We start from the raw sequence: 55682 nt of genomic DNA, 5'->3' as shown, positions 1-55682 counted from the left end.
GGGATGCCGTCAACACCTTCGTCTACACCATTCGCGATGCCGACGGTGACGAAAGCACCACCACGATCACCATCAACGTGCATGACCCACGCATCGAAGTGTGCATGGACGGCGGCGTCACGGTGTTCGAAAAAGCGCTGGACTTGAGCAAGGACGGCAGCGACCTCGCCGCAGGTACCGTTACCGGCAGCAACCCGACATCGCCCCTTGAAACAGCATCGGGCAGCTTGGTCGGCTTGGCCAGTGGTGGCATAGGCGCCTTGTCCTACAGCCTGGTGGGTAATGCGGTCGGCCAGTACGGCCAGATACAGCTCAATGCCGACGGTAGCTACACCTATACCCTGACGTCCCCGGCCAACTCACCAACGCATGCCAACGACGGCGCCAACACCGTGACGGAGTCCTTTACCTATCAGGTTCAGGACGCGTATGGCCATTCAGCCACCAGCACCATCGTCATTTCGATTGTCGACGACGTGCCCCAAGCCCATTGCGACTTTGTCAGCGTGTACAAGGGCGACGAGGTGCGCGGCAATGTGATGTACAACGACGTGGTCGGTGCCGACGTGCGCAGCGATGGCAACCATGTGGTCGGCGTACGTGCCGGTAACGACACCAGCAGCTCGGCCATTGGCCAGTTGAACAGCCAGGTGCTTGGCCAGTACGGCTACCTGACCATCGACGAGAAGGGTAATGCGGTTTACCACTCGAACCCGGACGTGGTCTCGCCGCGGGATGCGGTCGACACCTTTGTCTACACCATCCGCGATGCTGACGGTGACGAAAGCACCACGACCCTGACCATCAACGTGCACGACGCCACGCTCGTGGCCTGCGGGGACCGTGATGTCACGGTGTACGAGAAAGCCCTCGACCTGCACAAGGATGGCAACGACCTGGCTGCGGGTACCACCACCGGCAGTGATCCGACCTCCACCGGTGAAACGGCGACCGGCTCGCTGGCAGGTTCGGTTTCCGGTGGCGTGGGGGCGCTGACCTACAGCCTGGTGGGCAACGCTGTCGGCCAGTATGGGCAGATCAGCATCAACCCTGACGGCAGCTACACCTACACCCTGACCTCGCCCGCCAATACCCCGGGTGCCGATTCGGCGGTCGAAAACTTCACCTACAAGGCCACCGACTCGCTGGGCCACAGCATCACCAGCAACATCGCCATCACCATCGTCGACGATGTACCCAATGCGGTCTGCGCCGAGCGTATCATCACGCCGGGCCAGCTGGATTCCAACATCCTGCTGGTGATCGATGTGTCTGGCAGCATGGATTCTGCTTCCGGCATACCAGGCCTGACCCGCCTGGACGCAGCCAAGCAGGCCATCGCTGCGCTGCTCGACAAGTACGACGGCATGGGCGACATCAAGGTGCAGATCGTCACCTTCAGCGACGGTGCGCAGATCCAGTCGGCGGAGTGGGTCAGCATCGACGTCGCCAAGTCGATCGTCAGCGGCTTGCATGCTGGCGGTTCGACCTACTACGACAGCGCGGCCACCGCAGCCCAGGCGGCCTTCGACCAGCATGGCAAGCTGGCCGGTGCGCAGAATGTCAGCTACTTCTTCTCCGATGGCGAGCCCAGCTCCGGGCATGCCATGACCGCATCCCGCGAAACCAGCTGGGAGACGTTCCTCGACAGCAATGGCATCAAGTCCTACGCCATTGGCCTGGGCAAGGATTCCAACGCGGGCAACCTGAACCCGTTGGCCTATGACGGCAGCAGCCATACCGACACCAACTCGGTGGTCGTCAGCGACTTCAACCAACTTTATGGCGTGCTGTCGGGCACCGTGCAGGGTTCGCCGATTACCGGCAGCCTCCTCAGCGATGGCACCTTCGGTGCCGATGGCGGGTTCATCAAGGCACTGCTGGTGGACGGCACTACCTACACCTACGACCCGAAAGCCAACGCGGGGCAGGGCGGATACCTGGCCAGCGGTGGCGCCGACAACGCCAGCTTCGACACCACGGGCAACACGCTCACCATCAAGACCAGCCTGGGCGGCAGCCTGCTGGTGAACATGGACAGCGGCGAGTTCACCTACACGCCACCCAAAGGCAATGACAGCAGCCCGCCCGAGCGTATCGGCTTCATGGTCAGCGACAATGACGGCGATACCAGCATTGCCGACCTGCTGATCATGATCAATGGCAACCATGCCCCGGTGGCGGGGGCCGACCATGTCATCACCAACATCACCGGCGCCAGCATCACTTTGCCGTCCGAAGTGCTGCTGGCCAATGACAGTGATGCCGACAACGACCGTTTGAGCGCGGCGCCGATCACCGTCAACACCAACTTTGCCGACAAGGGGGCAGGTTTCACCCTCGGCAATAGCGTGCCGAACATCACCTTCGATGGCCATGGCAATACGCTCGACAACCAGTTCAAGGCCCTGGACCGCAGCGCCTTCACCACTGCCGCCGGCAGCATGACGGCGGCGCTGGTAGTGCTCGGCTACCTCGGCAACATCAACAGCAGCAATGCCAATGGCGAGGACGTGATCACCGTCAGCCTGCGCAAGGGCGAGACCCTGCAGCTGGACCATGACCGCCCCGACGGCAACGTGAGCCTGGAGTGGAAGGATGCCAACGGCAGCTACCAGCCCATTGCCGCTGGCGGCAGCTTCACCGCCAGCCATGACGGGGTGTACAGCATCCATGTGGTCAATCAGGTCAACCCGCAGGGCAACAGCTCGGCCGCCGAAAACTACAAGCTGAGCCTGGTGGTCGACTACAGCAACGCGGTGAATGAAGTGCATCAGGCCAGTTACACGGTCAGCGATGGCCACGGCGGCAGTGCTGCTGGCGCGGTGGATATCACTTACCACGCCGGCACTGCTCTGAATGGCACGGCAGGCGATGATGTATTGATGGCGAGCAACGCCGACACCATTCTCAACGGCGGTGACGGCCATGACGTGCTGGTGGGCGGTACGGGCAATGACACCCTGCACGGCGGCATTGGCAATGACCTGCTGATCGGCGGCCTTGGCAACGACCTGCTCGATGGCGGGGCAGGCAACGATACCGCCAGCTATGCCTCAGCCAGCGGAGGGGTGACGGTCGATCTCAGCCTCACCGGGCCACAGAATACCGGCGCCGCTGGCACCGACACCTTGACCGGCATCGAGAACCTGATCGGCTCCGACTACAACGACAGCTTGATCGGTGATGCTGGTGACAACCTGCTCAACGGCGGCCTGGGTAACGATGTACTCAAGGGCGGTGATGGCAACGACATCATCATCGGCGGGCCGGGCAACGACACCATGACCGGAGGTAACGGCAACGACACCTTCGTCTGGCAGAAGGGCGACACCGGGCATGACACGGTGACCGACTTCACCCCGGGCAGTGACCACCTGGACCTGTCGCAGCTGCTGCAGGGAGAGAATGCCACGGCGGCTTCGCTGGATGACTACCTGCACTTCAAGGTCAGTGGCAGCGGCACCAATGTGGTCTCGACCATCGAAGTCAGCAGCGTGGCGGGGGCGGCGCCGACCCAGACCATCGACCTGGCGGGGATCGACCTGGCTCAGCATTACGGGGTGACGGCAGGGGCGGGTGGGGTGGTTTCAGCGGGGCAGGACACTGCGACCATCATCAACGGGATGATCAATGACCATTCGTTGAAGGTGGATACGGTCTGATCTGCCTGTACCGGCCTCTTCGCGGCTGAAGCCGGAACAGGCGATAGCAAAGCTCAGCCGGATCGGCGCAAGGTCTTCTGCTTGAGGATGTACAGGCTCACCAGCACCGCACTGCTGAGCATGAAGGTCCTGGCCCAGAACAGCGGCACCAGGTAGCAGGACAGGCTGATGCTCGCCCACATCAGGCCGATGGCGTAGACCTTGCCCTTGAGCGGAATGCCCTCGCCACTGAGGTAGTCACGGATCCACGGCCCAAGCTTGGGGTGGTTGACCAGCCAATCGTGAAAGCGCGGCGAGCTGCGGGCGAAGCAGGCCGCCGCCAGCAGCAGGAACGGGGTGGTGGGCAACACCGGCAGGAAGATCCCCAGCACCCCCAGCGCAACACTGAGCCAGCCGACGGCCAGCAGCAGGTAGCGCACGGCCGACTCAGTGGTGGCGTGGCTTGAGCAGCGCCGGCTTTTCGTCTGGAGCGTGCAGCAGCAGGAACAGTGCGCTCAGCGCTTCCGGGATCTGCACGATCATGTCGTCCTGCAGGTTGGCATTGCTGGCGATGTCGGCGAATTCTGGTTGTTCGTCGAACAGGCCGGAACCGACCATGATCGGCAGCAGCATCTCGCTGACTTCTTCCTCGGCGTTCTCGAACCAGGCCTCTTCACGCAGGAACACGCCCTCCATGAAGCCGATGCACCAGCCGCGCAGGTCGGAATCGTCCGGCTCGTCGGTCAGGTCCAGCTCGCATGGCAGGTCGAATTCCTCGTCGCTGGCCAGCTGACGGGCGATGTGGCCTTTGAGGGCCACCAGCGTCGCTTCGATCTCGGTGCGCTGGGCATCGCTGGCGTAGTGGGGCTCTTCGGCGAACAGCGCGTCGATCCATTCACGCTCGGGGACGTCCTCGGAGCAGATCGACAGCGCGGTCAGGTAGCCGTGTGCGGCGACGTAGTCCAGCGCTTCTTCGTGCAGCTCGTCGGCGTCGAGGAAGGCTTGCAGGCGGGTCAGTTGCTCGGCGAAGGACATTACAGGGCTACCTTGGGGAATAAACGATAGTGAATTCTAGCACCTTGCGGCGGCAGCGGGGCAAAGGGAACGTCTGTCACCGGGCATCCTGTGCAGGCCGCCACTACGGTATACTCCGCCGTTTTTCATCCAGGGGCGGGTTTTCCCGGCCAGCTGGCAAAAGCCGCTTACGCTTTTGGCGTGTGCGGAGCGGGTTTTTCGTCCAGCCTGTGTCCAGGATGGTACGGCGATTTGTGGAGTTGCACATGCTCGAACAGGCTCAGCGCGTTCTCAAGGATATCTTCGGTTACGACAGTTTCCGTGGGCGCCAGGCAGCGATCATCGAATGCGTGGCCAATGGCGGCGATGCCCTGGTGCTGATGCCTACCGGTGGTGGCAAGTCCCTGTGCTTCCAGGTACCTGGCTTGTTGCGCCCGGGCCTGACGGTGGTGGTGTCGCCATTGATCGCGCTGATGGACGACCAGGTCGCCACCCTCGACGAACTCGGCGTCGCCGCGGCAGCGTTGAACTCCACCCTGAGCGCGGAGCAGCAGCGTGACCTGGCCGGGCGCTTGCGCCGGGGCGAGGTGAAGATGCTCTACCTGGCGCCAGAGCGCCTGGTGCAGCCGCGCATGCTGGACTTCCTGCGCGACCTCGACATCTCGCTGTTCGCCATCGACGAAGCCCACTGCGTATCGCAATGGGGCCATGACTTCCGTCCGGAATACCTGCAGCTGGGGCAGCTGGCCGAGCTGTTCCCGCATGTGCCGCGCATCGCCCTGACCGCCACCGCCGACATGCGTACCCGCGAGGAGATTGTCCAGCGCCTGCACCTGCAGGGCGCCGAGCGTTTCCTGTCGAGTTTCGACCGGCCGAACATCTTCTACCGCATCGTGCCCAAGGAGGCGCCACGCAAGCAGTTGATGGCCTTCCTCGGCGAGCGCCGTGGCAACGCCGGCATCGTCTATTGCCTATCGCGCAAGAAGGTCGATGAAACCGCAGCGTTCCTTTGCGAGCAAGGCTTCCCGGCGTTGCCGTACCACGCCGGCCTTGCCGCCGAGACGCGCGCCGCCAACCAGCACCGCTTCCTCAACGAAGAGGGGCTGATCATGGTCGCCACCATTGCCTTCGGCATGGGCATCGACAAGCCCAACGTGCGCTTCGTTGCCCACCTCGACCTGCCCAAGTCGCTCGAGGCCTATTACCAGGAAACCGGCCGTGCCGGCCGTGACGGCCTGCCATCGGATGCCTGGATGGCTTACGGCCTGCAGGACATGGTGATGCTCAAGCAGATGCTGCAGAACTCCGAAGGCGACGAGCGCCACAAGCGCATCGAACAGCACAAGCTCGACGCCATGCTGGCCCTGTGCGAAGAAACCCGCTGCCGCCGTCAGTCGCTGCTGGCCTATTTCGACGAAACCCTCGAACAACCCTGTGGCCACTGCGATAACTGTGTCGACCAGATCCAGACCTGGGACGCCACCGAGCCGGCCCGCCAGGCGTTGTCGGCGGTGTTCCGCACCGGCCAGCGCTACGGCGTTGGCCACCTGGTAGACGTGCTGCTGGGCAAGGACACCGAGAAGGTGCGCAACTTCGGCCACGAGAAGCTTTCGGTATTCGGCGTCGGCAAGGGCCTGGCCGAGGCCGAGTGGCGTTCGCTGTTCCGCCAGCTGGTGGCGCGCGGCCTGGTCGACATCGACCTGGAAGGCTACGGTGGCTTGCGCCTGTCCGACAGCTGCCGGCCGCTGCTGCGTGGCGAGGTTAACCTGCAACTGCGCCGTGACCTCAAGCCACAGACCGTGGCCAAGACCGCCTCCGGCGGCGGCAGCCCGGCCAGCCAGCTGGTACGCACTGAGGAGCGCGAACTGTGGGAAGCGCTGCGCACCCTGCGGCGCAAGCTGGCCGAAGAGCACAGCGTGCCGCCGTATGTCATCTTCCCCGATTCCACCCTGCTGGAAATGCTCCGCAGTCAGCCGGCCAGCCTCAGCGATATGGCCCAGGTCAGCGGTGTGGGTGCGCGCAAGCTGGAGCGCTATGGCCAGGCCTTCCTCGAAGTGCTCAACGGCGCCGGTGGCACCGAGGAGGCGCCGAAGGTGGTCCTCGACCTGCGCCACGAACTGGTCAGCCTGGCCCGCGCCGGCATGACCCCGGCGCAGATCGCCGGGCAGCTCAACTGCAGCGAGAAGAACGTCTACAGCCTGCTGGCCGAGGCCCTTGGCCGCCAGGAGCTGAGCCTGGAGCAGGCCCTGGACCTGCCCGAAGACCTGATGATGGAAGTGCAGGACGCCTTCCTCGACGGCGAGGGCGAGTTGCCGCCGGTATCGGCGATTGCCCCGTTGTTCGGCGCACGGGTGCCGGAAGGCGTGCTGTATTGCATACGTGCGGCGCTGGCGGCGGAGTTCGAGCTCTGATAGCCGGCATTTCGGTCAACTGCTGATGTTTGTCATCCTTTTTGACGATTATCGGACGTTTCCGGGGCGGGCAGCCTTGCCTGATGCCCCGGAGCATGGTTAGCTGACTAATAATTAGTTCTAGTCTATGAGTTGCTTATGCCCCTGACCGACAACCAACACCGCTTCGGCATGCAGCTGGCGCAGATGTCCCGCGGCTGGCGTGCCGAACTGGACCGCCGCCTGGCCGGGCTCAACCTGTCCCAGGCGCGCTGGCTGGTGTTGTTGCACCTGGCCCGTTTCGAAGAAGCGCCTACCCAGCGTGAGCTGGCGCAGAGCGTGGGCGTCGAGGGCCCGACCCTGGCGCGGCTGCTCGACAGCCTGGAAAGCCAGGGGCTGGTGCGTCGCCAGGCGGTGCTGGAAGACCGGCGGGCGAAGAAGATCCTGCTGTGCCCACCGGCCAAGCCGCTGATCGAGCAGATCGAGACCATTGCCAATGCCCTGCGCCTGGAACTGTTCACGGGCGTGGATGAGGCCGACCTGGAAGTGTGCATGCGGGTGCATGCCAAGATCCTCGCCAACCTCGAAAAGACCTGAAACCTCTGGGGCCGCACAGCGGCCCTGGCCATCTAGAAGGTATGCCCCAGGTTCAGGTACACCGCCTGCTCATTCGCAGTGTTGGCCCCATAACTCAGGTTCAACGGCCCCAATGGCGTCTCCAGCCCCAGGAAGATGCTCGCTGCATTGATGTAGCCACTGTCGAACGCGTTGTCGTTGTTCCACACTCGGCCACGTTCCAGCGACCCGCCGATATACAGCGGGAAGTCCAGCGGCAGATAGGCCCGTGGCGTCAGGCGCCGGTAGTACACCATCCGCAGCAGGCTGACGTTCTGCCCTGACACCGAGTCCTGGCGGAAGCCCGACAGCTCCCTTGCGCCCCCCAGCACGAAGCTCGAGGTCACCACCTCGGTAGGGTCCAGGGTGCGTCCATAGCGCCCACCCAGCACGAAGGTGTTTGCCCCGACGCTGAATGCCTTGTCCAGGTTCAGCAGCCATTGCCGGTAGTCCTCGTCCGAATCCAGCGACTTGTCATACTTGCGCAAGGTCAGGCCGACGTCCTCGCCACGGTGCGGGAAGTACACGTTGTCGAGGGTGTCGAACGAATACTTCAGCTCGTAGAAGCCTTCGTTGAAGCTGACGCTGGGCAGGTCCTGATCGCCAATGCGCACTTCGGCCTCGCCCCAGGCCTTGCCCACGCCCAGGCGCACTTCGCCGGAAGTGCCAATCTGGCGGCCGACGTTGAGGCCGAAGCCGTAGCGCTCAAGTCGGTACTCGGCGATCGGGTCGTTGTCCAGGGTCGCTTCGATGTTCTGCGAGCCAAGGTCCAGGTAAGGCGCGACGAAGTAGCGCGACCCCACGTCGAGCGGCTGATAGAACTCGCTATAAAGCTCCTGCTGGTCGCCGATCTGGGCGCGCGTCAGCCATTCGGCGCCCAGCCGGTTGATGCCGTTCATGCGGTAGCTGGCGCCCAGGTTGAAAGCACTGTCGCCGCGCAGGTCGTCCGACAGGTTCAGGCCCAGGCGCAGGTAGTCGGTGCCACCGCGCTTGCCCCGGGCATTGATCACCAGGGTGTTGTCATTGCCTTTGTGCACCACGCGGTACTGCACCCGGTCGAAGTAGTCCAGGCCATACAAGGTGCCCATGTCGGTCTGCAAGCGGTCGAGGGCCAGTGGCTCGCCGATTGGCTGGCGGATGTAATAGCGGATCACGTCGTCGCTGACCTTGGAGTCGTTCTCGATCCTGATCGCGCTGATCACTGGCGTGCGCTGGCCCGGTGAGCGGGCCACGGCCAGGCTGGCGTCGCTCTCGGGTTGGCGCAGCGCGGCCAGGCGCGTGTCGAGCAGGCGAGTGGCGCGGTAGCCGGCATCGATCATGTCGTGGGCACGGCCGAAATCGGTGACGCCAAAGGCTGCCAGCTGCGGCTGAATCAGGATGTCGTCGCGATGCAGGCTGGCCAGTTGCTCTTCGGAATTGCGCCGGGTCATCAGGGTAATCGACTGGTTGAGTACGTCGACTACCGTGGCCAGTTGCTTGCGGTCGCGCAGCGGCGTGCCGATGTCGACGACAATGGCCAGGTCGACGCCCATTTCCCGGGCCACGTCGACGGGGATGTTGTCGGTCATCCCGCCATCCACCAGCAGGCGGCCATCCAGCTCGACCGGTGCGAACACGGCCGGGATCGACATGCTCGCGCGAATCACCTGCGGCAGGTGGCCACGGCGGAACACCACCTTCTCGCCGCTGGCGATGTCGGTGGCCACGGCGCGGAAGGGAATTGGCAGCTTGTCGAAGTCGCGGATGTCGGCGGTGTGGGCCAGCTTGCTTTCCAGCAGCAGCGCCAGGTTCTGGCCCTGGATTACCCCCAGCGGCAGGCCGAGGCTGCCGTCGTCGCGAAAGCTCAGCTTCTGCTTGACCAGAAAGTCGCGGTCATCCTGCTTGCGCCGGAACGGCACGTCCTCGCGTGGCGGTGCATCGGACAGCGCCTGCTGCCAGTCCAGCGTGGTGGCGAGTTTCTCCAGCTCCTCGACGCTGTAGCCGGAGGCATACAGCCCGCCCACCACGGCGCCCATGCTGGTGCCGGCAATGGCGTCGATGCGCACGCCCTGTTCCTCCAGGGCCTTGAGCACGCCGATATGGGCCAGGCCACGGGCGGCACCGCCAGACAGCACCAGGCCGACCTTGGGGCGGGCAGGTTCGGTGGCAAATACGGCGAGGGTAGTGAGCGTCAGCAAAAGGCAGAACAGCAGGCGGCGCATCGTGAGTCTCAAACCGAAGGCTAAAGACCGCTAGTATAAGCGGCCCCTCACCTGGAGATGCCTCAGCATGGCCGACAACAAGCCGCAAATCGTCATCACATATTGCACGCAGTGCCAATGGCTGCTGCGTGCCGCCTGGCTGGCCCAGGAACTGCTCAGCACCTTCAGCGACGACCTTGGCCGGGTGGCGCTGGAGCCGGGCACCGGCGGCATCTTCCGCATCACCTGCGATGGCGTGCAGATCTGGGAACGCAAGGCCGACGGTGGCTTCCCCGAAGCCAAGGTGCTCAAGCAGCGCGTGCGCGACCAGATCGACCCGCAACGCGATCTTGGCCACAACGATCGCTGATCAGGCGCCCTCCGCCGCGACCTTGTGCCGGGGCGGCTGTTCGGCGGCCATGCGGCTCGACAGCACGATGGCGAAGATGATCAGCACGCCGCCCAGCAGCATGCGCAGGGTGGGCGTTTCGGCAAACACTGCCCAGGCCACGGCGATGCCGTAGACCGGCTCCATGGCAAAGACCACGGCGGCGGTGCGTGCCTTGATCACCCCCAGGCTGGCCACGAACAGGCTGTGGGCGACGCCGGTGCAGAAGATCCCGAGCAGGGCGATCCACAGCCAGTCCATGCCGGCGACCTGGCTCAGCCCCGGGCCGGCGAAGGGCAGCAGGCACAGGCCGACCACCAGGTTTTGCCACAGTGCTGCCTGTACGGCCGGCAAGCGCCCCGAGCCGGCCCGGTTGGTCAGCGACAGCAGCGAGAACAGCAAGCCGGAGAGCAAGGCCCAGAGCAGGCCGCCAGTGGCCTGGCTGGCCAGGTCGAATGCCGGCGTAACCAGTATCAGGCCGATGCTGACCAGCACCACCAACACGCCTTCGTTGCGGCGGATGCGCTCGCGGAACAGCAGGCCTTCGAGGATCACGGTGAAGGCCGGGAAGCTGGCGAAGCCCAGGGTGGCGATGGCCACGCCGGCGACCTTCACGGCGATGAAGAAACTGACCCAATGGCCGGCCAACAGCACGCCGCCGAGCAGCAGGCGACGAATGTCCTGGCCGCTCAGGCGTCGCCAGCCGGGGCCGGTGAGGCTGGCGAACAGCGCCAGGGCCAGCACGGCGAAGGCGGCGCGGCCGAAGACGATGATCGCCGGGCTGGCGCTGGCGGCCAGTTTGCCGAAGACGCCGGTCAGGCCGAAGAACAGCGCGCCGATGTGCAGGGCGCCGAGGGCAGTGCGGTGGTTCATGCTGAGTCCTTGCTCAAATCTTTACTGGCACAGGCAAAGTGTAAAGCCACAGGCCAACAGGTTCTGTCGCCATCCTGCCGTCAGTTGTCGCCAGACTCTCGCCGCATGGCCAGCGGCGAGCAACCGAACGCCCGCAGCATCGCCGCGGAAAATGCACTCTGCGAGCTGTATCCCACCTGCGCAGCAATCTCCCCCATCGGCAGCAAGGTCTGGGTGACCAGTCGCCTGGCCTTGAGCAGACGTCGCTGGCGAATGTAGTCCATCGGCGTCATGCCACACTCGGCGCTAAACCGAGCATGCAGCCGGGTGCTGGACACACCGGCGATGCGCGCGAGGTCGGCCACCTGCAAGGGGTACGCTGCGTGCTGTTCGATATGCGCATCGAAGGCGGCATAGGGCAGGCGATGGCTGGGCGTGACGACGGCCGAGGCGCTGGGGTTGAGGCTGGCCAGCAATAGCACCGCGCCTTGCCGGGCAATCAGCGGGTCGTCCATGGGGCTCGCCGCCAGCCAGTCCACCAGTTGCTGCTGGCGCTCATCCAGCCCCCGAGCGCCCGGTTGGTCGAGCAGGCGCCGGCTGGCATCGGCATGCGCCCCCAGTTGCTCGTGCAGCCATTGCTCGTCCGGTACATCCAGCACCAGGCACTCGCTGCCGACGTCACTGCCGCAGGTGTGATGGGCACCCGCGGGCACCACCACCACCCCCTGGCGGGCGACCTTGGCGCCGTGGCCCTGCACCTCGAAGTCCAGGCGGCCGTGCAGGCCAAACACCAATTGCGGGTGTTCGTGGCTGTGGGCGATCAGTTCGTGGCGGTAGTGGCGCAAGGAAAGTATCGGGCCGGCCATGGGGCTTCCTCGTGGGGCTGCCCGCCATTGTGCCGCATTCCTGGCAGACCATCACTCGTCACATCCCTGCCACCAACCTGTCACTTGTGCCTGCCAGTCTCCAGCAAACAGCGCCGGAGCCTGCCCATGACCCATGTCGAACTCTCTCGCCCGTCACGCAAGCAGCGCGTGCGCACCGTGTGGATATCCGACGTGCACCTGGGCACACGTGACTGCCAGGCCGAACACCTGTCGCAGTTCCTCAAGGGTTATCAGGCCGACCGCATCTACCTGGTCGGCGACATCATCGATGGCTGGAAGCTGCGCGGCGGCATCTACTGGCCGCAAGCCCACACCAACGTGATCCGTCGCTTGCTGACCATGAGCAAACGCGGCACCGAGGTGATCTACGTCACCGGCAACCATGACGAATTCCTGCGCCGTTACTCGAAGCTGATGCTGGGCAACATCCAGCTGGTGGACGAGGCCGAGCACCTGACCGCCGATGGCCGTCGCTTGCTGGTGATCCATGGCGACCAGTTCGACGTGATCACCCGCTATCACCGCTGGCTGGCCTTTCTTGGCGACCGCGCCTACGAGTCCACCCTGGTGCTCAACCGCTGGCTCAACCATTGGCGTGCGCGCTACGGGTACGGCTACTGGTCGCTGTCGGCCTACCTCAAGCACAAGGTCAAGGGCGCGGTGAACTTCATCAGCGACTTCGAGGATGCGATTGCCCACGAATGCACCCGTCGCGGCTTTCACGGGGTGGTGTGCGGGCATATCCACCATGCCGAGATCCGCCAGGTAGGCGAGGTGGAGTACCTCAACTGCGGCGATTGGGTGGAATCGTGCACGGCGCTGATCGAACATTGGGATGGCAGCATCGAGCTGTATCGGCTGGCCGATGCCCAGGCACGCCTGGCCGAGGAGGCTGCTGCGTTGCGCGAGCCGGCATGAGCTGGCTGCGCCCACTGGCTAGAGGCTGATCCTGCCGAGCAGTATGTCGCGGAACATGGCGAAGTCACCGATCAGGCTGTACCAGGGGTGGCTGAACGTCGCTGGCCGGTTCTTCTCGAAAAAGAAATGCCCCACCCAGGCGAAGCCGTATCCGCAGAACGGCACTGCCAGCAGCAGCATCCACTTGCCACTGCCAATGGTGTAGGCCAGCAAGGCGATCACCAGGCTGGTGCCGACAAAATGCAGGCGCCGGCAAGTGGGGTTGCTGTGCTCGCCCAGGTAATACGGATAGAACTCGGCAAAACTGCGAAACTGCGCTGTGCTGCTCATGGGCAGTGCTCCGGGATTATCACTTTTGGACAGGATACACGGCGTGGAGCCTGAATCGAGTCTAGAGTCATTGGCGGGGCCGGCCAGTGACAATAGGCGCCAAATGAGTATCCTTGGGGTTCACCGCATGAAGCGGTCAGTATAAGAAGCCTGCCATGAGTGAAAGAACCACGTCAGCCAGCTGGGCATCAGGGATTGTGAAGGCGCTGGAGCTGGAGGGGCTCGACTGCCCGGCCATGTTCAAGCAGCTGGGGTTGGATTTCGCCGCACTCGACGATCCGGATGCACGCTTTCCGCAGGACGCCATGACCCGCCTCTGGCAGCTCGCGGTCGAACTCTCGGGCAACGAGGCCATTGGCTTGAACATGGCGCGGGTGGTTCGCCCGGCTTCATTCCATGTGGTGGGCTACGCGCTGATGTCCAGCCGCACCCTGGCCGAAGGTTTCGAGCGGCTGGTGCGTTACCAGCGCATCATTGCCGAAAGCTCCGACCTGAGCTTCATCCTCGGCCCTGAAGGCTATTCGCTGATTCTGACCGTGCATGGCGATCACTTGCCCCCTACCCGGCACAGCGCCGAAGCGTCGCTGGCCTGCGCGCTGGCCTTGTGCAAATGGCTCAGTGGCCGGCCGGTGCAGCCGCGTCGGGTGCTGATACAAGGGCCGCAGCCGAAGGATATCGAGCCGTACAAGGTGGCTTTCCATTCCCCGCTGATCTTCGATGCGCCGCACGATGCGCTGGTGTTCGAGCGGGCCGACATGGAAGCGCCGTTGCCCACTGCCAACGAAGCCATGGCCATTCTGCATGACCGCTTTGCCGGCGAATACCTGGCGCGCTTTTCGGAAAGCCGCGTGACTCACCGGGTGCGCCAGGTGCTGTGCCGCATCTTGCCGCAAGGCGAGCCCAAGCGCGAAACCCTGGCCCAGGCCCTGCACCTGTCCCAGCGCACCTTGCAGCGCCGTTTGCAGGAAGAGGGCACCAGCTTCCAGGCGTTGCTCGACGACACCCGCCGTGAACTGGCCGAGCAGTACCTGGCCCAGCCAGGCATGACCCTGCTGGAAACCGCCTACCTGCTGGGCTTTGCCGACCCGAGCAATTTCTACCGGGCGTTCCGCCGCTGGTTCGATGTGACCCCCAGCGAATACCGCGCCCAGCTGGGGGGGGAGCCTGCCGACGTCAGTGACGCCAGAACGCCGGCATACACAACACCAGCACCGTGATGATCTCCAGGCGGCCGAGCAGCATGCCGGTCGACAGCACCCATTTGGCGGCATCCGGCAACGTCGAGTAGTTGCCCGAAGGGCCGACCACTTCGCCCAGGCCCGGGCCGACGCCCGACACCGTGCCGGCCGCGCCGGTCAGTGCGGTCATCCAGTCCACGCCCAGCAGCGACAGCAGCAGCGCCATCACGCAGATGGTGATGGCGAAGAAGAACGAGAAGGTCAGGATCGAACGGACGATCTCTTCGTCCAGGCGATGGCCGTTGTACTTCTGCTTGATCACCGCGCGCGGGTGGATCAGCTGGTTGAGGCTGGCCTTGAGCAGGATGTAGGCCACCTGGAACCGGAAGATCTTGATACCGCCGGCCGTGGAGCCGGAGCAGCCGCCGACGAAGCCCAGGTAGAAGAACAGCATCAGCGAGAAGTTGCCCCACAGGCTGTAGTCGCCCAGGGCAAAACCGGTGGTGGTGACCACCGAAGTCACGTTCAGCGCTACGTGGCGCAGGGCGTCGAGCCAGTGCAGGTTGGTGGTGTACCAGTACCAGGTGCCGAGCACCATCCAGGTTACCACCAGCATGCCCAGCAAACCCTGCACCTGCTGGTCGCGGATCAGCGCCTTGCGGTTGCCGCGCAAGGTCGCCACGTACAGCGTGAAAGGCAGGCTGCCGAGGATCATCACCACCACCGCGACCCAGTGCACGGCGGGGATGTCCCACTTGGCCAGCGACTGGTCAGAGGTGGAAAAACCGCCGGTGGAGATTGCCGACATGGCATGGTTGATGGCATCGAACGGGCTCATGCCGGCCCACCAGAAGGCCAGTGCGCCAAAGATCGAGAAACCGACGTACACGCCGACGATCGACTTGGCGACCATGTGCGAGCGCGGCATGACCTTTTCCGAACGGTCCGACGACTCGGTCTGGAACAGGCGCATGCCACCGATGCGCAGCAGCGGCAGGATCGCCACCGCCATGGCGATGAAGCCGATACCGCCGAGCCAGTGCAGCATCGAGCGCCACATCAGGATGCCCGGTGACATGGTGTCGAGCCCGCTGAGCACCGTGGCGCCGGTGGCAGTGATGCCGGACATGCTCTCGAAGAAGGCGTCGGTGTAGCTGATGTGCTGGGTCAGCAGGAAGGGCAGGGCGGCGAAGATGCACACCACCACCCAGCTGCTGACGGTCAGCAGGTACATGTCGCGCGGCCGCAGGTGGACGTGCTCGGGGCGGCCCTGCAGGACCATGGCCAGGCCGGCGATGAAAGTGATCAGGCTGGACCAGAGGAACGACGGCATGTCGCCGGTGCGTTCGAAGATCACCAGGGTCGCCATGGGCACGACCATGCTGACCGCCAGGGTGATCAGGAAGATGCCGATGATGAAACCAATGATCCTTAAGGTCGGCAACGCCATGTGATCTGCTCTGACTCGAAACGGAAGGGCGCCATTCTACCTATGGGTCTGGTGATGTAAACGCTAGAATGGCCGCACATTTACCTGCCAGGAGGGTAGCCGATGGAGGCTCTCGACGCATTGCTCAACCGTGTTTCCGTGCCACGCCTGACTGACCCGGCACCTAACGAGGCCCAGCGTGAGGCACTGTTTCAGGCCGCCTTGCGCGCGCCGGACCACGGCCAGTTGCGGCCGTGGCGCTTCCTGACCATCGAGGGTCAGGGCCGCGACAAGCTCGGTGAACTGTTCGCCGAAGCGCTGCAGCACAAGGGCGACGCCAGCCAGGCTGCGCTGGACAAGGCACGGGCGATGCCGCTGCGTGCGCCGTTGCTGATCGTGGTGATCGCCAAGCTGCAGGACCACTTCAAGGTACCGAAGTCCGAGCAGCGCCTGGCGGCGGGGTGCGCGGCCCATGGCATCCTGATTGCGGCGCATGCCCAGGGGATGGGTGCGGTGTGGCGTACTGGCGACATGGCCTTTGATGCGCATGTGCACAAAGGGTTGGGGCTGGCCGAGAACGAGGAGCTGATCGGCTACCTGTATGTCGGCACGCCGCTGGCCGAACCGCGCACGGCGCCGATTCTGGAGACTGCTGCGTACGTCAGTACCTGGGGCGAATAACGCAGAGGGGGCTGCAAAGCAGCCCCGGCTTACTGTCAGTTGGCAGCAATGTTCTCAGGCAACTCCAACCTGGCCACAAACCCACCTTGCGGGTGATTCTCCAGCACCAGGCTGCCGCCATGCCGCTCCGCCGCCTTGCGCGCAATTGCCAGCCCCAGCCCATGCCCCGCTGCTTCCTGCCCCGGCGCCCGGAAGAACGGCTCACCCAACTGCGCCAAATGCTCCGGCGCCGCCCCCGGCCCATGGTCTCGCACGCTCAACACGATCTTCTGCTGCTCGCGCTGCGCGCTGATCTCGATCGGCTGCCCCTGCGGGTTGAAGCGCAGGGCATTGCGCACCAGGTTGTCCACGGCACGCTCGATCAGCGTCGGCCAGCCTTGCAGCGCCAGCCCCGGCTGCGCCTCCAGCTTCACTTCCTGCTCCGGTGCACTGAGCTGAGCGTCCTTGCGCACGCTGCCGAGCAGGGCGTTGAGGTCGACAGGTTCGGCATGGGCCTGTTCGGCATCGACCCGGGCCAGCGTCAGGATTTCGCTGATCAGGTCTTCCAGGCGGTCGCATTCACGGGTCAGGCGTGGCCACAGGGCCTGGCGCTGTTCGGTTTCGGCGCGCTCGGCCAGGGCCAGGGCAATGCGCAGGCGGGCCAGCGGTGAACGCAGCTCGTGGGACACGTCGCGCAGCAACTGGCGCTGGCTGCCGATCAGGCTCTGCAGGCGTGCGCCCATCTTGTTGAAGTCCTTGGCCAGTACGCCGAACTCGTCACGCCGAGCGGCCAGGCGGGCCAGGCTGTTCTGTTGGTAGCTGGCCTGGCCAAGGTCGTGCACGGCGCCGCGCAGGCGGCTCAGCGGGCGGGTGATCGACAGGGTCACCAGCAGGCTGAACAAGGTCAGCACCACCAAGGCGATGCCCAGCGCACTCAACGGCCACAGCAGGCTCTCGCGGTGCCAGGCGTCCAGCTCCGGGTGTGGGATGCGGTAGATCAGCAGGTAGGTGTTGCCGCTGTCGGGGCTGGTGTATTCCTCGGTCAGGCGCCGCCACGGCAGGCGGCGCTCGTCATTGTGCTGACGCGCTTCGAACGCCGCAGCGCGGCGCGGGAAGGTGCCGGGCACCACGGCATCGCCGCTGTCGTCGAGCACCTGCACATCGATCTTGTAGCGCTCCTTGCGTCGCTCCAAAAAGGCCTGGGCAGACTCCAGGCCTTCCTGCTCATAATGCTTGGCCCACTCGCTGGCCATGGTCTTGAGGCCCGGGTGACGGCTGAGGATCCAGGCGTCCTGGTTGAGCATGTGGCCGAGCAGGATCGACAGGCCCGCGACCAGGGTGATAGCCAGCCAGAAACTGGCCAGGATGCGCCAGAACAGAGAACGCAAGAGCACCTCCTGAAAACGGGAAAAGCCCGGCCCGCGTGAGGGCGGGCCGGGCATTGGGAGGACAGCTTACTGGGCCTTGCCAGCTTTTTCAGCTTTCCAGGCCTGGAACTCTTTCCATTCAGCCTTGCGTGCTTCGCGTTCCTTTTGCAGTTCGTCGAACTTCTTCTGCTGGTCAGGCTTGAGCAGCGCGCGGACCTGGCTGTCGGTCTTGTCGTGGCTGGCCTTGAGCTCGTCTTTCATGGCCTTCTGGTCGGCTGCCGGCAACTTGTTCAGATAACGCTCGGTGATTTCGCGGCGGTTCTGCATCTGCTCGCCCATCAGCTTGCCGATCTGCTGGCGCTGGTCGCGGCTCAGGTCCAGTTGGGCGAAAGGCGCATCACCGCGATGATGCGGGCCGTCGTGACGCTGGCCGCCTTCAGGCATGGCCATGGCCACGGTCGGCAGGGCGGCGGCGAACATCAGGGCGATAAGGGTCTTGCGCATGGTGTCTCTCCTGTCATGGGCCGGTGGTTACCGGATGAGCTCAGTCTAGGGAGATCAAGGTCAAGCGCAGTCAGCGGACGGTAAAGGCAGGGTAAAGATGGGGCGCAGGCGGCCCCATGCAGGTTTACAGGCAATAGTAGTAACCGCGGCTACGCAGCGCGACGATCCGCGGCCGCCCATCGGGGTGTGGGCCGACTTTCTTGCGCAGGTTGCTGACGTGCATGTCCAGGCTGCGGTCATACAGGGTCAGCTTGCGCCCCAGGGCGATCTGCGCCAGTTCCTGCTTGTCCAGCGGCTCGCCCGGTTGGCGCAGCAGCGCTTCGAGGATGCGGCTTTCGGACAGGGTCAGGCTCATGTCGCGGCCATCGATACTGACCACGCCGCGCACCGGGCTGAACGCCAGGTCACCGATTTCCAGCTGGGTGGTGGTGGCGGTGGGGTGGCTGCGGCGCAGCACGGCGCGCAGGCGGGCGGTGAGCTCACGGGGGTCGCAGGGCTTGGCCAGGTAATCGTCGGCACCCAGCTCCAGGCCGAGAATGCGGTCCAGTGGCTCGCCACGGGCCGACAGCATCAGCACCGGCAGCTCGGCGTGTTCGCTGCGCAGCTGCTTGAGCAGCTCCAGGCCGCTGCCGTCGGGCAGCATCACATCCAGCACCACGGCCGCCGGGGCATGCTCGGCCAACGCCTGGCGCGCGCTCTGGCCATCATGGCAGGCGCGTACCGCAAACCCTTCCTGGGTCAGCCAGCTGCCGAGCAGCTCGCAGAGTTCCTGGTCATCATCAATCAGTAACAGCTCGCTCATGACTCACTCAATTCAACCATTGACGGCGTCTTCTGTGTCCGCCAGTGGCAAAGATACCGCAGACTGAGGGCGAGCGTGCAATTCGAGCGGGGGAGACCGCGTCGCCGGCTTGATCGGCGACGCGGTGGCAGCTCAAGGCAGGACTTGCTTGAACGGCTTGACGATGACCTTGTCGTACACGCCTGCGGCAATGTACGGGTCGGCATCGGCCCAGGCCTGGGCGGCGGCCAGGGAGTCGAACTCGGCGACGATCAGGCTGCCGCTGAAGCCGGCTTCACCTGGGTCGTTGCTGTCGATGGCCGGGTGCGGGCCGGCCAGTACCACGCGGCCTTCGGCCTTGAGCTGCTGCAGGCGCTCGATGTGCGCCGGGCGTGCAGCCAGGCGCTTTTCCAGGGAGTTCGCGACGTCGCTGGCGATGATGGCGTAGAGCATGTCAATCCTTGGGTTTTGAGGTGGAAGGGTCGTCGTGCAGGTGACGCGACAGGTACACACCCTGCGCCACCAGGAAGATCACGGTCATGCCCAGGCTGCCGAACACCTTGAAGTCGACCCAGAAGCTCTGGAAGGTGAAGGCAACGAACAGGTTGGCGGCGCCGCAGAATACGAAGAAGACGATCCAGGCTACGTTCAGGCGCGACCAGATGGCATCGGGCAGGGTCAGCGCGTGGCCCATGACGCGCTTGATCAGCACCCGGTCGCCGATGAAGTGGCTACCGGCGAAGCCCAGGGCGAACAGCCAGTTGACCACCGGCGCCTTCCACTTGAGGAAGGTTTCGCTGTGGAAGGTCAGGGTCAGGCCGCCGAACACCAGGCAGGCGACCAGGGTCAGCCACTGGCCCTTCTCCAGCTTGCGCTGGCGCAGGAACAGCGCGCCGTACACCACCAGCGAGCTGATGATCAGCATCGCCGTGGCGCTGTAGATGCCGCCGAATTCGAAGCTGTGGCCAGCGACCTCCATCGGGCGCGGGTCGAGCTTGTAGACGATGAAGAACAGCAGCAGCGGGATGAAATCGATGAATTGTTTCACAATGGCAGCCAGAATCGGGATGTGACGGCATAATAACAAACATCGATTCCAGCGAAAGCGCTCCTCCATGAATGTTGATCTGCACTGTCACAGCACGGCCTCCGACGGCGCCCTGTCGCCCACGGACCTGGTCGCCCGGGCCCATGAGCACGGGGTGCAAACGCTGGCACTGACCGACCACGACACCCTCGAAGGGCTGCCCGAGGCGCGCCAGGCCTGCCACGCGCGTGGCATGCGCTGGGTCAGCGGGGTAGAGCTGTCGTGCACCTGGGGTGGCGCGACCATTCACGTGCTGGGCTACAATTTCCCGCTCGATGCGCCGCCCTTGCTCCAGGCCATCGAGGCCCTGCACCGTGGCCGCTGGTTGCGCGCCGAGGAAATCGACAAACGGTTGGCGGCCAAGGGCATGCCGGGCGCCCTCGACGGCGCGCGGGCCGTGCAGCAAGAACTGGGTGACAGCGGCAACGCCCCGGCGCGGCCGCATTTTGCCGAGTTCATGGTGCGCGCCGGCCATGTCAAGGACCGCGCCGAGGCCTTCCGCAAGTGGCTGGGGGCCGGCAAGCTGGGCGACGTCAAGCAGCACTGGCCGACACTCGACGAAACTGTCGCCACCCTGCGCCAGTCCAACGCTTGGGTGAGCCTTGCGCACCCCATGCATTACGATCTGACCCGCAGCAAGCGCAGGCGGCTGATTGCCGACTATATTCAGGCAGGCGGGCAGGCACTTGAGGTGGTCAACGGGATGATGCCGGCCGAGCAGGTGGGCACGATGTCCATCCTTACCCGTGAGTTCGGCCTGCTGGCAAGTGCTGGCAGCGATTTCCACGGCCCCGGCACCTGGGGCGAGATCGGTGCCTACCGGCCATTGCCCGAGGACTTGCCACCTCTGTGGCGTCGATTCAGCCATGAACAGCCTATGGCGCTATGAACAGGACGACTTCGTGAGCCAATTTTTCCAGATTCATCCGGAGAACCCACAACCGCGTCTGATCCGCCAGGCGGTGGAGATCATCCGCAAGGGCGGCGTGGTGGTCTACCCGACCGACTCGGCCTATGCCCTGGGTTGCCAGATCGGCGACAAGACGGCGATCGAGCGCGTGCGCCGCCTGCGCGGCCTGGACAAGACCCACAATTTCACCCTGATGTGCTGCGACATGTCGCAGCTGGGGCTGTACGCCAAGGTCGATACCGGCATATTCCGCCTGCTCAAGGCCCATGTGCCCGGGCCGTACACCTTCATTCTCAACGGTACCCGCGAAGTGCCGCGCCTGCTGCTGCATGAAAAGCGCCGCACCATCGGCCTGCGCGTACCCGACCACGCCATCACCCTGGCGCTGCTGGCCGAGCTGGGCGAGCCGCTGATGAGCGTGAGCCTGATCCTGCCGGGCGACACCGAGCCGATGACCGACCCCTACGAGATCCGCGAGCGCCTGGAGCACCATGTCGACCTGGTGATCGATGGCGGCTTCGGCGACCTCAAGGCCTCGACCATCATCGACCTGTCCGGCGACGAACCTGAGCTGATCCGCGAAGGCTGCGGCGACCCCACGCCGTTCATGGTCAACGCGTGAGTCAGGTGGAAGTACCCGAGGCGCCGGCCGAGCAGGCCGCTTCGCCCCAGCAGTTGCAGCTGGCGCTGGTCTACGGTGAAGCACTGACCGAAATGCCGGTGGACCTGTACATCCCGCCGGACGCCCTGGAAGTCATCCTCGAAGCCTTCGAAGGCCCGCTGGACCTGCTGCTGTACCTGATCCGCAAGCAGAACATCGACATCCTCGACATCCCCGTGGCAGAGATTACTCGCCAGTACATGGGCTATGTCGAGCTGATGAAGAGCGTGCGCCTGGAGCTGGCCGCCGAGTACCTGGTGATGGCCGCGATGCTCGCCGAGATCAAGTCGCGCATGCTGCTGCCGCGCTCGGCCGAGGTCGAGGAAGAAGAGGGCGACCCGCGCGCCGAGCTGATCCGCCGCTTGCAGGAATACGAGCGCTTCAAGGCCGCCGCCGAAGGCCTCGACGAGCTGCCGCGGGTGGGCCGCGAGATCGTCGTGCCGCGCCTTGAGGCGCCCCAGGCCAAGGTGCGCAAGCTGCTGCCGCAGGTCAGCCTGGAAGAGTTGCTGGTGTCCATGGCCGAGGTCATGCGCCGCAACGACCTGTTCGAAAGCCACCAGATCACCCGCGAGACGCTGTCTACCCGCGAGCGCATGAGCGACGTGCTGGAGCGCCTCAAGGGCGGCGCCTTCGTGCCGTTCGTCGCGCTGTTCACGCCCGAGGAGGGCAAGCTCGGCGTGGTGGTGACCTTCATGGCGATCCTCGAGCTGGTGAAGGAAGCGCTGGTCGAACTGGTGCAGAATGAGCCCTTTGCGCCGATCCATGTGCGGCTGCGCCCCGAGTCTGTCGAAGATCCTGATGAACCTTAATGAACCCCGCGACCTGGCGTCGCTGATCGAAGCCTTCCTGCTCGCCTCGGGCAAGCCGCAGTCCCTCGAACGCCTCTACGAGCTGTTCGAGGAGGCCGAGCGCCCCGAGGCGAAGGTGTTCAAGAAGGCCCTGGAAGTGCTCGCCAAGTCCTGTGCCGGGCGGGCTTTCGAGCTCAAGGAAGTGGCCACCGGTTACCGCCTGCAAATTCGTGAAGACTTCGCGCCTTGGGTGGGAAGGCTGTGGGAGGAGCGCCCGCAGCGTTATTCCCGCGCCTTGCTGGAAACCATGGCGCTGATCGCCTACCGCCAGCCCATTACCCGTGGCGAGATCGAGGATGTGCGGGGCGTGGCGGTCAACAGCAACATCATCAAGACGCTGATGGAGCGCGAGTGGATTCGCGTGGTCGGCCACCGCGAGGTGCCCGGGCGCCCGGCGATGTTCGCTACCACCAAGGCGTTTCTCGATCATTTCAACCTCAAGAGCCTGGACGAGTTGCCAGCGCTGGCCGAACTGCGCGAGATGGAGCCGCAGCCGCTGCTCGATCCGGATGATGCCCCGGTACCGGCGCACATTCAGGCCTTGGCCGATGCCAGCCTGGGCGAGGAAGAAGCAGCAGGCGAGCCGAAGGAAGAGACCAGCTTCCGCAGCCTGCTGGTGGAGCTGGACCAGATGGAAGAAGGGTTGAAGACCGACTTCGACGACCTTCGCGATGAAGAGCCCGAGGCCTCGGTGGAGGACGAGGGCAAGTCGGCCCCCTGACGCGTACCACCATTGAGCAGAAATCCTGCTCGGGGCCGACAAAACCCTCTACCCTGCAGTGCGTTCCCCCAGCGAACCGCGTATGATGCGCGGCCCTTTGGCGCGTTCGTCGCCAAGACCCTGATTTCATTCCTACACCGGGAGGTGCCCAGATGAGTGAGCAAGACCTGCAAAATACCGAAATCACCCCGCCAGCCGGCGAAAAGCTGCAAAAAGTGCTGGCGCGCATTGGCGTCGGTTCGCGCCGTGACGTCGAAGCCTGGATCAGCCAGGGCCGCATCAAGGTCAACGGCGTCGAGGCCACCCTCGGCCTGCGCGTCGACCTGCACGACGCCATCACCGTCGACGGCAAGCTGATCAAGCGCGAAGAGGCCGCCGAGGCCACGCGCCGGGTGATCATGTACAACAAGCCCGATGGCGAGATCTGCACCCGTGACGACCCGGAAGGGCGCCCGACCGTGTTCGACCGCCTGCCGCGGCCGAAGGAAGGCCGCTGGATCAACATCGGCCGCCTGGACATCAACACCACCGGCCTGCTGCTGTTCACCACCGACGGCGAACTGGCCAACCGCCTGATGCACCCGTCCTACGAAATGGACCGCGAGTACGCCGTGCGTGTGCGTGGTGAAGTCGACGACGAGATGATCGATCGCCTGAAGGCGGGCGTGATGCTCGAAGACGGCCCGGCCAAGTTCACCGACATCCAGAAGGCGCCGGGTGGCGAAGGCTTCAACCACTGGTACCACTGCGTGGTGATGGAAGGCCGTAACCGCGAAGTACGCCGCCTGTGGGAATCCCAGGGCATGGTGGTCAGCCGCCTGAAGCGTGTGCGCTTCGGCCCGGTGTTCCTCAACTCCGACCTGCCGATGGGCCGCTGGCGTGAAATGACCCAGGGCGAAATCGACATCCTCGCCGCTGAGGTGGGCCTGCAGCCGGTTGCGCTGCCAACCCTGAACCTCAAGGCCAAGGACAAGATGGAGCGCCTGCAGCGCAAATCGAGCCGGCCTATGGGGCGCAACGAGCGCGTACGTAGCCTGCGCCCAGCCCATGAGGGCGGTGCTGCGGCCGCTGAGCGCCCGGCACGCCAGCCGCGCGATACCTCGGGTGAGCGCCCGGCACGTCAGCCGCGCGATACTTCGGGTGAGCGCCCTGCACGCCAGTCCCGTGACGAAGCTCCGCGCAAAGGCAGCCGTGGCAGCGCCGTGGCCGAACGCCCGAGCGAAATGCGCAAGCGCCCAGGCAAGCCTGACGGTGACAAGCCGGCTGGCCGCGTTCGCGGCAAGCCGCGTGGCTGATGTGTCAGAGCGGTAATCAAAAGCCAGCCTTCGGGCTGGTTTTTTTATGCCTGTGAGAATTTGGGGTTGCGCAGCTGCCCCAAGATATTGAAGAAAAAGAAATTTTCGGACGACTGGCAAGTTTCCAAACCACCCCGTAAAGAAATTTATACAGAGCGGCCCGAATTCAGCCCGCAATTCGGAATTTTCCTGTTCGTGTAAACAGAACTTGCCGCGCTACCCCCCGCAAACCCCCAGCCTCCACACCGCCCCATCTTGCTCAAACCCCCGTACCACGGTGATATAGCGCTCATTGCCGTGTGCAAAAGCCCGTCCAAAGAGCCGGGCCAACAGAACAACAAATGGAGGCGCCATGTACGCCGATCACTTCGCCTTTTCAGGCACCTACCACAGGATCGCTGCGTTTTTTCCCAAGGAAACGATGCAACGCGTTGACGCCTGCGCGTTTGCAGGGGTATACAGTGCGCCGCGTTTTACCTGTGACCCTCTTGCGTACCGCGCACTCTTGCCCACACCTGGCTGATCCGCCCCGGCGGCATCCGTTGGCAGGAAACCCAAGGTAACCACCTTGCCCATTCCGCTGCGCCACGAGCGCGGTGGGTCCGATTCCGTCACAGATAAAAACAATGCAGGTGACTTCGTTCATGAGTGGACAAAACATGCATTCAGGCGAGCTCAAGCGGGGCCTGAAGAACCGCCACATCCAGTTGATCGCCCTCGGCGGCGCGATTGGTACCGGCCTGTTCCTCGGCTCGGCAGGCGTGATGAAATCCGCCGGCCCGTCGATGATCCTCGGTTACGCCATCTGCGGCTTCATCGCCTTCATGATCATGCGCCAGCTCGGCGAGATGATCGTCGAAGAGCCGGTGGCCGGCTCGTTCAGCCACTTCGCACACACCTACTGGGGCGGCTTCGCCGGTTTCCTGTCGGGCTGGAACTGCTGGGTGCTGTACATCCTGGTGGGCATGTCGGAACTGTCAGCGGTGGGCAAGTACGTGCACTACTGGTGGCCGGAGATCCCGACCTGGGTCACGGCGGCAGCGTTCTTCGTGCTGATCAACGCCATCAACCTGATGAACGTGAAGTTCTTCGGTGAGGCCGAGTTCTGGTTCGCCATCATCAAGGTCGTGGCCATCGTCAGCATGATCGGCCTGGGCGCCTACCTGCTGACCAGCGGCAACGGCGGCCCTGACGCCTCGGTGAGCAACCTGTGGAGCCACGGTGGCTTCTTCCCGCATGGGGTTAGCGGCCTGGTGATGGCCCTGGCGTTCATCATGTTCTCGTTCGGTGGCCTGGAAATGCTCGGCTTCACCGCCGCCGAGGCCGACAAGCCGAAGACCGTGATCCCTAAAGCGATCAACCAGGTCATCTACCGCATCCTGATCTTCTATGTCGGTGCCCTGATCGTGCTGCTGTCGCTGACCCCATGGGATAACCTGGTCGCCAGCATCGATGCGTCCGGCGGCAGCTATGGCAGCAGCCCGTTCGTCCAGGTGTTCTCGCTGCTGGGCAGTGACGTGGCGGCCAACCTGCTGAACTTCGTGGTCCTGACCGCAGCACTGTCGGTGTACAACAGCGGCACCTACTGCAACGCCCGCATGCTGCTGGGCATGGCCGAGCAGGGTGATGCCCCGGCCGCGCTGGCCAAGGTCGACAAGCGCGGCGTGCCGGTGCGTTCGATCCTGGTGTCGGCGGCGGTGACCCTGATTGCCGTGCTGCTCAACTACCTGATGCCGCAGAATGCACTGGAGCTGCTGATGTCGCTGGTGGTCGCGACCCTGGTGATCAACTGGGCGATGATCAGCTACTCGCACCTGAAGTTCCGCCAGCACCTTGACCGTGTCGGCCAGAAGCCGCTGTTCAAGGCGCTGTGGTACCCGTACGGCAACTACGTGGTGCTGGCCTTCGTGGTGCTGATCCTGGGCATCATGCTGATGATTCCGGGTATCCAGGTGTCGGTGTACGCGATCCCGGTGTGGTTGGTGGCGATGCTGCTGGCGTACCTGGCCAAAGGCCGTCGTCGGCCGCAGGCCAATGGCGCTGCCGGTACCGTGGCCAAGTAACTCTTTGGCTGCTTGAAAAAACCCGATGTCAGGTGGCTGGCATCGGGTTTTTTGTTGCTTGTCACGGCCTCAGATCTGCTCCAGCAACCAACTGCGAAATGCCCTCAGTGAAGGCAAGGCCTCATTGCGCGGTGGATAGATCAGGTAATAACTGCGCTGGCTGGCAAACGGCGCCCCGGGGCTGAACAGTTCGCCCTTGGCCAACTCTTCCTCCACCAGAATCCTCGGTACCAGGCCGATGCCGATCCCGGCCCGTACCGCCTGAATCAGGTGCGAGGTCAGTTCGAAGCTCGGCCCCAGGCGCATCGCCCGGTGTGGCAGGCCGTGGTGGGAAAACCACTCACCCCAGGCGTGCGGGTTGTTGGCCACGTTCAGCAATACCTCTTCACTGATCCGTGCCGGGCTCCAGCCCTGGGCATCGCTGCCCGCTTCCGGCGGCAAGATCACCACCAGTTCCTCGGCATGCAGCCGATGGCAGATCAGCCCCGGCAGGTCGTGGCTGGCCACGCCGATGGCGGCGTCGATCTCGCTGGTGTCGAAGTTGATCGCTTCGATGCGTGAATGAATATGCACCAGCATGCCCGGGTGGGCGCTGTAGAACGCATGCAGGCGCGGCAGCAGCCACTTCGAGCCGAAGGTGGGCAGGGTGGCCAGGCGCAGGGTGCCGACACCGGACTGGTAGGCCAACGCCTGCAAGGTGGCACTGCGAATACGCCCCAGTGCTTCGCTCAGCTCGCGTTGGTACAGCCGGCCGACGTCGGTCAGCTGCACCTGGCGGCCCTCGCGACGGAACAGGGTCAGGCCCAGTTGCTGCTCCAGTGCCTGCACCTGGCGGCTGACCGCGCTCTGGGTCAGCGACAGTTCGGCGGCGGCACGGGTGTAGCTTTCATGCCGGGCGGCGGCCTCGAAAGCCAGCAGCAGTGACATGGATGGCGTCAGGTGGCGGTAATTCATTCATAAAAGTCATTGATAGCGGCAGGATTATCCGTTTGCCCCTGAAGCGAAACTACAGGAACATTGGCGTATACGTCATCCCAGCATGAAACAATGCATGCCGGAACGACAGGATTCCCGTGAATTAGCCTATATCAAGAGGCCATCCTTCGATGATCGCCCAGCTGTCGACCCTCGCGCCGAGCGCCAACTACCCCGAATTCCTCGAAGCCCTGCGCAACAGTGGCTTCCGTGGCCAGATCAGCGCCGACTACGGCACCCGTACGGTGCTGGCCACCGACAACTCGATCTACCAGCGCCTGCCGCAGGCGGCGGTGTTCCCGCTGGACGCCGACGACGTGGCGCGCGTGGCCACGCTGATGGGCGAGCCACGCTTCAAGGAGGTCAAGCTGACCCCGCGTGGCGGCGGCACGGGCACCAATGGCCAGTCGCTGACCGACGGCATCGTCGTCGACCTGTCGCGGCACATGAACCAGATCCTCGAAATCAATGTCGAGGAGCGTTGGGTGCGGGTCCAGGCCGGTACCGTCAAGGACCAGCTCAACGCCGCGCTCAAGCCCCACGGCCTGTTCTTCGCCCCTGAGTTGTCCACCTCCAACCGCGCCACCGTCGGCGGCATGATCAACACCGACGCCAGCGGCCAGGGCAGCTGCACCTACGGCAAGACCCGCGACCACGTGCTGGAGTTGCACAGTGTGCTGCTCGGCGGCGAGCGCCTGCACAGCCTGCCGATCGACGACGCCGCGCTGGAACAGGCCTGCGCCGCGCCTGGCCGAGTCGGCGAGGTGTACCGCATGGCCCGGGAGATCCAGGAAACCCAGGCCGAACTGATCGAGACTACCTTCCCCAAGCTCAACCGCTGCCTGACCGGCTATGACCTGGCGCACCTGCGCGACGAGCAGGGCCGCTTCAACCTCAACAGTGTGCTGTGCGGTGCCGAGGGCTCGCTGGGCTATGTGGTCGAAGCCAAGCTCAATGTGCTGCCGATTCCGAAATACGCCGTGTTGGTCAACGTGCGCTACACCAGCTTCATGGACGCCCTGCGCGATGCCAACGCACTGATGGCGCTCAAGCCGCTGTCGATCGAGACGGTCGACTCCAAGGTACTGATGCTGGCGATGAAGGACATCGTCTGGCACAGCGTTGCCGAATACTTCCCGGCCGACCCCGAGCGCCCGACCCTGGGTATCAACCTGGTGGAGTTCTGCGGCGACGAGCCGGCCGAGGTCAACGCCCGGGTCCAGGCGTTCATCGACCACCTGCAGAGCGACACCAGCGTCGAGCGCCTGGGCCACACCCTGGCCGAGGGCGCCGAGGCGGTGACCCGCGTCTACACCATGCGCAAGCGCTCGGTGGGCCTGCTTGGCAACGTCGAGGGCGAAGTGCGCCCGCAACCGTTCGTTGAAGACACCGCCGTGCCGCCCGAGCAGCTGGCCGACTACATCGCCGAATTCCGCGCACTGCTCGATGGCTATGGCCTGGCCTATGGCATGTTTGGCCACGTCGACGCTGGCGTGCTGCACGTGCGCCCGGCACTGGACATGAAAGACCCGGCCCAGGCGGCGCTGGTCAAGCCGATTTCCGATGCGGTGGCGGCGCTGACCAAGCGCTATGGTGGCCTGTTGTGGGGCGAGCACGGCAAAGGCCTGCGTTCGGAATACGTGCCGGAGTACTTCGGTGAGCTGTACCCGGCACTGCAGCGCCTCAAGGGGGCCTTCGACCCGTACAACCAGCTGAACCCAGGCAAGATCTGCACGCCGCCAGGCAGCGCCGAAGGCCTGACCCCGGTGGATGGCGTGACCCTGCGCGGTGACCTCGACCGCACCATCGACGAGCGCGTCTGGCAGGACTTCCCCAGCGCCGTGCACTGCAACGGCAATGGCGCCTGCTACAACTACGACCCCAACGACGCCATGTGCCCATCGTGGAAGGCCACCCGCGAGCGCCAGCATTCGCCCAAGGGCCGTGCCTCGCTGATGCGCGAATGGCTGCGCCTGCAGGGCGAGGCCAACATCGACGTGCTGGCGGCGGCGCGCAACAAAGTCTCGTGGCTCAAGGGCCTGCCGGCGCGGCTGCGCAACAACCGCGCACGCAACCAGGGCCAGGAAGACTTCTCCCATGAGGTGTACGACGCCATGGCCGGCTGCCTGGCGTGCAAGTCGTGCGCCGGGCAGTGTCCGATCAAGGTCAATGTGCCGGACTTCCGCTCGCGCTTCCTCGAGCTGTACCACGGCCGTTACCAGCGCCCGCTGCGTGACTACCTGATCGGCTCGCTGGAATTCACCATCCCGTACCTGGCCCATGCACCGGGCCTGTACAACGCGGTGATGGGCTCGAAGTGGGTCGGCAAACTGCTGGCGGACAAGGTCGGCATGGTCGACAGCCCACTGATCAGCCGCTTCAACTTCCAGTCGACCCTGACCCGCTGCCGCGTCGGCGTGGCCAGTGTGCCGGCCCTTCGCGAGCTGACCCCGGCCCAGCGCGAGCGCAGCATCGTGCTGGTCCAGGATGCCTTCACCCGCTACTTCGAAACGCAGCTGCTGGCCGCGTTCATCGAGCTGGCCCATCGCCTCGGCCACCGGGTGTTCCTGGCGCCCTACAGCGCCAACGGCAAGCCGCTGCACGTGCAAGGCTTCCTCGGTGCCTTCGCCAAGGCGGCGATCCGCAATGCCACCCAGCTCAAGGCCCTGGCTGACTGCGGCGTGCCGCTGGTGGGCCTGGACCCGGCGATGACCCTGGTCTACCGCCAGGAGTACCAGAAGGTGCCAGGCCTGGAAGATTGCCCGCAGGTGCTGCTGCCGCAGGAGTGGCTGATGGATGTGCTGCCGGAACAGGCGCCTGCCGCGCCGGGCAACTTCCGCCTGATGGCACACTGCACCGAGAAAACCAACGTGCCGGCCAGTACCAAACAGTGGGAACAGGTGTTTGCCCGCCTGGGGCTGAAGCTGGTGACCGAGGCGACGGGCTGCTGTGGCATGTCCGGTACCTACGGCCACGAGGCGCGCAACCAAGAGACTTCACGGACCATCTTCGAGCAGTCGTGGGCGACCAAGCTGGACAAGCAAGGTGAGGCGCTGGCGACCGGCTACTCGTGCCGCAGCCAGGTCAAGCGCATGACCGAGCGGCAGATGCGCCACCCGCTTGAGGTGGTGTTGCAGTACGCCAAGCGTTGACTTCGAGGGGCCTGGGGGCTGCTTTGCAGCCCTTTCGCGGATAAATCCCTCCCACACATTTCAGCTTTCCAGACGCCGGCGGGCCTGTTTGTAAAGATACAGGCTCAACACCAGCCCACAGCAAGCCGCCGCAGCCGCAAACAGAAACATCGAAGCAAAGCCGAACCCCGACGCCACCGCTCCCACCAGCGGCCCGGTAATCCCCAGCGACAAGTCGATGAACAGCGAATACGCCCCCACCGCCGCCCCGCGGTTGGCCGCCGACACTTGGTTCACCGCTTCCACGCCCAGCGCCGGGAACACCAGCGAGAAGCCGAAACCACTCAGCGCCGCCCCCGCCAACGCCATCTCGGCATTCGGCGCCAGCCACAGCATCAGCAGCCCAAGGGTTTCCACCGACAGGCAAACGATTGCCACCCGGAACCCGCCAATCCGGTTGATCAAGTTGCCGAACAACAACCGCGCACAAATGAAACTGGCGCCGAACAGGCTCAGGGTCAGTGCCGCATTGGCCCAGCCGCGGCTGGCGTAATACAGGGTGATGAAGGTGGCGATGGTGCCGAAGCCGATCGAGCCGAGGGCCAGCCCCGAGCCATGCGCAAACACTTTGCCCAGCACCTGCATGAACGGCAGGCGCTTGCCACTGACCACAGGCGCTGCGCGTTTCGGCCAGGCCAGCAGCAGGCCCAGCGTGCACAACAGGAGGATGCTCACCCCCATGCTCCACAGCCCCAGGCTCTTGACCATCAGTACGCCCAATGGCGCGCCGATGGCCAGCGCGCCATAGCTGGCGATGCCGTTCCAGGAAATGACCTTGGCCGTGTGCTCGGCACCGACCCGGCCGATGCCCCAGCCGATCGAGCCGGAACCCACCAGGCTTTCCGCGCTGCCCAGCACCAGGCGGCCGACCAGCAGGCAGCCCAGGCTGACCCAGGGCAGGTCGGTGAGGAAGGCGCAGGCCAGCATGAACACGCCGCTCAGGCCGCAGCCGGCCAGGCCATACATGACCGCCTTCTTGCTGCCGTGGTTGTCGATGATACGGCTGGCGGTAGGGCGGCTGAGCAGGGTGGCAAGGTACTGCACGCTGATCACAAGGCCCGCGATCACGGCGCTGAAGCCGAGGTCGTTGTGCACGTAGCCGGGCAACACGGCGAGGGGGATGCCGATGTTCAGGTAGCCGATGAAGGTGAAGAGGACGATGGAAACGACTTGCAGGGTGACCGCAAGAGGGCGCGGTGAGTCAGGCATGAGGGTCTTCGTGGCAGAGGTTCGTGACGGTGTGAAAACGTGATGACGGGGGTAGCCCGCAGGTCAGCCGTTTTCACACAGTCGCAGGGATGCGCGGTTTATTCCTGGTCAGCGCTGGATTGGTCGTCACCATCCTGATCGACGGCAGGCGTCGGTTCGGCGTGGACGGTAACGGATGGCTCTTCTGGGTTCAGGCTTGGGAAGGGAAGATTCGGGATTTCATGCATCTCGTCGTTCCTCGCAAGTGTGAGTGAAAAGTCTGCGCCAGGCGCGTTCGAAGCTTCGTAAAGCTGGGGCAGGATACACAAGTCTGGATGACAGTTTGTAACTTTTCCCGGTCGCTTGTCGGTTTTACGGGCGGATACCGGACAATTTGCGGGCAAAAAAACAGGGCCTTGCGGCCCTGTTCGTGGTGCTTACTTACGGCCTTCAGCCGTCTCGGCGACCTTGTCGGTGCGTGCGCACATGATGAAGTCATTGCGGTGCAAGCCCTTGATCGAGTGGCTCCACCAGGTCACGGTGACCTTGCCCCATTCGGTCATCAGGCCAGGGTGGTGGCCTTCGGCTTCGGCGATTTCGCCCACGGCATTGGTGAAGGCCAGGGCCTGCTTGAAGTTCTTGAACAGGAACATGCGCTCCAGTTCCATGTGGCCGTCGCGGACTTCGATGTTCCAGTCCGGGATCTCGCGGATCAGTACCGCCAGTTCCTCGTCGGTGACCTTGGGTGCGTCAGCGCGGCAGGCTTCACAGTGGGCTTGGTTCAAGGCATTCATGGGTGTGTTTTCCGCTTCGAGTTGTTATCGGCAAGGCGCTCAGGCAGCGACCTTGGGTGGAAATTTCGGTGCGTGCAGCCCCAGCTGCATGGCTTGCTGGACCATGCCCATGATGTCTTCATGGGCCAGGTCGAACAGGCGCTTCATGTTCGGCAGCACGAAGTACAGCGGCTGCAGGATGTCGATACGGTACGGCGTGCGCATGCACTCGATCGGGTCGAAGGCCTGGTGCTCAGGTTCGCCAGAAAGACTGTAGACGGTCTCTTTCGGCGAAGAGAGGATGCCGCCGCCATAGATCTTGCGACCCTGCGCGGTCTCCATCAGGCCGAACTCGATGGTCATCCAGTACAGGCGCGCCAGGTACACGCGTTGTTCCTTGGTCGCGGCCAGGCCGAGCTTGCCGTAGGTGTGGGTGAATTCGGCGAAGAACGGGTTGGTCAACAGCGGGCAGTGGCCGAAGATCTCGTGGAAGATGTCCGGTTCCTGCAGGTAGTCCAGTTCTTCCGGGGTGCGGATGAAGGTGGCGACCGGGAAGCGTTTGCTCGCCAGCAGCTCGAAGAAGGTCTGGAAGGGGATCAGCGCCGGTACCCGGGCGACCTGCCAGCCGGTGGTGGCGCCCAGCACCTTGTTGACCTCGCCCAGTTGCGGAATGCGCTCATGGGGCAGCTTGAGCTGGTCGATGCCGTCCAGGTACTCCTGGCACGCGCGGCCTTCGATGACTTTCAGCTGGCGGGTGATCAGGGTGTTCCATACCGCATGCTCTTGCTGCGGGTAATCGATAAAACCATGCGCATCGGGCTCGCGTGCCACGTATTGCGTCTGTTTCATGTGGCTCTCCTGGTGAGGGCTTTTCTTGTTATGTCCACGACATGACTTAGGAATATCCCTTCACCGGATGATTTGCACGAGGGCAGGCCCTGCTGGCGGGTGCCCTTTGATCTGCCGCGCGTAACGATAATTTTACAAAATGCCCGGCATGCCGGAAAATCCGGGTCATCAAGCTGCCTTTTAGGTGGTTTTTGTCAGCTTATCTTTACGACTTTTCCGCGTGAGGTTGAAAAACCTCGCCGCTTCGAGAGCATCCATGCGTATCAAAGTGCACTGCCAGAACCGCATCGGCATCCTTCGCGACATCCTCAACCTGCTGGTGGAATACGGCATCAACGTATTGCGCGGCGAGGTGGGGGGTGACCATGGCAACGCCATCTACCTGCACTGCCCGAACCTGATCAATCTGCAGTTCCAGGCATTGCGGCCCAAGTTCGAGTCGATTGCCGGTGTGTTCGGGGTCAAGCGCGTCGGCCTGATGCCCAGCGAGCGCCGGCACATGGAGCTCAATGCGTTGCTTGGCGCGCTGGACTTCCCGGTGCTGTCGATCGACATGGGCGGCAGCATCGTCGCCGCCAACCGCAGTGCGGCGCAGTTGCTCGGGGTGCGCGTCGACGAAGTGCCGGGCATGCCGCTGGCGCGCTATGTCGAAGACTTCGACCTGCCTGAGCTGGTGCGCGCCAACAAGTCGCGCATCAATGGCCTGCGCATCAAGGTCAAGGGGGATGTGTTCCTGGCCGATATCGCGCCGCTGCAGTCCGAGCACGACGAAAGCGAGGCGTTGGCCGGTGCCGTGCTGACCCTGCACCGCGCCGACCGCATCGGTGAGCGCATCTATAACGTGCGTAAACAGGAGTTGCGCGGTTTTGACAGTATTTTCCAGAGCTCGCGGGTAATGGCGGCAGTGGTGCGCGAGGCGCGGCGCATGGCCCCGCTGGATGCGCCGTTGCTGATCGAAGGTGAGACCGGCACCGGCAAGGAGTTGCTGGCCCGCGCCTGCCACCTGGCCAGCCCGCGTGGCCAGGCGCCTTTGATGGCGCTCAACTGCGCCGGCCTGCCTGAGTCGATGGCCGAAACCGAGTTGTTCGGTTATGGCCCCGGGGCTTTCGAGGGGGCGCGTGCCGAGGGCAAGCTGGGGCTGCTGGAGTTGACTGCTGGCGGTACCTTGTTCCTCGATGGCGTGGGGGAGATGAGCCCGCGACTGCAGGTCAAGCTGCTGCGCTTCTTGCAGGATGGTTGCTTCCGCCGTGTCGGCAGCGACGAAGAGGTGTACCTGGATGTGCGGGTGATCTGTGCCACCCAGGTAGACCTGTCCGAACTGTGCGCCCGTGGCGAGTTCCGCCAGGACCTGTATCACCGGCTCAACGTGCTGTCGCTGCACATTCCGCCGCTGCGCGAGTGCATGGACGGATTGGAAGGTCTGGTACAGCACTTCCTCGACCAGGCCAGCCGACAGATCGGCTGCGCCATGCCGCGCCTGGCGCCGGCGGCCATGGACAAGCTCAGCCAGTATCACTGGCCGGGTAATGTGCGGCAGTTGGAGAACGTGTTGTTCCAGGCCGTTTCGTTATGCGAGGGCGGGGTGGTGAAAGGGGAGCATATTCGCTTGCCGGACTATGGCGTGCGGCAACCGTTGGGCGAGTTTTCGCTGGACGGGGATCTTGCGCAGATTGTCGGACGATTTGAAAAGGCGGTACTGGAAAGTCTGATGGGCGAGTTTCCAAGTAGCCGGGCATTGGGTAAACGCCTGGGGGTTTCCCATACGACGATTGCCAATAAGTTGCGGGATTATTCGCTGGGCAAGTCGGTAGATTAAATAGCGGTTATTTAATAGTCCGTTAACGTGCATGACGGCGCGGAAGTTGTGGGTGGGCAACAACGCGAACGGGGCCCGACAGGGCCCCGATTCAAGGTGTCAGCCGTTGGAGCAGCCGTTCCCCATCACGCGGTATTCGAGAATGTGCTTCTGGCCCTTGGAGTCCTCGTAGGTCATGCGGGCGGGCACGACTTCACACACGTTGGGCACTTCGCTCATGGAGATGACGCGAGCAATGTCCAGGTGCTGCGAGTAACTGTACTGTTCAACCGGAATCTGCTCGACATTGTTTGCTTCGCCGGCCATCGCCGCGCCGCAAAGACCGCCAAGTACCAATACCAGTAAAGCTTTCATTTTCATTTTACCTGTCTAAGGTCGTGAGGGGGCACGCGGCGCTTGTGGCGCCGCGAGTACAGCCAAAGTTCAACTATAAAGATTAGAGGGGGATTAACCGATTGCCTTCGTGGGGGCTGTTTCCAGTAGTTAATCGCCTTGCCGTTGCTGGCGAGGTGAATCTTATGCCTGGGCAACTAAGGGAAACAGATGGCGTTTTGATAAAGTTTTTTTGCCTTTTTCCAGATTCTGTAACAATCCCCCGGCAGGCGCGATCGCATTTTCCCCTGGCCGGGCCGGCGGCTGCGGGCTAGAGCCTTCCGCGCCGCTCACATGAAGATTTTCCGGTCGCGCTACTACCATCGTCGTATGGTTTTTCCCGCTCTGGTACAGTTACAAACGATTCCATACAACAACAACTATTACACCGAGGTAACACAGATGAGTGCGGCTCCACTGTATCCCGTTCGTCCCGAGGTTGCGGCCACTACCCTGACCGACGAGGCCACCTACAAGGCCATGTACCAGCAATCGGTGATCAACCCGGATGGCTTCTGGCGCGAGCAGGCCCAGCGTCTGGACTGGATCAAGCCGTTCACCAAGGTCAAGCAGACCTCGTTCGACGACCACCATGTCGATATCAAGTGGTTTGCCGACGGCACTCTCAACGTTTCCTCCAACTGCCTGGACCGCCACCTCGAAGAGCGCGGCGACCAGCTGGCAATCATCTGGGAAGGCGACGACCCTTCCGAACACCGCAACATCACCTACCGCGAGCTGCACGAGCAGGTCTGCAAGTTCGCCAACGCCCTGCGTGGCCAGGACGTGCACCGTGGTGATGTGGTGACTATCTACATGCCGATGATCCCCGAGGCCGTGGTGGCCATGCTGGCCTGCGCCCGCATCGGTGCCATTCACTCGGTGGTATTCGGTGGCTTCTCCCCGGAAGCCCTGGCTGGCCGGATCATCGACTGCAAGTCGAAAATCGTCATCACCGCTGACGAAGGCCTGCGTGGCGGCCGTCGCACCCCGCTCAAGGGCAACGTCGACCTGGCGCTGACCAACCCGGAAACCAACAGCGTGCAGAAGATCATCGTGTGCAAGCGCACCGGTGGCGACATCGCCTGGCACCAGCACCGCGACATCTGGTACGAAGACCTGATGAAAGTGGCCTCCAGCCACTGCGCGCCGAAGGAAATGGGCGCCGAGGAGCCGCTGTTCATCCTTTATACCTCTGGCTCCACCGGCAAGCCGAAGGGCGTGCTGCACACCACCGGTGGTTACCTGGTGTATGCCGCGCTGACCCATGAGCGCGTGTTCGACTATCGCCCGGGCGAAGTCTACTGGTGCACCGCCGACGTCGGCTGGGTCACCGGTCACAGCTACATCGTCTACGGCCCGCTGGCCAATGGCGCAACCACGCTGCTGTTCGAAGGCGTGCCGAACTACCCGGACATCACCCGCGTGTCGAAGATCGTCGACAAGCACAAGGTCAATATCCTCTACACCGCACCGACCGCCATCCGCGCCATGATGGCCGAAGGGCAGGCAGCCGTTGCCGGCGCCGACGGTTCCAGCCTGCGCCTGCTGGGCTCGGTGGGCGAGCCGATCAACCCCGAGGCCTGGAACTGGTACTACAAGACCGTGGGCAAGGAGCGTTGCCCGATCGTCGACACCTGGTGGCAGACCGAGACCGGTGGCGTGCTGATCAGCCCGCTGCCGGGTGCCACGGCGCTCAAGCCGGGTTCGGCGACCCGTCCGTTCTTCGGGGTGGTGCCGGCGCTGGTGGATAACCTGGGCAACCTGATCGAAGGGGCTGCCGAAGGCAACCTGGTGATCCTCGATTCCTGGCCGGGCCAGTCGCGCTCGCTGTACGGCGACCACGACCGCTTCGTCGACACCTACTTCAAGACCTTCCGCGGCATGTACTTCACCGGCGACGGCGCACGGCGTGACGAGGATGGCTACTACTGGATCACTGGCCGCGTGGACGACGTGCTCAACGTGTCCGGCCACCGCATGGGTACCGCCGAGATCGAAAGCGCCATGGTCGCCCACGCCAAGGTGGCGGAGGCAGCAGTGGTCGGTGTGCCGCACGACATCAAGGGGCAGGGCATCTATGTCTATGTCACCCTCAATGCCGGTATCGAGCCGAGCGAGCAGCTGCGCCTGGAGCTGAAGAACTGGGTGCGCAAGGAAATCGGCCCGATCGCTTCGCCGGATGTGATCCAGTGGGCGCCGGGCCTGCCGAAAACCCGTTCTGGCAAGATCATGCGACGTATCCTGCGCAAGATCGCCACGGCCGAGTACGATGCCCTGGGTGACATCTCGACCCTGGCTGACCCAGGTGTGGTGCAACACCTGATCGATACCCACAAGGCGATGAGCCTGGCTTCGGCCTGACAAGCCCGCGTTACCGATGGTGCAAAACCCCGCCAGGGCATCCGGCGGGGTTTTTGCTTTACTGTTACCCGACAATCATCGGTAACTCTTCTGTCACCGATTTCGCACAGGAACGGGGCGCACGGAAACAGTTCCGTGCCATTTCGGTGCGTTCGCGCGGCCATTTTCAGCAAGGTGAAACGCTACACTTGCCGTATTGCAAGGGTTTGCCAATAATAGGCCCGCTAATTGCTTGGCTAACAGGTTATTTCTCTCGAGCTCTTGCATGATTTGCAAAAGCTGTCAACATCGCCCGCCGCGATTTCAAGCGCTTCTATAAGTAGTTGTCGCTTTGAAGAAATATCGACTACCGGGCTGTCGTTAAAATGCCACTCACTCGCTCGTGGTCTGCGACCTTGGTCGAAACCTGCGCGGCTCGCGTTGTACCCATTCGCATATCGGGCAGTTGTTACCCCTGCCTCGTATTGCCCCGTACCGATGGAGTTACCTGATGAAGAAGCTCGCACTGCTTGGCGCCCTGGCGCTTTCCGTGTTTTCCCTGGTATCGCAGGCCGATGAAAAACCGTTGAAGATCGGCATCGAAGCCGCTTACCCACCGTTCGCCTCCAAAGCGCCGGACGGCAGCATCGTCGGTTTCGACTACGACATCGGCAACGCCCTGTGTGAAGAGATGAAGGTCAAGTGCACCTGGGTCGAGCAAGAGTTCGACGGCCTGATCCCGGCGCTTAAAGTGCGCAAGATCGACGCCATTCTGTCGTCCATGTCGATCACCGATGATCGCAAGAAGTCGGTCGACTTCACCAAGCGCTACTACCTGACCCCAGCGCGCCTGGTGATGAAGGAAGGCACCACCGTCAGTGACAGCCTCGACGAGCTCAAGGGCAAGAAGATCGGTGTGCAGCGTGGTTCGATCCACGACCGCTTCGCCAAGGAAGTGCTGGCTCCGAAAGGTGCAACCGTTGTGCCTTACGGCACCCAGAACGAAATCTACCTGGACGTTGCCGCCGGCCGCCTGGACGGCACCGTGGCCGACGCCACCCTGCTCGAAGACGGCTTCCTGAAAACCGACGCCGGCAAGGGCTTCGCCTTCGTCGGCCCATCGTTCACCGACGTGAAGTACTTCGGTGACGGCGTCGGCATCGCCGTGCGCAAAGGCGACGACGCCAACCGCGAGCGCATCAACAAGGCCATCGACGCCATCCGCGCCAACGGCAAGTACAAAGAAATCGAGAAGAAGTACTTCAACTTCGACATCTACGGTCCAGACTCGAACTAAGACGTCGGGTTTCACCTGTGCAATGGTGCAAACAGCAGAGGCTCTGAGGTTTGCACCATTTTTCATTCCCAAGCCCTGAGGAATCCCAATCATGTTGAAAGGCTATGGGGCAGTCATCCTCGACGGGGCGTGGCTGACGCTACAGCTCGCCTTGTCGTCGATGGCCCTGGCCATCGTCCTCGGCCTGATCGGCGTGGCGCTGCGTTTGTCGCCGGTGCGCTGGCTGGCCTGGCTGGGGGATCTGTATTCCACGGTGATTCGTGGTATCCCCGACCTGGTCCTGATCCTGCTGATCTTCTACGGCGGCCAGGACCTCATCAACCGGGTGGCGCCGCTGCTCGGCTATGACGACTACATCGACCTGAATCCGCTGGTGGCCGGTATCGGCACGCTGGGCTTCATTTTCGGTGCGTACCTGTCGGAAACCTTCCGTGGTGCGTTCCTCGGTATCCCCAAGGGCCAGGCCGAAGCCGGCGTGGCCTATGGCATGAGCGCGCGCCAGGTGTTCTTCCGCATCCAGGTGCCGCAGATGATCCGCCTGGCCATTCCCGGTTTCACCAACAACTGGCTGGTGCTGACCAAGGCCACGGCGCTGATTTCGGTGGTCGGCCTGCAGGACATGATGTTCAAGGCCAAGCAGGCGGCTGACGCCACCCGCGAGCCTTTCACCTTCTTCCTTGCCGTGGCCGCGCTGTACCTGGTGATCACCAGTCTTTCGCTGCTGGCGCTGAAGTATCTGGAGCGCCGCTATTCGGTAGGCGTCAAGGTGGCTGAACTATGATTTTCGACTACAACGTCGTCTGGGAAGCCATGCCGCTGTACCTCGGCGGCCTGCTGACCACCCTCAAGCTGCTGGCGCTGTCGCTGCTGTTCGGCCTGTTGGCGGCCGTTCCGCTGGGCCTGATGCGGGTGTCCAAGCAGCCGCTGGTGAACATGGGCGCGTGGCTGTATACCTACGTCATCCGCGGCACGCCGATGCTGGTGCAGCTGTTCCTGATCTACTACGGCCTGGCTCAGTTCGAGGCGGTGCGCGAGAGTATCTTCTGGCCGTGGCTGTCCAGTGCGACCTTCTGCGCCTGCCTGGCGTTTGCCATCAACACCAGCGCCTACACCGCGGAAATCATCGCCGGCAGCCTCAAGGCCACGCCCCATGGCGAGATCGAGGCGGCCAAGGCCATGGGCATGTCACGCATGAAGATGTACCGCCGCATCCTGCTGCCGTCGGCCTTGCGCCGGGCACTGCCGCAGTACAGCAACGAAGTGATCATGATGCTGCAGACCACCAGCCTGGCGTCGATCGTTACCTTGATCGACATCACTGGTGCCGCGCGCACGGTCAATGCCCAGTACTACCTGCCTTTCGAGGCCTACATCACGGCGGGCGTGTTCTACCTGTGCCTGACCTTCATCCTGGTGCGCCTGTTCAAGATGGCCGAACGCCGCTGGCTCGGCTACCTGGCGCCGCGCAAGCACTGAACGCTCTGTGAGAACCGACAGCATGTACAAACTCGAAGTCAAAGACCTGCACAAGCGCTACGGCAGCCATGAAGTACTCAAGGGCGTGTCCCTGGCGGCGAAAGCAGGCGATGTGATCAGCATCATCGGCTCCAGTGGTTCGGGCAAGTCGACCTTCCTGCGCTGCATCAACCTGCTTGAGCAGCCGCATGCAGGCAAGATCCTGCTCAACAACGAAGAGCTCAAGCTGGTACCGGGCAAGGATGGCGCGCTCAAGGCCTCCGACCCGCGCCAGTTGCAGCGCATGCGCTCGCGCCTGTCGATGGTGTTCCAGCACTTCAACCTGTGGTCGCACATGACCGCGCTGGAGAACATCATCGAAGCACCGGTGCACGTGCTGGGGATGAACAAGAAGGAGGCCCTGGAGAAGGCCGAGCACTACCTGGCCAAGGTGGGTGTGGCCCACCGCAAGGACGCCTTCCCTGGGCACATGTCCGGCGGTGAACAGCAGCGCGTGGCGATTGCCCGGGCCCTGGCCATGGAGCCAGAGGTCATGTTGTTCGACGAACCGACCTCGGCGCTCGACCCCGAGCTGGTGGGTGATGTGCTCAAGGTCATGCAGGCCCTGGCCCAGGAAGGCCGGACCATGGTCGTGGTGACCCACGAAATGGGCTTTGCCCGTGAAGTGTCGAACCAGCTGGTGTTCCTGCACAAAGGCCTGGTCGAAGAAACCGGTTGCCCGCGTGAAGTGCTGGCCAACCCGCAATCGGAGCGGCTCAAGCAGTTCCTCTCCGGCAGCCTGAAGTAAAAGGCTGCACCTTTGCACCAGAATAGGGCATGCTGCGCAGCGAGCGCAGCCTGACCCGGCGCCACAGACTCGAACGAACCCAGGTTTCGGACCGCACCCTATGACCACCCAGCGAATCGGTTTTCTCATCTGGCCAAGCACCAAGCCTTTGACCCTGGCGCTGGCGGAGGAAGTGTTGCTGGTGGCCCAGCGGGTGCACCCGGAAGTGGTCTACGAGACCGTCTTCCTCCAGGCGGAGCCTGCCGTGGAAGGCGCCTGGCGTTTGCCGGGCGAGCCATGGAACGGGCGCCTGGAAGGCTGCCAAAAATTGTTCCTGCTGGCCGACGATCTGCCCCAGGCAGTGGGTTCGGCGCTGTCGGCGGCGCTCAAGCAGCTGGCGCGCAGTGGTTGCCTGATCGGTGGCCTGTCCGCCGGGGTGTATCCGCTGGCCATGCTTGGCTTGCTCGACGGTTATCGCGCTGCGGTGCATTGGCGCTGGCAGGACGACTTTGCCGAGCGCTTCCCCAAGGTGATCGCCACCAGCCACTTGTTCGACTGGGACCGTGATCGCCTGACTGCCTGCGGTGGCATGGCCGTGACCGACCTGCTGCTGGCGGTACTGGCCCGCGATCACGGGGCGGAGCTGGCTGGGGCAGTGTCCGAGGAACTGGTGGTCGAGCGCATTCGCGAAGGGGGCGAGCGCCAGCGCATTCCGTTGCAGAACCGCCTTGGGTCGAGCCATCCGAAGCTCACTCAGGCCGTGCTGTTGATGGAAGCCAACATCGAAGAGCCGCTGACCACTGACGAAATCGCCCAGCATGTGTGCGTGTCTCGCCGGCAGCTGGAGCGGATCTTCAAGCAGTACCTGAACCGCGTGCCGAGCCAGTATTACCTGGAGCTGCGGCTGAACAAGGCGCGGCAGATGCTGATGCAGACCAGCAAGTCGATCATCCAGATCGGGTTGTCCTGTGGTTTTTCCTCAGGGCCGCATTTTTCCAGTGCCTATCGCAATTTCTTCGGCGCGACGCCGCGGGAAGACCGCAACCAGCGGCGCAGCAGCAGCCCGTTCGAACTGAGCTCGGCGCCTGCCGAAAAGGGCTGATATTTCCTTCTCCTGTGCCGGCCCTTTGTTAATGTGCACACCCGTTCACCCAGCCCCCTCTCTCCCGTACACTGCGCGATTGCGACAGTGTTTGTCGCATTGCCGAAAGCCTGGGTAAAACTGGGTTTTGCGCTGTAACAAGTTGTCGCTTGGCCGCAAGGACAGGCGCGGATCAGTCCTTACAATCCCCCCATCGCTCGCCACTTCCAGGCCAGCGTTCCTCTTCAGGAGACTCAGATGTCCGTTGAGCAAGCCCCGGTGCAACGTGCCGATTTCGACCAGGTCATGGTCCCCAATTATTCTCCGGCGGCCTTCATTCCTGTGCGAGGCGAGGGTTCCCGCGTCTGGGACCAGTCGGGCCGCGAGCTCATCGACTTTGCCGGCGGCATCGCGGTGAATGCCCTGGGCCATTGCCACCCGGCACTGGTCAAGGCCCTGACCGAACAGGCCAACACCCTCTGGCACGTATCCAACGTCTTCACCAACGAGCCGGCCCTGCGCCTGGCGCACAAACTGGTCGACGCCACCTTTGCCGACCGTGCGTTCTTCTGCAACTCCGGCGCCGAGTCGAACGAGGCCGCTTTCAAGCTGGCCCGTCGGGTCGCCCACGACCGCTTCGGCCCTGAGAAGCACGAAATCATCGCCACCGTGAACAGCTTCCACGGTCGCACCCTGTTCACCGTCAGCGTCGGTGGCCAGCCGAAGTACTCCGACGGCTTCGGCCCGAAGATCACCGGCATCAGCCACGTGCCCTACAACGACCTGGAAGCGCTGAAGGCACAGATTTCCGACAAGACCTGCGCCGTGGTGATCGAACCGATCCAGGGCGAGAGCGGTGTGGTGCCGGCCGACAAGGCCTACCTGGAAGGCGCGCGCAAGCTGTGCGACGAGCACAACGCCCTGCTGATCTTCGACGAAGTGCAGACCGGCGTCGGCCGCACCGGCTCGCTGTACGCCTACCAGCACTACGGCGTCACCCCGGACATCCTGACCAGCGCCAAGAGCCTGGGCGGTGGCTTCCCGATCGGTGCCATGCTGACCACCACCGACATCGCCAAGCACCTGGCCGTCGGCACCCACGGCACCACCTATGGCGGCAACCCGCTGGGCTGCGCCGTCGCCTGCGCCGTGCTGGACGTGGTCAATACCCCGGAAACCCTGGCTGGTATCAAGGCCAAACACGAGCGTTTCAAGTCCCGCCTGGAAAAGATCGGCCAGCAGTACGGCCTGTTCAGCCAGGTGCGTGGCGTCGGCCTGCTGATCGGCTGCGTGCTGACCGAAGCCTGGCAGGGCAAGGCCAAGGACGTGCTCAACGCCGCTGAAAAACAAGGCGTGATGGTGCTGCAGGCCGGCCCGGATGTGGTCCGCTTCGCGCCAAGCCTGGTGGTCGAAGATGCCGACATTGACGAAGGCCTGGACCGCTTCGAACGCGCTGTGGCGCAACTGACCAAGGGCTGATCGGCCTGCGGTCCTTTCGCCGACCCGGTCCGGGTCGGTGAAACTTGAATTCCAGTGCGGGTGCCGCTGTGCCCGCCGTTTTTCCGTGCCGTCCTGAATGGCCCGTTTTTCCAAAGGAGTGACACCATGCTGGTGATGCGCCCCGCGCAAATGGCGGATCTGAACGAAGTGCAGCGCATGGCTGCCGACAGCCCCGTTGGTGTCACTTCGCTGCCGGACGATGCCGCCCGCCTGGGCGACAAGATTGCCGCCTCTGAAACCTCCTTCGCTGCTGAGGTCAGTTTCAACGGTGAAGAGAGCTACTTCTTCGTGCTCGAAGACAGCGAGACTGGCCAGCTGGCCGGCTGCTCGGCCATCGTTGCCTCGGCTGGCTATTCCGAGCCGTTCTACAGCTTCCGCAACGAGACCTTCGTGCACGCCTCGCGGGAGCTGAAGATCCACAACAAGATCCATGTCCTGTCGCTGTGCCACGACCTCACCGGCAACAGCCTGCTGACCAGCTTCTATGTGTTGCCGGAGCTGGTGAACAGTGGCTGGGCCGAGCTCAACTCCCGTGGCCGCCTGCTGTTCATGGCCTCGCACCCGGAGCGCTTCGCCGATTCGGTGGTCACCGAAATCGTCGGCTACAGCGACGAGCAGGGCGAATCGCCGTTCTGGGATGCCATCGGTCGCAACTTCTTCGACCTCAACTACGCCCATGCCGAGCGCCTGTGCGGCCTGAAGAGCCGCACCTTCCTCGCCGAGCTGATGCCGCATTATCCGATCTACGTGCCGCTGCTGCCGGATGAAGCCCAGGAAGCCATGGGCCAGGTGCACCCGCGGGCGCAGATCACCTTCGACATCCTCATGCGCGAAGGCTTCGAGACCGAGCACTACATCGACATCTTTGACGGCGGGCCGACCTTGCATGCGCGAACCTCGGGCATCCGTTCGATCGCCCAGAGCCGTGTGGTGCCGGTCAAGGTCGACGACACCCCGGTCAAGGGCGGGCGCCCGTACCTGGTGTGCAACGGCCAGTTGCAGGATTACCGCGCAGTGCTGCTGGAGCTGGACTGGGTGCCGGGCAAGCCGGTCAGCCTGAGCAGCCAGGCGGCCGAGGCCCTGGGGGTAGGCGAGGGCGCCAGCGTGCGCTTGGTCGCAGCCTGAGCTTCGCACAAGCCGGAACGTTGAGTTTCGCGGCAGGCACTGGCCGCCGCACAAGGAGATAGCATGATCGTTCGTCCTGTACGCAGCAGCGATTTACCCGCGCTGATCGAATTGGCCCGCAGCACCGGCACCACTGGGTTGACCACCCTGCCGGCCAACGAGGAGCGCCTCGGCCACCGTGTCGGCTGGGCCGAGAAGAGCTTCCGTGGCGAAGCCGAGCGTGGCGACACCGACTACCTGTTCGTGCTGGAGAACGACGAAGGCCTGGTGGTCGGCATCAGCGCCATCGCCGGTGCCGTGGGCCTGCGTGAGCCTTGGTACAACTACCGGGTCGGCCTGACAGTCAGTGCCTCCCAGGAGCTGAAGATCTACCGCGAAATCCCCACGCTGTTCCTGGCCAACGACCTGACCGGCAACTCCGAGCTGTGCTCGCTGTTCCTGCGCAGTGATTACCGCTCCGCGCTCAACGGCCGCCTGCTGTCGCGTGCGCGCATGCTGTTCATTGCCGAGTTCCCTGAGCTGTTCGGCAACAAGATCATCGCCGAAATGCGCGGCAAGTCCGACGAGCAAGGCCGTTCGCCGTTCTGGGAAAGCCTGGGCCGGCACTTCTTCAAGATGGAGTTTAGCCAGGCCGACTACCTCACCGGCGTGGGCAACAAGTCGTTCATTGCCGAGCTGATGCCCAAGTTCCCGCTGTACACCTGCTTCCTGTCCGAAGCCGCGCGCAATGTCATCGGCCGTGTGCACACCGACACCGAGCCTGCGTTGGCGATGCTCAAGCAGGAAGGCTTCAGCTACCAGGGCTATGTCGACATCTTCGACGCCGGCCCGGCCATCGAATGCGAGACCTCGAAGATCCGCGCCGTGCGCGACAGCGAGACCCTCGTGCTGGCCGTGGGTACGCCGGGCGATGACGCGACCCCTTACATCATCCACAACCGCAAGCGTGACGACTGCCGCATTACTGCCGCGCCGGCGCGCCTGGCCGCAGGCACCCTGGTGGTCGACCCGCAGACCGCCAAGCGCTTGCGCATGGGCGCCGGCGACAACGTGCGCGCCGTGCCGCTGTCGGCAAGCCGGGAGGCCCAGTAAATGACCACACATTACATCGCAGGCAACTGGCTGGCTGGCCAGGGCGAAGCCCTGCAGTCGCTCAACCCGGTGACTCAGGCAGTGGTCTGGCAAGGGCAGGGCGCCGATGCGGGCCAGGTTGACGCAGCCGTCAAGGCGGCCCGCCAGGCATTCCCGGCCTGGGCGCAACTGAGCCTGGAAGCGCGTATCGACGTGCTGGAGAAATTCGCCGAGCAGCTGAAGCAGCATGCCGAGGCGCTGGCCCACTGCATCGGTGAGGAAACCGGCAAGCCGCTGTGGGAATCGGCCACGGAAGTGACCAGCATGGTCAACAAGGTGGCGATCTCGGTGCAGAGCTACCGTGAGCGTACCGGCGAAAAGAGCGGCCCGCTGGCCGATGCCACGGCGGTGCTGCGGCACAAGCCCCATGGCGTGGTGGCGGTGTTCGGCCCTTACAACTTCCCCGGTCATTTGCCCAATGGCCATATCGTGCCAGCGCTGCTGGCGGGCAACTGCGTGGTGTTCAAACCCAGCGAGCTGACCCCCAAGGTCGCCGAACTGACGGTCAACTGCTGGATCGCCGCCGGCCTGCCGGCCGGTGTGCTCAACCTGGTTCAAGGCGCCCGGGAAACCGGCGTGGCGCTGGCTGCCAACCCGGGTATCGACGGCCTGTTCTTCACGGGCTCCAGCCGCACCGGCAACCTCTTGCACCAGCAGTTCGCCGGCCGCCCGGACAAGATCCTCGCCCTGGAAATGGGCGGTAACAACCCGCTGCTGGTGGATGAGGTCAAGGACCTTGATGCCGCGGTGTACACCATAATCCAGTCGGCATTCATCTCTGCTGGCCAGCGCTGCACCTGTGCGCGCCGCCTGCTGGTGCCACAGGGCGCCTGGGGCGATGCGCTGATCGCGCGGCTGGTCGAGGTGTGCCGGAGCATTACCGTCGGTGCCTTCGACCAGCAGCCCGCGCCGTTCATGGGCTCGGTGATTTCGCTGCAGGCAGCGCAGGCACTGATCGCGGCCCAGGCCGAACTGTTGGCCAAGGGCGCCGTGAAGCTGCTGGCCATGACCCAGCCGCAGGCCGGCGCCGCGCTGCTGACGCCCGGCATTCTCGATGTCACGGCCGTGGCCGAGCGCCCGGACGAAGAGTTTTTCGGCCCGCTGCTGCAGGTCATCCGCTACGCCGACTTCGATGCCGCCATCGACGAGGCCAACAACACTCAATACGGCCTGGCCGCCGGCTTGCTGTCCGATTCCCGTGCGCGCTACCAGTACTTCTGGTTGCGTAGCCGTGCCGGGATCGTCAACTGGAACAAGCAGCTGACCGGCGCCGCCAGCAGTGCGCCGTTTGGTGGCGTGGGCGCCAGTGGCAACCACCGCGCCAGTGCCTACTACGCAGCCGATTACTGCGCTTACCCCGTGGCTTCGCTGGAGACCGCCAGCCTTGCCCTGCCGGCGACCCTGACGCCGGGCGTCACTCTATAACAACAGGTCACGGAGCCTAGCCGATGAAATCCTATGAAGTGAATTTTGATGGCCTGGTGGGGCCTACCCACAACTACGGCGGCCTGTCCTACGGTAACGTGGCTTCGCAGAGCAACAGCCAGCAAGGCTCCAACCCGCGCGAAGCGGCGCGCCAGGGCCTGGCCAAGATGAAAGCGCTGGCCGACATGGGCTTCAAGCAGGGCGTGCTGGCGCCGCAGGAGCGTCCGGACGTGGCTGCCTTGCGCCGCCTGGGTTTCAGCGGCAGCGATGCCGAGGTGATTCAGCGTGCGGCCAAGGAGGCCATGCCACTGCTGGTCGCCAGCTGCTCGGCCTCGAGCATGTGGGTGGCCAACGCCGCCACCGTCAGCCCGAGTGCCGACACCGCCGATGGTCGCGTGCACTTCACTGCCGCCAACCTCAACTGCAAGTACCACCGCAGCATCGAGCACCCGACCACCAGTCGCGTGCTGGCGGCGATGTTCAACAACGAGAAACACTTTGCCCACCATGAAGCCCTGCCTGCCGTGGCACAGTTCGGCGACGAGGGTGCGGCGAACCACACGCGCTTCTGCCGCGAATACGGCGAAGCCGGGGTAGAGTTCTTCGTCTATGGCCGCAGTGCCTTCGACAGCCGCTACCCCGCACCGCAGAAGTACCCGGCGCGGCAGACCCTGGAGGCCTCCCAGGCGGTGGCCAGGCTGCACGGCCTGAGCGCTGACGGTGTGGTCTACGCTCAACAGAACCCGGCGGTGATCGACCAAGGGGTGTTCCACAACGATGTGATTTCGGTCGGTAACGGTGAAGTGCTGTTCTACCACGAGGACGCTTTCCTCGAGACCGACGCGGTGCTTGGCCAACTGCAGGCTAAACTGGCCAGCAAGGGAGGCAACTTCCAGGCTATCCGTGTGCCGCGTGCGGCGGTGGCGGTAGAAGATGCGGTGCGCTCCTACCTGTTCAACAGCCAGCTGCTCAGCCGTGACGATGGCTCGATGCTGCTGGTGGTGCCGGAAGAGTGCCGCAACAACGAGCGGGTCTGGGCCTACCTCGGCCAGTTGACTGCCCAGGGCGGCGCGGTGAAGGAGGTCAAGGTGTTCGACCTCAAGCAGAGCATGCAGAACGGCGGTGGCCCGGCTTGCCTGCGTTTGCGCGTGGCATTGAAGGAATCGGAACTGGCGGCGGTCAATCCAGGCGTTATCATGACCGCCCCGCTGTACGACACCCTGGTGCAGTGGGTCGACAAGCATTACCGAGATCGCCTTGGCGAAGCCGACCTTGCCGACCCGCAGCTGCTGCTGGAGTGCCGTACCGCTCTGGATGAATTGACCCAGATCCTGAAGTTGGGTTCGGTGTACCCGTTCCAACGCCAACCTTGAAGAGAGAATTTGCAATGACCGACGCCCTGCGCCTGATCCTCGAAGATGTAGACGGCACCCAGCTGGAAACCTCCTGCACCCGTTTTGCCATTGTCTGGCAAGGCAAGGAGGTGTGGGTTCAGCAGGACGGCCGTGGCCAGCTGCTGATCGGCGTGGATGTCGAGGAGGGTGATGCTGAATACGCCAACCTGCTGCTGCGCCCGATGGCCACCAACCTGGTCAGCCTGCAGCTGGAAATGGAACCGGCGGAAGTCGGCGAAGATGACGATCACGTCCATGGCCCCGACTGCGGCCACCACCACTAAGGAAGCGCCTATGCTCGCCCTTGGCAAATTGCTCGAGCTGACCCTGACCGATCACGAGCCGGCCGAGAAGACTCAAGTGACACCCAAGGGCGTGCGGTTGCGCTGGCTGGGGGAGGGCGCACTGGAAGTGCGCCCGCCCGAAAGCGAGGATTGTGGGCTGGACCTGCTGCTCTCGGCCGGTATCCACGGCAACGAGACGGCGCCGATCGAGCTGCTCGAAAGGCTCCTGCACGGCGTGGCCAACGGCAAGATCAAGCCGCGTGCGCGGATTCTGTTCCTGTTCGGCAACCCGGTCGCCATCCGCAAGGGTGAGCGTTTCGTCGAACAGGACATCAACCGGCTGTTCAACGGTCGTCACGAGCTCTCCAGTGGCTTCGAGGCATTGCGTGCGGCCGAGCTGGAACAGTTCGCCCGGGTGTTCTTCAGCAAGCCTGAGCGCACCCGCCTGCATTACGACCTGCATACTGCCATCCGTGGCTCGAAGATCGAGCAGTTCGCCCTGTACCCTTACAAGGAGGGCCGCAAGCATTCCCGCCGCGAGCTGGCTCGCCTGGCGGCAGCTGGCATGGAGGCGGTGCTGTTGCAGAGCAAGTCATCGATCACCTTCAGTGCCTTCACCTACGAGCAGCTGGATGCCGAGGCGTTCACCCTGGAGTTGGGCAAGGCGCGGCCATTCGGGCAGAACGAGCAGGTCAACCTCGACAAGCTCGAAGGGCGATTGATTCAGATCATCGAGGGTACCGAGCCCGAGATCGACGTTTCGCTGCACGGCCTGAAGCTGTTCAGCGTCGCCCGCGAAATCATCAAGCACAGCGACACCTTCCAACTGCACCTGCCGGCGGACATCGAGAACTTCTCCGAGCTGAGCAAGGGTTACCTGCTGGCCGAAGACCTGGCCGAGATGCGCTGGGTGGTCGAAGAGGAGGGGGCCCGCATCATCTTCCCCAACCCCAGGGTCAAGAATGGCCTGCGCGCCGGCATCCTGATCGTGCCTGATTCGGGGCAGCGGCTGGGCTGAAACCGTGGCCGCCGCTGAAAAGGCGGCTGCTTTTCGGATCCGATCGCGGATGAAAACCTTTTAATTCACCGCCTGTTCCATTTTCCCTTCCCTTGGGCGGTAATTGGCTTGCCAGTGGCGAAAGGCTGCATTTAGCATCCGCTCATGTCATTTTCGTTTGCAAGCGCCTTAAAAGCCGTCCAATCGACGCTTTCTATCGCATAAACACACTGCACCTTGCTTGCAGGACCGATATAATGCGGCCCTTTGCCGTCGTTTCGTCGACGTGTTTGCCCCCAAGGGCCGCCGTTTCCGTGGAAGAACCTATGAAAAGCGCAGAAATCCGTGAAGCCTTCCTTCGCTTCTTCGAAGAGCAGGGCCATACCCGAGTCGCCTCCAGTTCGCTGATCCCGAACAACGACCCGACCCTGCTGTTCACCAACGCTGGCATGAACCAGTTCAAGGACTGCTTCCTCGGTGCCGAGAAGCGTGCCTACACCCGCGCTGTCAGCAGCCAGAAGTGCGTGCGTGCCGGTGGCAAGCACAACGACCTGGAAAACGTCGGCTACACCGCGCGTCACCACACCTTCTTCGAAATGCTGGGCAACTTCAGCTTCGGTGACTACTTCAAGCGCGACGCGATCACCTTCGCCTGGACCTTCCTGACCTCCGACAAGTGGCTGAACCTGCCCAAGGAAAAGCTCTGGGTCACCGTCTACGCCTCTGACGACGAAGCCTACGACATCTGGACCAAGGAAGTCGGCGTGCCGGCCGAGCGCATGGTGCGCATCGGTGACAACAAAGGCGCCCCGTACGCTTCCGACAACTTCTGGACCATGGGTGACACCGGCCCGTGCGGCCCTTGCACCGAGATCTTCTACGACCACGGCGCCGACATCTGGGGCGGCCCACCCGGCTCGCCAGAAGAAGACGGCGACCGCTACATCGAGATCTGGAACAACGTCTTCATGCAGTTCAACCGCACCGCCGACGGCGTGCTGCACCCGCTGCCAGCGCCGTCGGTGGACACCGGCATGGGCCTGGAGCGCATCAGTGCGGTCATGCAGCACGTGCACTCGAACTACGAGATCGACCTGTTCCAGAACCTGCTGTCTGCCGCGGCCAAGGCCATCGGTTGCAGCAACGATGGCCAGGCTTCGCTGAAAGTGGTTGCCGACCACATCCGTTCCTGCGGCTTCCTGATTGCCGACGGCGTGCTGCCGTCCAACGAAGGCCGTGGCTACGTGCTGCGCCGCATCATTCGCCGCGCTTGCCGTCACGGCAACAAGCTGGGCGCCAAGGGCAGCTTCTTCTACCAGATCGTCGCCGCCCTGGCCGCCGAGATGGGCGAGGCCTTCCCGGAGCTGCAGAGCCAGCAGGCGCACATCGAGCGCGTGCTCAAGGCTGAAGAAGAACAGTTTGCCAAGACCCTGGAGCAGGGCCTGCGCATCCTCGAGCAGGACCTGGCCCAGCTCAAGGGCGAGGTGGTCCCGGGTGACGTGGTGTTCAAGCTGTACGACACCTACGGGTTCCCGATGGACCTGACTGCCGACATCGCCCGCGAGCGCGAGCTGACCATCGACGAAGCCGGCTTCGAGCGTGAAATGGAGGCCCAGCGCGAGCGTGCCCGTTCCGCCAGCAGCTTCGGCATGGACTACAACAGCCTGGTCAAGGTCGACAGCGCCACCGAGTTCCTCGGTTATGACGCCACCGAAGGCCAGGGCAAGATCATCGCCCTGTACAAGGACGGCCAGGCCGTCGACCAGCTGGGCGAAGGCGAGCAGGGCGTCGTGGTCCTCGACCGCACCCCGTTCTACGCCGAATCCGGTGGCCAGGTCGGTGACAGCGGCTTCCTGCAGGCTGGCGCTGCGCGCTTCGACGTGCGCGACACCACCAAGACCGGCGGCGCCTTCCTGCACCACGGCGTGGTCGCCAGCGGTGCGCTGGTCATTGGCTCGCCCGTCGAGGCCAAGGTCGATGCCGACGTGCAGCACGCCACCTCGCTGAACCACTCGGCCACCCACCTGCTGCACGAAGCGCTGCGTCAGGTACTGGGCGAGCACGTACAGCAGAAGGGCTCGCTGGTCGACAGCCAGCGCCTGCGTTTCGACTTCAGCCACTTCGAAGCGGTATCGCCTGCGCAAATCAAGGCCCTGGAAGACATCGTCAACCGCGAAGTGCGCAAGAACACCCCGGTTGAAACCGAGCTGACCGATATCGAAACCGCCAAGGCCAAGGGGGCCATGGCCCTGTTCGGCGAGAAGTACGGTGATACCGTGCGCGTGCTGAGCATGGGCGGCGACTTCTCCGTCGAGCTGTGCGGCGGTATCCACGCCAAGCGCACCGGCGATATCAGCCTGTTCAAGATCATCAGCGAAGGCGGCGTGGCCTCGGGCGTGCGCCGCATCGAAGCGGTTACCGGTGCCGCTGCACTGGCCTACCTGAACGCTGCCGAAGAGCAGGTCAAGGAAGCCGCGCAGCTGGTCAAGGGCAACCGTGACAACCTGATCGACAAGCTGTCGGCTGTGCTCGAGCGCAACCGTCAGCTGGAAAAGCAGCTCGAACAGCTGCAGGCCAAGGCCGCCAGCGCCGCCGGGGACGATCTCTCCAATGCGGCCGTTGAGGTCAAGGGTGCCAAGGTGCTTGCCGCCCGCCTGGATGGGCAGGATGGCAAGGCACTGCTGGCGCTGGTCGATCAGCTGAAGAACAAGCTCGGCCACGCAGTGATCCTGCTGGGCAGCGAGCATGAGGGCAAGGTCGTGCTGGTGGCCGGCGTGACCAAGGACCTCTCCAGCCAACTCAAGGCTGGTGACCTGATGAAACAAGCCGCTGCGGCAGTGGGTGGCAAGGGCGGTGGCCGTCCGGACATGGCCCAGGGTGGTGGCGTCGACGTCGCTGCACTGGACCAGGCCCTGGCGCTGGCCGTACCGTTCGCAGAGCAGGGACTTTGAGATGAGGGGGCGGGTGGTCTAGTCACTCGCCCCTTCATGTTGGATGGTTTTTTTGAGGCCCGGTACGGGCTGAGGCACCATTGAAATGGCGTTGATCGTACAGAAATTTGGCGGCACCTCTGTCGGTTCCATCGAGCGGATCGAGCAGGTAGCCGAAAAGGTCAAGAAACACCGTGAGGCGGGCGACGACCTGGTGGTTGTGCTGTCGGCCATGAGCGGTGAAACCAATCGCCTGATCGATCTGGCCAAGCAGATCACCGATCAGCCGGTTCCGCGTGAACTGGATGTGATCGTGTCGACCGGCGAGCAGGTCACCATTGCCCTGCTGACCATGGCCTTGATCAAGCGTGGTGTGCCAGCGGTGTCCTACACCGGCAACCAGGTGCGCATCCTCACCGACAGCGCGCACAACAAGGCGCGCATCCTGCAGATCGACGACCAGAAGATCCGTGCCGACCTCAAGGAAGGCCGCGTGGTCGTGGTGGCCGGTTTCCAGGGCGTCGACGAGCACGGCAGCATCACCACCCTTGGCCGTGGTGGCTCCGACACCACCGGCGTAGCCCTGGCGGCTGCGCTCAAGGCTGACGAGTGCCAGATCTACACAGACGTCGATGGCGTCTACACCACCGACCCGCGCGTCGTGCCGCAAGCGCAGCGCCTGGAGAAGATCACCTTTGAAGAGATGCTGGAAATGGCCAGCCTCGGTTCCAAGGTGCTGCAGATCCGTTCGGTGGAGTTTGCCGGCAAGTACAACGTTCCGCTGCGCGTGCTGCACAGCTTCAAGGAGGGTCCAGGTACCCTCATTACCATTGATGAAGAGGAATCCATGGAACAGCCGATCATTTCCGGTATCGCCTTCAACCGTGATGAGGCCAAGCTGACCATTCGTGGCGTGCCGGACACCCCGGGCGTTGCCTTCAAGATCCTCGGCCCGATCAGCGCTTCGAACATCGAAGTGGACATGATCGTGCAGAACGTCTCGCACGATAACACCACCGACTTCACCTTCACCGTGCACCGCAACGAGTACGAGAAGGCCTACAGCGTGCTGGAAAACACCGCACGTGAAATCGGTGCCCGTGAAGTGATCGGCGATACCAAGATCGCCAAGGTCTCGATCGTCGGCGTCGGCATGCGCTCCCACGCGGGCGTTGCCAGCCGCATGTTCGAAGCCCTGGCCAAGGAGAGCATCAACATCCAGATGATCTCCACCTCCGAAATCAAGGTCTCGGTGGTCATTGAAGAGAAGTACCTGGAGCTGGCCGTGCGCGCGCTGCACACCGCGTTCGAGCTCGACGCTCCGGCCCGACAGGGCGAGTAACGCGTTGCCCGGAGGGCGCGGCTTAGCCGCGCCCTTCGCGTTTCTGGTCGCCACGCAGGCCCTGTCCTGCCAGTGGGGCGATCATCCAGGCCCTGTGTCGTCGTCCACGCTCAGGCCTGACATCCCAAGACTGTAATCCCTGAATGTTTTGCGTAAGGAGAAAGCTATGTTGATTCTGACTCGTCGGTGCGCCGAGAGCCTGATCATTGGAGACGGCGAGATCACCGTGACGGTGCTCGGCGTCAAAGGCAACCAGGTGCGCATTGGTGTCAGCGCCCCTAAAGAAGTGGCCGTTCACCGCGAAGAAATCTACCTGCGGATCAAGAAAGAGAAGGACGAGGAGCCAAGCCTTTAATTTTTTTGAAGTTTTTTTCAAAAAAAGGGTTGCAAACGAGGAAGAGCTTGTTTAATATTCGCCTCGTGTTGCGGTGAGGTGGCCGAGTGGCCGAAGGCGCTCCCCTGCTAAGGGAGTATACCTCATAAGGGTATCGGGGGTTCGAATCCCCCCTTCACCGCCATTATTTGCGTAGGGCGCTGTAAACGGTAGGAACGCTAAGTCGTTGAAGTTAAACGAAAAAGTTCTTGCAAAAATGTTTCAGCGAACTAATATGCGCGGCAAGACACGGACTCATAGCTCAGCTGGATAGAGTACTCGGCTACGAACCGAGCGGTCGCAGGTTCGAATCCTGCTGAGTCCGCCACTTT

At 63.6% G+C, this 55682-nt stretch carries 48 protein-coding genes and 2 tRNA genes; 33 read left to right on the top strand and 17 right to left on the bottom strand.

The genetic code is table 11. From position 1 onward, the window contains the following. A partial coding sequence (locus F6X59_RS11440; RefSeq protein ID WP_152956341.1) for an Ig-like domain-containing protein occupies positions 1-3665 on the top strand: 3665 nt, incomplete at its 5' end. A 53-nt stretch (positions 3666-3718) separates the two neighbouring features. Here the strand turns inward: F6X59_RS11440 and F6X59_RS11435 are convergent. Both F6X59_RS11435 and F6X59_RS11430 read right to left on the bottom strand, forming a co-directional pair. Then, positions 3719-4084: a YbaN family protein gene (locus F6X59_RS11435; RefSeq protein ID WP_346653948.1), complete on the bottom strand. Its 366-nt coding sequence runs from the start codon at positions 4082-4084 to the stop codon at positions 3719-3721. Positions 4085-4091: 7 nt separating this feature from the next. After that, the gene (locus F6X59_RS11430) at positions 4092-4679 is read right to left on the bottom strand and encodes a YecA family protein (RefSeq protein WP_039602166.1); all 588 of its coding nucleotides are present in this window, start codon (positions 4677-4679) and stop codon (positions 4092-4094) included. Between the two features lie 245 nt (positions 4680-4924). Here F6X59_RS11430 and recQ point away from each other — a divergent pair, with 245 nt between their 5' ends. Both recQ and F6X59_RS11420 read left to right on the top strand, forming a co-directional pair. Next, positions 4925-7069 carry a DNA helicase RecQ gene (gene recQ / locus F6X59_RS11425; protein ID WP_152956340.1) on the top strand — a complete coding sequence of 715 codons (2145 nt, stop codon included), beginning with the start codon at positions 4925-4927 and terminating at the stop codon, positions 7067-7069. Between the two features lie 138 nt (positions 7070-7207). After that, positions 7208-7645 (top strand): MarR family transcriptional regulator, encoded by a 438-nt coding sequence (locus tag F6X59_RS11420; RefSeq protein ID WP_152956339.1) that lies wholly within the window; start codon positions 7208-7210, stop codon positions 7643-7645. 32 nt (positions 7646-7677) lie between these two features. Here the strand turns inward: F6X59_RS11420 and F6X59_RS11415 are convergent, their stop codons facing one another. Continuing rightward, positions 7678-9864: a patatin-like phospholipase family protein gene (locus F6X59_RS11415; RefSeq protein ID WP_152956338.1), complete on the bottom strand. Its 2187-nt coding sequence runs from the start codon at positions 9862-9864 to the stop codon at positions 7678-7680. Between the two features lie 67 nt (positions 9865-9931). On the opposite strand from F6X59_RS11415, the gene F6X59_RS11410 reads away from it, so the two are divergent. Further along, a complete protein-coding gene (locus F6X59_RS11410) occupies positions 9932-10213 on the top strand; it encodes a SelT/SelW/SelH family protein (RefSeq protein ID WP_152956337.1) in 282 nt (93 codons plus the stop codon). Here the strand turns inward: F6X59_RS11410 and F6X59_RS11405 are convergent, their stop codons facing one another. Continuing rightward, on the bottom strand, positions 10214-11104 hold the full coding sequence (locus F6X59_RS11405; protein ID WP_152956336.1) for a DMT family transporter: 891 nt from the start codon (positions 11102-11104) through the stop codon (positions 10214-10216). 80 nt (positions 11105-11184) lie between these two features. Next, complete coding sequence (locus F6X59_RS11400; RefSeq protein ID WP_152956335.1) at positions 11185-11949, bottom strand: AraC family transcriptional regulator; 765 nt, start codon at positions 11947-11949, stop codon at positions 11185-11187. Positions 11950-12075: 126 nt separating this feature from the next. Here F6X59_RS11400 and F6X59_RS11395 point away from each other — a divergent pair, with 126 nt between their 5' ends. After that, the gene (locus F6X59_RS11395) at positions 12076-12888 is read left to right on the top strand and encodes a UDP-2,3-diacylglucosamine diphosphatase (RefSeq protein WP_152956334.1); all 813 of its coding nucleotides are present in this window, start codon (positions 12076-12078) and stop codon (positions 12886-12888) included. A gap of 18 nt (positions 12889-12906) precedes the next feature. Here F6X59_RS11395 and F6X59_RS11390 read toward each other — a convergent pair whose 3' ends face one another. Then, the gene (locus F6X59_RS11390; RefSeq protein WP_152956333.1) at positions 12907-13218 is read right to left on the bottom strand and encodes a DUF962 domain-containing protein; all 312 of its coding nucleotides are present in this window, start codon (positions 13216-13218) and stop codon (positions 12907-12909) included. Positions 13219-13373: 155 nt separating this feature from the next. Between F6X59_RS11390 and F6X59_RS11385 the strand changes: the two genes are divergently transcribed. Next, on the top strand, positions 13374-14435 hold the full coding sequence (locus F6X59_RS11385) for an AraC family transcriptional regulator (RefSeq protein ID WP_152956332.1): 1062 nt from the start codon (positions 13374-13376) through the stop codon (positions 14433-14435). Here F6X59_RS11385 and F6X59_RS11380 read toward each other — a convergent pair. Then, positions 14392-15846, bottom strand: coding sequence for a TrkH family potassium uptake protein (locus F6X59_RS11380; RefSeq protein WP_152956331.1), 1455 nt, complete (start codon positions 15844-15846; stop codon positions 14392-14394). The genes F6X59_RS11385 and F6X59_RS11380 overlap by 44 nt on opposite strands. Positions 15847-15948: 102 nt before the next feature. On the opposite strand from F6X59_RS11380, the gene F6X59_RS11375 reads away from it, so the two are divergent. Further along, the gene (locus tag F6X59_RS11375) at positions 15949-16506 is read left to right on the top strand and encodes an NAD(P)H nitroreductase (RefSeq protein ID WP_152956330.1); all 558 of its coding nucleotides are present in this window, start codon (positions 15949-15951) and stop codon (positions 16504-16506) included. A 35-nt stretch (positions 16507-16541) separates the two neighbouring features. Here F6X59_RS11375 and F6X59_RS11370 read toward each other — a convergent pair whose 3' ends face one another. The 5 genes from F6X59_RS11370 to F6X59_RS11350 form a co-directional block, all read right to left on the bottom strand. Next, positions 16542-17879, bottom strand: a complete 1338-nt coding sequence (locus F6X59_RS11370; RefSeq protein ID WP_372240361.1) for an ATP-binding protein — start codon at positions 17877-17879, stop codon at positions 16542-16544. Positions 17880-17939: 60 nt separating this feature from the next. Next, positions 17940-18356: a Spy/CpxP family protein refolding chaperone gene (locus F6X59_RS11365; RefSeq protein WP_152956328.1), complete on the bottom strand. Its 417-nt coding sequence runs from the start codon at positions 18354-18356 to the stop codon at positions 17940-17942. Between the two features lie 124 nt (positions 18357-18480). Next, positions 18481-19158: a response regulator transcription factor gene (locus tag F6X59_RS11360; RefSeq protein WP_152956327.1), complete on the bottom strand. Its 678-nt coding sequence runs from the start codon at positions 19156-19158 to the stop codon at positions 18481-18483. Between the two features lie 132 nt (positions 19159-19290). Beyond that, positions 19291-19590, bottom strand: a complete 300-nt coding sequence (locus F6X59_RS11355) for a YciI family protein (protein WP_008091826.1) — start codon at positions 19588-19590, stop codon at positions 19291-19293. A 1-nt stretch (position 19591) separates the two neighbouring features. Then, positions 19592-20185 carry a septation protein A gene (locus F6X59_RS11350; RefSeq protein WP_372240359.1) on the bottom strand — a complete coding sequence of 198 codons (594 nt, stop codon included), beginning with the start codon at positions 20183-20185 and terminating at the stop codon, positions 19592-19594. Between the two features lie 67 nt (positions 20186-20252). On the opposite strand from F6X59_RS11350, the gene F6X59_RS11345 reads away from it, so the two are divergent. The 6 genes from F6X59_RS11345 (at position 20253) to F6X59_RS11320 (ending at position 26722) form a co-directional block, all read left to right on the top strand. Continuing rightward, on the top strand, positions 20253-21113 hold the full coding sequence (locus tag F6X59_RS11345; RefSeq protein ID WP_152956325.1) for a PHP domain-containing protein: 861 nt from the start codon (positions 20253-20255) through the stop codon (positions 21111-21113). Between the two features lie 13 nt (positions 21114-21126). After that, on the top strand, positions 21127-21756 hold the full coding sequence (locus tag F6X59_RS11340; RefSeq protein WP_346653956.1) for an L-threonylcarbamoyladenylate synthase: 630 nt from the start codon (positions 21127-21129) through the stop codon (positions 21754-21756). A 125-nt stretch (positions 21757-21881) separates the two neighbouring features. Further along, a complete protein-coding gene (locus tag F6X59_RS11335; protein ID WP_178120072.1) occupies positions 21882-22604 on the top strand; it encodes a ScpA family protein in 723 nt (240 codons plus the stop codon). After that, complete coding sequence (scpB, locus tag F6X59_RS11330) at positions 22594-23364, top strand: SMC-Scp complex subunit ScpB (protein ID WP_152956322.1); 771 nt, start codon at positions 22594-22596, stop codon at positions 23362-23364. The genes F6X59_RS11335 and scpB overlap by 11 nt, the downstream gene beginning before the upstream one ends. A 152-nt stretch (positions 23365-23516) precedes the next feature. After that, positions 23517-24659, top strand: a complete 1143-nt coding sequence (gene rluB, locus F6X59_RS11325; RefSeq protein WP_152956321.1) for a 23S rRNA pseudouridine(2605) synthase RluB — start codon at positions 23517-23519, stop codon at positions 24657-24659. Positions 24660-25303: 644 nt separating this feature from the next. Continuing rightward, positions 25304-26722 carry an amino acid permease gene (locus F6X59_RS11320; RefSeq protein WP_178120071.1) on the top strand — a complete coding sequence of 473 codons (1419 nt, stop codon included), beginning with the start codon at positions 25304-25306 and terminating at the stop codon, positions 26720-26722. 69 nt (positions 26723-26791) lie between these two features. Here F6X59_RS11320 and F6X59_RS11315 read toward each other — a convergent pair whose 3' ends face one another. Next, positions 26792-27676 carry a LysR substrate-binding domain-containing protein gene (locus F6X59_RS11315; protein WP_152956320.1) on the bottom strand — a complete coding sequence of 295 codons (885 nt, stop codon included), beginning with the start codon at positions 27674-27676 and terminating at the stop codon, positions 26792-26794. Positions 27677-27828: 152 nt separating this feature from the next. Between F6X59_RS11315 and F6X59_RS11310 the strand changes: the two genes are divergently transcribed. Then, entirely contained in the window at positions 27829-30849 is a 3021-nt protein-coding gene (locus F6X59_RS11310) for an FAD-binding and (Fe-S)-binding domain-containing protein (protein ID WP_152956319.1), read from the top strand. 60 nt (positions 30850-30909) lie between these two features. On the opposite strand, the gene F6X59_RS11305 is transcribed toward F6X59_RS11310, so the two are convergent. From F6X59_RS11305 to phhA, 3 genes are all read right to left on the bottom strand, one after another. Beyond that, complete coding sequence (locus F6X59_RS11305; protein WP_152956318.1) at positions 30910-32097, bottom strand: MFS transporter; 1188 nt, start codon at positions 32095-32097, stop codon at positions 30910-30912. 416 nt (positions 32098-32513) lie between these two features. Continuing rightward, complete coding sequence (locus F6X59_RS11300) at positions 32514-32870, bottom strand: 4a-hydroxytetrahydrobiopterin dehydratase (RefSeq protein ID WP_152956317.1); 357 nt, start codon at positions 32868-32870, stop codon at positions 32514-32516. 39 nt (positions 32871-32909) lie between these two features. After that, entirely contained in the window at positions 32910-33698 is a 789-nt protein-coding gene (phhA, locus tag F6X59_RS11295) for a phenylalanine 4-monooxygenase (protein WP_152956316.1), read from the bottom strand. Positions 33699-33954: 256 nt separating this feature from the next. Here phhA and F6X59_RS11290 point away from each other — a divergent pair, with 256 nt between their 5' ends. Further along, positions 33955-35514, top strand: coding sequence for a sigma-54-dependent transcriptional regulator (locus F6X59_RS11290; protein WP_152956315.1), 1560 nt, complete (start codon positions 33955-33957; stop codon positions 35512-35514). Between the two features lie 99 nt (positions 35515-35613). On the opposite strand, the gene F6X59_RS11285 is transcribed toward F6X59_RS11290, so the two are convergent. Further along, positions 35614-35868, bottom strand: coding sequence for a DUF2790 domain-containing protein (locus tag F6X59_RS11285; RefSeq protein WP_085675843.1), 255 nt, complete (start codon positions 35866-35868; stop codon positions 35614-35616). A 420-nt stretch (positions 35869-36288) separates the two neighbouring features. Between F6X59_RS11285 and acs the strand changes: the two genes are divergently transcribed. The 18 genes from acs (at position 36289) to F6X59_RS11195 (ending at position 55678) form a co-directional block, all read left to right on the top strand. After that, positions 36289-38250: an acetate--CoA ligase gene (acs, locus tag F6X59_RS11280; protein ID WP_152956314.1), complete on the top strand. Its 1962-nt coding sequence runs from the start codon at positions 36289-36291 to the stop codon at positions 38248-38250. A gap of 490 nt (positions 38251-38740) precedes the next feature. Next, the gene (locus F6X59_RS11275; protein ID WP_152956313.1) at positions 38741-39526 is read left to right on the top strand and encodes an ABC transporter substrate-binding protein; all 786 of its coding nucleotides are present in this window, start codon (positions 38741-38743) and stop codon (positions 39524-39526) included. Between the two features lie 91 nt (positions 39527-39617). Further along, positions 39618-40307, top strand: a complete 690-nt coding sequence (locus tag F6X59_RS11270; protein WP_152956312.1) for an ABC transporter permease — start codon at positions 39618-39620, stop codon at positions 40305-40307. Continuing rightward, on the top strand, positions 40304-41002 hold the full coding sequence (locus F6X59_RS11265) for an ABC transporter permease (RefSeq protein WP_152956311.1): 699 nt from the start codon (positions 40304-40306) through the stop codon (positions 41000-41002). Before F6X59_RS11270 ends, F6X59_RS11265 begins: the two co-directional genes overlap by 4 nt. 22 nt (positions 41003-41024) lie before the next feature. Next, positions 41025-41789, top strand: a complete 765-nt coding sequence (locus F6X59_RS11260; protein ID WP_152956310.1) for an ABC transporter ATP-binding protein — start codon at positions 41025-41027, stop codon at positions 41787-41789. A gap of 100 nt (positions 41790-41889) precedes the next feature. Next, positions 41890-42870: a transcriptional regulator ArgR gene (argR, locus tag F6X59_RS11255; protein ID WP_152956309.1), complete on the top strand. Its 981-nt coding sequence runs from the start codon at positions 41890-41892 to the stop codon at positions 42868-42870. 237 nt (positions 42871-43107) lie between these two features. Then, positions 43108-44328 carry an aspartate aminotransferase family protein gene (locus F6X59_RS11250; RefSeq protein ID WP_103446427.1) on the top strand — a complete coding sequence of 407 codons (1221 nt, stop codon included), beginning with the start codon at positions 43108-43110 and terminating at the stop codon, positions 44326-44328. 126 nt (positions 44329-44454) lie between these two features. Further along, a complete protein-coding gene (gene aruF, locus F6X59_RS11245) occupies positions 44455-45474 on the top strand; it encodes an arginine/ornithine succinyltransferase subunit alpha (RefSeq protein WP_103446428.1) in 1020 nt (339 codons plus the stop codon). Positions 45475-45537: 63 nt separating this feature from the next. Then, the gene (astA, locus tag F6X59_RS11240; RefSeq protein WP_152956308.1) at positions 45538-46566 is read left to right on the top strand and encodes an arginine N-succinyltransferase; all 1029 of its coding nucleotides are present in this window, start codon (positions 45538-45540) and stop codon (positions 46564-46566) included. Beyond that, positions 46567-48030 (top strand): succinylglutamate-semialdehyde dehydrogenase, encoded by a 1464-nt coding sequence (gene astD, locus F6X59_RS11235; RefSeq protein ID WP_152956307.1) that lies wholly within the window; start codon positions 46567-46569, stop codon positions 48028-48030. It abuts the gene before it with no gap. 23 nt (positions 48031-48053) lie between these two features. Then, the gene (astB, locus tag F6X59_RS11230) at positions 48054-49403 is read left to right on the top strand and encodes an N-succinylarginine dihydrolase (protein WP_152956306.1); all 1350 of its coding nucleotides are present in this window, start codon (positions 48054-48056) and stop codon (positions 49401-49403) included. Positions 49404-49417: 14 nt separating this feature from the next. Further along, a complete protein-coding gene (locus F6X59_RS11225) occupies positions 49418-49708 on the top strand; it encodes a hypothetical protein (protein ID WP_027921097.1) in 291 nt (96 codons plus the stop codon). Between the two features lie 10 nt (positions 49709-49718). Further along, complete coding sequence (gene astE / locus F6X59_RS11220) at positions 49719-50726, top strand: succinylglutamate desuccinylase (protein ID WP_152956305.1); 1008 nt, start codon at positions 49719-49721, stop codon at positions 50724-50726. A gap of 305 nt (positions 50727-51031) precedes the next feature. Next, positions 51032-53656, top strand: coding sequence for an alanine--tRNA ligase (alaS, locus tag F6X59_RS11215; RefSeq protein WP_152956304.1), 2625 nt, complete (start codon positions 51032-51034; stop codon positions 53654-53656). Between the two features lie 85 nt (positions 53657-53741). Then, complete coding sequence (locus F6X59_RS11210) at positions 53742-54977, top strand: aspartate kinase (protein ID WP_099815407.1); 1236 nt, start codon at positions 53742-53744, stop codon at positions 54975-54977. A 166-nt stretch (positions 54978-55143) separates the two neighbouring features. Next, positions 55144-55332: a carbon storage regulator CsrA gene (gene csrA, locus F6X59_RS11205; protein WP_003254503.1), complete on the top strand. Its 189-nt coding sequence runs from the start codon at positions 55144-55146 to the stop codon at positions 55330-55332. 72 nt (positions 55333-55404) lie between these two features. After that, positions 55405-55495 (top strand) — tRNA-Ser (locus F6X59_RS11200). 106 nt (positions 55496-55601) lie between these two features. Next, a tRNA-Arg gene (locus F6X59_RS11195) sits at positions 55602-55678 on the top strand. Positions 55679-55682 lie beyond the last annotated feature (4 nt).

Origin of the sequence: Pseudomonas sp. MN1F, from assembly GCF_009391885.1 — a bacterium.
GTDB lineage: Bacteria > Pseudomonadota > Gammaproteobacteria > Pseudomonadales > Pseudomonadaceae > Aquipseudomonas.
Note: the sequence above shows the minus strand (reverse complement) of the source record. Positions and strands in the feature narration are given on the sequence as shown.

Excerpts from the sequence above, each read along its gene's own strand:
- F6X59_RS11270 (WP_152956312.1), top strand. The coding sequence starts at position 39,618 with ATGTTGAAAGGCTATGGGGCAGTCATCCTCGACGGGGCGTGGCTGACG.
- F6X59_RS11275 (WP_152956313.1), top strand. The coding sequence starts at position 38,741 with ATGAAGAAGCTCGCACTGCTTGGCGCCCTGGCGCTTTCCGTGTTTTCC.
- F6X59_RS11430 (WP_039602166.1), bottom strand. The coding sequence starts at position 4,679 with ATGTCCTTCGCCGAGCAACTGACCCGCCTGCAAGCCTTCCTCGACGCC.
- astA (WP_152956308.1), top strand. The coding sequence starts at position 45,538 with ATGATCGTTCGTCCTGTACGCAGCAGCGATTTACCCGCGCTGATCGAA.
- alaS (WP_152956304.1), top strand. The coding sequence starts at position 51,032 with ATGAAAAGCGCAGAAATCCGTGAAGCCTTCCTTCGCTTCTTCGAAGAG.
- aruF (WP_103446428.1), top strand. The coding sequence starts at position 44,455 with ATGCTGGTGATGCGCCCCGCGCAAATGGCGGATCTGAACGAAGTGCAG.
- F6X59_RS11420 (WP_152956339.1), top strand. The coding sequence starts at position 7,208 with ATGCCCCTGACCGACAACCAACACCGCTTCGGCATGCAGCTGGCGCAG.
- F6X59_RS11260 (WP_152956310.1), top strand. The coding sequence starts at position 41,025 with ATGTACAAACTCGAAGTCAAAGACCTGCACAAGCGCTACGGCAGCCAT.
- F6X59_RS11265 (WP_152956311.1), top strand. The coding sequence starts at position 40,304 with ATGATTTTCGACTACAACGTCGTCTGGGAAGCCATGCCGCTGTACCTC.
- F6X59_RS11395 (WP_152956334.1), top strand. The coding sequence starts at position 12,076 with ATGACCCATGTCGAACTCTCTCGCCCGTCACGCAAGCAGCGCGTGCGC.
- F6X59_RS11390 (WP_152956333.1), bottom strand. The coding sequence starts at position 13,218 with ATGAGCAGCACAGCGCAGTTTCGCAGTTTTGCCGAGTTCTATCCGTAT.
- F6X59_RS11285 (WP_085675843.1), bottom strand. The coding sequence starts at position 35,868 with ATGAAAGCTTTACTGGTATTGGTACTTGGCGGTCTTTGCGGCGCGGCG.
- F6X59_RS11290 (WP_152956315.1), top strand. The coding sequence starts at position 33,955 with ATGCGTATCAAAGTGCACTGCCAGAACCGCATCGGCATCCTTCGCGAC.
- acs (WP_152956314.1), top strand. The coding sequence starts at position 36,289 with ATGAGTGCGGCTCCACTGTATCCCGTTCGTCCCGAGGTTGCGGCCACT.
- F6X59_RS11365 (WP_152956328.1), bottom strand. The coding sequence starts at position 18,356 with ATGCGCAAGACCCTTATCGCCCTGATGTTCGCCGCCGCCCTGCCGACC.
- phhA (WP_152956316.1), bottom strand. The coding sequence starts at position 33,698 with ATGAAACAGACGCAATACGTGGCACGCGAGCCCGATGCGCATGGTTTT.
- F6X59_RS11320 (WP_178120071.1), top strand. The coding sequence starts at position 25,304 with ATGAGTGGACAAAACATGCATTCAGGCGAGCTCAAGCGGGGCCTGAAG.
- F6X59_RS11410 (WP_152956337.1), top strand. The coding sequence starts at position 9,932 with ATGGCCGACAACAAGCCGCAAATCGTCATCACATATTGCACGCAGTGC.
- F6X59_RS11210 (WP_099815407.1), top strand. The coding sequence starts at position 53,742 with ATGGCGTTGATCGTACAGAAATTTGGCGGCACCTCTGTCGGTTCCATC.
- rluB (WP_152956321.1), top strand. The coding sequence starts at position 23,517 with ATGAGTGAGCAAGACCTGCAAAATACCGAAATCACCCCGCCAGCCGGC.
- F6X59_RS11355 (WP_008091826.1), bottom strand. The coding sequence starts at position 19,590 with ATGCTCTACGCCATCATCGCCAGCGACGTCGCGAACTCCCTGGAAAAG.
- F6X59_RS11315 (WP_152956320.1), bottom strand. The coding sequence starts at position 27,676 with ATGAATTACCGCCACCTGACGCCATCCATGTCACTGCTGCTGGCTTTC.
- F6X59_RS11305 (WP_152956318.1), bottom strand. The coding sequence starts at position 32,097 with ATGCCTGACTCACCGCGCCCTCTTGCGGTCACCCTGCAAGTCGTTTCC.
- csrA (WP_003254503.1), top strand. The coding sequence starts at position 55,144 with ATGTTGATTCTGACTCGTCGGTGCGCCGAGAGCCTGATCATTGGAGAC.
- F6X59_RS11385 (WP_152956332.1), top strand. The coding sequence starts at position 13,374 with ATGAGTGAAAGAACCACGTCAGCCAGCTGGGCATCAGGGATTGTGAAG.
- F6X59_RS11310 (WP_152956319.1), top strand. The coding sequence starts at position 27,829 with ATGATCGCCCAGCTGTCGACCCTCGCGCCGAGCGCCAACTACCCCGAA.
- F6X59_RS11415 (WP_152956338.1), bottom strand. The coding sequence starts at position 9,864 with ATGCGCCGCCTGCTGTTCTGCCTTTTGCTGACGCTCACTACCCTCGCC.
- F6X59_RS11360 (WP_152956327.1), bottom strand. The coding sequence starts at position 19,158 with ATGAGCGAGCTGTTACTGATTGATGATGACCAGGAACTCTGCGAGCTG.
- F6X59_RS11400 (WP_152956335.1), bottom strand. The coding sequence starts at position 11,949 with ATGGCCGGCCCGATACTTTCCTTGCGCCACTACCGCCACGAACTGATC.
- F6X59_RS11375 (WP_152956330.1), top strand. The coding sequence starts at position 15,949 with ATGGAGGCTCTCGACGCATTGCTCAACCGTGTTTCCGTGCCACGCCTG.
- F6X59_RS11405 (WP_152956336.1), bottom strand. The coding sequence starts at position 11,104 with ATGAACCACCGCACTGCCCTCGGCGCCCTGCACATCGGCGCGCTGTTC.
- argR (WP_152956309.1), top strand. The coding sequence starts at position 41,890 with ATGACCACCCAGCGAATCGGTTTTCTCATCTGGCCAAGCACCAAGCCT.
- astE (WP_152956305.1), top strand. The coding sequence starts at position 49,719 with ATGCTCGCCCTTGGCAAATTGCTCGAGCTGACCCTGACCGATCACGAG.
- F6X59_RS11250 (WP_103446427.1), top strand. The coding sequence starts at position 43,108 with ATGTCCGTTGAGCAAGCCCCGGTGCAACGTGCCGATTTCGACCAGGTC.
- F6X59_RS11225 (WP_027921097.1), top strand. The coding sequence starts at position 49,418 with ATGACCGACGCCCTGCGCCTGATCCTCGAAGATGTAGACGGCACCCAG.
- F6X59_RS11345 (WP_152956325.1), top strand. The coding sequence starts at position 20,253 with ATGAATGTTGATCTGCACTGTCACAGCACGGCCTCCGACGGCGCCCTG.
- astD (WP_152956307.1), top strand. The coding sequence starts at position 46,567 with ATGACCACACATTACATCGCAGGCAACTGGCTGGCTGGCCAGGGCGAA.
- scpB (WP_152956322.1), top strand. The coding sequence starts at position 22,594 with ATGAACCTTAATGAACCCCGCGACCTGGCGTCGCTGATCGAAGCCTTC.
- recQ (WP_152956340.1), top strand. The coding sequence starts at position 4,925 with ATGCTCGAACAGGCTCAGCGCGTTCTCAAGGATATCTTCGGTTACGAC.
- astB (WP_152956306.1), top strand. The coding sequence starts at position 48,054 with ATGAAATCCTATGAAGTGAATTTTGATGGCCTGGTGGGGCCTACCCAC.
- F6X59_RS11300 (WP_152956317.1), bottom strand. The coding sequence starts at position 32,870 with ATGAATGCCTTGAACCAAGCCCACTGTGAAGCCTGCCGCGCTGACGCA.
- F6X59_RS11380 (WP_152956331.1), bottom strand. The coding sequence starts at position 15,846 with ATGGCGTTGCCGACCTTAAGGATCATTGGTTTCATCATCGGCATCTTC.